This is a genomic window from Dolichospermum compactum NIES-806 (assembly GCF_002368115.1).
GTDB lineage: Bacteria > Cyanobacteriota > Cyanobacteriia > Cyanobacteriales > Nostocaceae > Dolichospermum > Dolichospermum compactum.
In genome coordinates this window covers 3364108-3411813 of sequence record NZ_AP018316.1, presented here as the reverse complement: position 1 = coordinate 3411813, position 47706 = coordinate 3364108, and the positions used below count along the sequence as shown (strand labels likewise).

At 37.4% G+C, this 47706-nt stretch carries 45 protein-coding genes; 18 read left to right on the top strand and 27 right to left on the bottom strand.

The genetic code is table 11. The features are described from left to right. From CA730_RS16000 to CA730_RS15990, 3 genes are all read right to left on the bottom strand, one after another. Positions 1–533, bottom strand: a 533-nt coding sequence (locus tag CA730_RS16000) for a tetratricopeptide repeat protein (RefSeq protein WP_157750069.1), incomplete at its 3' end; no start/stop codon positions are given. A gap of 301 nt (positions 534–834) precedes the next feature. Next, positions 835–1146: an HNH endonuclease gene (locus CA730_RS15995; RefSeq protein WP_231939859.1), complete on the bottom strand. Its 312-nt coding sequence runs from the start codon at positions 1144–1146 to the stop codon at positions 835–837. 6 nt (positions 1147–1152) lie between these two features. Then, positions 1153–1491 (bottom strand): hypothetical protein, encoded by a 339-nt coding sequence (locus CA730_RS15990; protein WP_096668772.1) that lies wholly within the window; start codon positions 1489–1491, stop codon positions 1153–1155. A gap of 111 nt (positions 1492–1602) precedes the next feature. On the opposite strand from CA730_RS15990, the gene CA730_RS15985 reads away from it, so the two are divergent. The 3 genes from CA730_RS15985 to CA730_RS15975 all read left to right on the top strand — a co-directional run bounded on the left by CA730_RS15985 (position 1603) and on the right by CA730_RS15975 (position 3989). Further along, positions 1603–1992 (top strand): hypothetical protein, encoded by a 390-nt coding sequence (locus CA730_RS15985; RefSeq protein ID WP_027403414.1) that lies wholly within the window; start codon positions 1603–1605, stop codon positions 1990–1992. Continuing rightward, positions 1989–2423, top strand: a complete 435-nt coding sequence (locus tag CA730_RS15980) for an HNH endonuclease (RefSeq protein WP_096668770.1) — start codon at positions 1989–1991, stop codon at positions 2421–2423. Before CA730_RS15985 ends, CA730_RS15980 begins: the two co-directional genes overlap by 4 nt. 78 nt (positions 2424–2501) lie before the next feature. Continuing rightward, positions 2502–3989, top strand: coding sequence for a UDP-N-acetylmuramoyl-L-alanyl-D-glutamate--2,6-diaminopimelate ligase (locus CA730_RS15975; protein WP_096668768.1), 1488 nt, complete (start codon positions 2502–2504; stop codon positions 3987–3989). A gap of 85 nt (positions 3990–4074) precedes the next feature. On the opposite strand, the gene CA730_RS15970 is transcribed toward CA730_RS15975, so the two are convergent. The 3 genes from CA730_RS15970 to CA730_RS15965 form a co-directional block, all read right to left on the bottom strand. Further along, positions 4075–4395, bottom strand: coding sequence for a CBS domain-containing protein (locus tag CA730_RS15970; protein ID WP_096668766.1), 321 nt, complete (start codon positions 4393–4395; stop codon positions 4075–4077). Beyond that, positions 4388–4555, bottom strand: a complete 168-nt coding sequence (locus tag CA730_RS24555) for a CBS domain-containing protein (RefSeq protein ID WP_157750001.1) — start codon at positions 4553–4555, stop codon at positions 4388–4390. Before CA730_RS24555 ends, CA730_RS15970 begins: the two co-directional genes overlap by 8 nt. A gap of 103 nt (positions 4556–4658) precedes the next feature. Next, a complete protein-coding gene (locus CA730_RS15965; RefSeq protein WP_096668764.1) occupies positions 4659–6101 on the bottom strand; it encodes a sensor histidine kinase in 1443 nt (480 codons plus the stop codon). A gap of 586 nt (positions 6102–6687) precedes the next feature. On the opposite strand from CA730_RS15965, the gene CA730_RS15960 reads away from it, so the two are divergent. Further along, positions 6688–7131: a BON domain-containing protein gene (locus tag CA730_RS15960; RefSeq protein ID WP_096668762.1), complete on the top strand. Its 444-nt coding sequence runs from the start codon at positions 6688–6690 to the stop codon at positions 7129–7131. Positions 7132–7434: 303 nt separating this feature from the next. Here the strand turns inward: CA730_RS15960 and CA730_RS15955 are convergent, their stop codons facing one another. Beyond that, positions 7435–8835, bottom strand: a complete 1401-nt coding sequence (locus CA730_RS15955; protein WP_096668760.1) for an amidohydrolase — start codon at positions 8833–8835, stop codon at positions 7435–7437. Positions 8836–8917: 82 nt separating this feature from the next. On the opposite strand from CA730_RS15955, the gene CA730_RS15950 reads away from it, so the two are divergent. Both CA730_RS15950 and CA730_RS15945 read left to right on the top strand, forming a co-directional pair. Next, entirely contained in the window at positions 8918–9688 is a 771-nt protein-coding gene (locus tag CA730_RS15950) for a cysteine hydrolase family protein (RefSeq protein WP_096668758.1), read from the top strand. Between the two features lie 67 nt (positions 9689–9755). Beyond that, entirely contained in the window at positions 9756–10211 is a 456-nt protein-coding gene (locus CA730_RS15945; RefSeq protein WP_096668756.1) for a cupin domain-containing protein, read from the top strand. A 32-nt stretch (positions 10212–10243) separates the two neighbouring features. On the opposite strand, the gene CA730_RS24550 is transcribed toward CA730_RS15945, so the two are convergent. Genes CA730_RS24550 through CA730_RS15935 form a run of 3 tightly spaced genes read right to left on the bottom strand, consistent with a single transcriptional unit; the run spans position 10244 to position 11716 of the window. Then, complete coding sequence (locus CA730_RS24550; RefSeq protein WP_157750000.1) at positions 10244–10396, bottom strand: hypothetical protein; 153 nt, start codon at positions 10394–10396, stop codon at positions 10244–10246. 16 nt (positions 10397–10412) lie between these two features. Then, positions 10413–11219 carry an SDR family oxidoreductase gene (locus CA730_RS15940; RefSeq protein WP_096668754.1) on the bottom strand — a complete coding sequence of 269 codons (807 nt, stop codon included), beginning with the start codon at positions 11217–11219 and terminating at the stop codon, positions 10413–10415. A 29-nt stretch (positions 11220–11248) separates the two neighbouring features. Next, positions 11249–11716, bottom strand: coding sequence for a hypothetical protein (locus CA730_RS15935; protein ID WP_157749999.1), 468 nt, complete (start codon positions 11714–11716; stop codon positions 11249–11251). A gap of 197 nt (positions 11717–11913) precedes the next feature. On the opposite strand from CA730_RS15935, the gene corA reads away from it, so the two are divergent. After that, the gene (corA, locus tag CA730_RS15930; protein WP_096668750.1) at positions 11914–13065 is read left to right on the top strand and encodes a magnesium/cobalt transporter CorA; all 1152 of its coding nucleotides are present in this window, start codon (positions 11914–11916) and stop codon (positions 13063–13065) included. A 773-nt stretch (positions 13066–13838) separates the two neighbouring features. Next, positions 13839–14891, top strand: coding sequence for a uroporphyrinogen decarboxylase (gene hemE, locus CA730_RS15925; protein ID WP_039200619.1), 1053 nt, complete (start codon positions 13839–13841; stop codon positions 14889–14891). A 190-nt stretch (positions 14892–15081) separates the two neighbouring features. Here hemE and CA730_RS15920 read toward each other — a convergent pair whose 3' ends face one another. Together CA730_RS15920 and CA730_RS15915 are read right to left on the bottom strand one after the other, a co-directional pair. Continuing rightward, positions 15082–15297 carry a hypothetical protein gene (locus CA730_RS15920; RefSeq protein ID WP_096668748.1) on the bottom strand — a complete coding sequence of 72 codons (216 nt, stop codon included), beginning with the start codon at positions 15295–15297 and terminating at the stop codon, positions 15082–15084. Positions 15298–15551: 254 nt separating this feature from the next. Beyond that, positions 15552–16958 carry a serine/threonine-protein kinase gene (locus tag CA730_RS15915; RefSeq protein WP_096668746.1) on the bottom strand — a complete coding sequence of 469 codons (1407 nt, stop codon included), beginning with the start codon at positions 16956–16958 and terminating at the stop codon, positions 15552–15554. Between the two features lie 241 nt (positions 16959–17199). Here CA730_RS15915 and CA730_RS15910 point away from each other — a divergent pair, with 241 nt between their 5' ends. Next, entirely contained in the window at positions 17200–18156 is a 957-nt protein-coding gene (locus CA730_RS15910; RefSeq protein ID WP_096668744.1) for an NAD-dependent epimerase/dehydratase family protein, read from the top strand. Between the two features lie 435 nt (positions 18157–18591). On the opposite strand, the gene CA730_RS15905 is transcribed toward CA730_RS15910, so the two are convergent. Beyond that, on the bottom strand, positions 18592–19947 hold the full coding sequence (locus tag CA730_RS15905) for an APC family permease (protein WP_231939858.1): 1356 nt from the start codon (positions 19945–19947) through the stop codon (positions 18592–18594). A gap of 20 nt (positions 19948–19967) precedes the next feature. Then, a complete protein-coding gene (locus tag CA730_RS15900) occupies positions 19968–21053 on the bottom strand; it encodes a 4-oxalomesaconate tautomerase (RefSeq protein WP_096668742.1) in 1086 nt (361 codons plus the stop codon). Between the two features lie 1023 nt (positions 21054–22076). Between CA730_RS15900 and CA730_RS15895 the strand changes: the two genes are divergently transcribed. After that, positions 22077–23672 carry a B12-binding domain-containing radical SAM protein gene (locus CA730_RS15895; protein ID WP_096668740.1) on the top strand — a complete coding sequence of 532 codons (1596 nt, stop codon included), beginning with the start codon at positions 22077–22079 and terminating at the stop codon, positions 23670–23672. A 46-nt stretch (positions 23673–23718) separates the two neighbouring features. On the opposite strand, the gene CA730_RS15890 is transcribed toward CA730_RS15895, so the two are convergent. From CA730_RS15890 to CA730_RS15875, 4 genes are all read right to left on the bottom strand, one after another. Continuing rightward, on the bottom strand, positions 23719–24882 hold the full coding sequence (locus CA730_RS15890) for an ATP-binding response regulator (protein WP_096668738.1): 1164 nt from the start codon (positions 24880–24882) through the stop codon (positions 23719–23721). Positions 24883–25098: 216 nt separating this feature from the next. Further along, a complete protein-coding gene (locus CA730_RS15885; protein WP_096668736.1) occupies positions 25099–25545 on the bottom strand; it encodes a response regulator in 447 nt (148 codons plus the stop codon). Beyond that, on the bottom strand, positions 25490–27799 hold the full coding sequence (locus tag CA730_RS15880) for a sensor histidine kinase (RefSeq protein ID WP_096668734.1): 2310 nt from the start codon (positions 27797–27799) through the stop codon (positions 25490–25492). Before CA730_RS15880 ends, CA730_RS15885 begins: the two co-directional genes overlap by 56 nt. A 240-nt stretch (positions 27800–28039) precedes the next feature. Beyond that, complete coding sequence (locus tag CA730_RS15875) at positions 28040–29533, bottom strand: dolichyl-phosphate-mannose--protein mannosyltransferase (RefSeq protein WP_096668732.1); 1494 nt, start codon at positions 29531–29533, stop codon at positions 28040–28042. A 136-nt stretch (positions 29534–29669) separates the two neighbouring features. On the opposite strand from CA730_RS15875, the gene CA730_RS15870 reads away from it, so the two are divergent. Next, positions 29670–30074: a hypothetical protein gene (locus CA730_RS15870; RefSeq protein WP_027403445.1), complete on the top strand. Its 405-nt coding sequence runs from the start codon at positions 29670–29672 to the stop codon at positions 30072–30074. A 35-nt stretch (positions 30075–30109) separates the two neighbouring features. After that, positions 30110–31165 carry a tellurite resistance TerB family protein gene (locus CA730_RS15865; RefSeq protein WP_096668730.1) on the top strand — a complete coding sequence of 352 codons (1056 nt, stop codon included), beginning with the start codon at positions 30110–30112 and terminating at the stop codon, positions 31163–31165. 286 nt (positions 31166–31451) lie between these two features. Here the strand turns inward: CA730_RS15865 and CA730_RS15860 are convergent, their stop codons facing one another. Beyond that, entirely contained in the window at positions 31452–32342 is an 891-nt protein-coding gene (locus CA730_RS15860) for a bile acid:sodium symporter family protein (RefSeq protein ID WP_269076525.1), read from the bottom strand. Positions 32343–32637: 295 nt separating this feature from the next. On the opposite strand from CA730_RS15860, the gene CA730_RS15855 reads away from it, so the two are divergent. Beyond that, complete coding sequence (locus CA730_RS15855) at positions 32638–32985, top strand: Rieske (2Fe-2S) protein (RefSeq protein WP_096668726.1); 348 nt, start codon at positions 32638–32640, stop codon at positions 32983–32985. Between the two features lie 187 nt (positions 32986–33172). Here CA730_RS15855 and CA730_RS15850 read toward each other — a convergent pair whose 3' ends face one another. After that, on the bottom strand, positions 33173–34507 hold the full coding sequence (locus CA730_RS15850; protein ID WP_096668724.1) for a tellurite resistance TerB C-terminal domain-containing protein: 1335 nt from the start codon (positions 34505–34507) through the stop codon (positions 33173–33175). Beyond that, entirely contained in the window at positions 34488–35840 is a 1353-nt protein-coding gene (locus tag CA730_RS15845; protein ID WP_096668722.1) for an ATP-binding protein, read from the bottom strand. Before CA730_RS15845 ends, CA730_RS15850 begins: the two co-directional genes overlap by 20 nt. A gap of 868 nt (positions 35841–36708) precedes the next feature. On the opposite strand from CA730_RS15845, the gene CA730_RS15840 reads away from it, so the two are divergent. Together CA730_RS15840 and CA730_RS15835 are read left to right on the top strand one after the other, a co-directional pair. Next, on the top strand, positions 36709–37947 hold the full coding sequence (locus CA730_RS15840) for an aminoglycoside phosphotransferase family protein (RefSeq protein WP_096668720.1): 1239 nt from the start codon (positions 36709–36711) through the stop codon (positions 37945–37947). A gap of 116 nt (positions 37948–38063) precedes the next feature. Then, positions 38064–39143 carry a T3SS effector HopA1 family protein gene (locus CA730_RS15835; protein WP_096668718.1) on the top strand — a complete coding sequence of 360 codons (1080 nt, stop codon included), beginning with the start codon at positions 38064–38066 and terminating at the stop codon, positions 39141–39143. Positions 39144–39167: 24 nt separating this feature from the next. Here CA730_RS15835 and CA730_RS26095 read toward each other — a convergent pair whose 3' ends face one another. Continuing rightward, on the bottom strand, positions 39168–39290 hold the full coding sequence (locus CA730_RS26095; protein ID WP_269076473.1) for a hypothetical protein: 123 nt from the start codon (positions 39288–39290) through the stop codon (positions 39168–39170). Positions 39291–39303: 13 nt separating this feature from the next. Here CA730_RS26095 and CA730_RS24965 point away from each other — a divergent pair, with 13 nt between their 5' ends. After that, on the top strand, positions 39304–39684 hold the full coding sequence (locus CA730_RS24965) for a hypothetical protein (RefSeq protein ID WP_096668716.1): 381 nt from the start codon (positions 39304–39306) through the stop codon (positions 39682–39684). A 126-nt stretch (positions 39685–39810) separates the two neighbouring features. Then, positions 39811–40260 (top strand): acyl-CoA thioesterase, encoded by a 450-nt coding sequence (locus tag CA730_RS15825; RefSeq protein WP_096668714.1) that lies wholly within the window; start codon positions 39811–39813, stop codon positions 40258–40260. A 4-nt stretch (positions 40261–40264) separates the two neighbouring features. Here the strand turns inward: CA730_RS15825 and CA730_RS15820 are convergent, their stop codons facing one another. From CA730_RS15820 to menA, 3 genes are all read right to left on the bottom strand, one after another. Continuing rightward, positions 40265–41587, bottom strand: a complete 1323-nt coding sequence (locus CA730_RS15820) for a 2-succinylbenzoate--CoA ligase (protein ID WP_096668712.1) — start codon at positions 41585–41587, stop codon at positions 40265–40267. Further along, complete coding sequence (locus CA730_RS15815; RefSeq protein ID WP_096668710.1) at positions 41572–42564, bottom strand: o-succinylbenzoate synthase; 993 nt, start codon at positions 42562–42564, stop codon at positions 41572–41574. Before CA730_RS15815 ends, CA730_RS15820 begins: the two co-directional genes overlap by 16 nt. Before the next feature lie 102 nt (positions 42565–42666). Then, positions 42667–43566: a 2-carboxy-1,4-naphthoquinone phytyltransferase gene (gene menA / locus CA730_RS15810; protein WP_096668708.1), complete on the bottom strand. Its 900-nt coding sequence runs from the start codon at positions 43564–43566 to the stop codon at positions 42667–42669. Between the two features lie 349 nt (positions 43567–43915). Here menA and CA730_RS15805 point away from each other — a divergent pair, with 349 nt between their 5' ends. Beyond that, positions 43916–45331 (top strand): isochorismate synthase, encoded by a 1416-nt coding sequence (locus tag CA730_RS15805; protein WP_096668707.1) that lies wholly within the window; start codon positions 43916–43918, stop codon positions 45329–45331. 67 nt (positions 45332–45398) lie between these two features. On the opposite strand, the gene CA730_RS15800 is transcribed toward CA730_RS15805, so the two are convergent. Together CA730_RS15800 and CA730_RS15795 are read right to left on the bottom strand one after the other, a co-directional pair. Beyond that, positions 45399–46703, bottom strand: coding sequence for a glutamate-5-semialdehyde dehydrogenase (locus tag CA730_RS15800; RefSeq protein WP_096668705.1), 1305 nt, complete (start codon positions 46701–46703; stop codon positions 45399–45401). A 222-nt stretch (positions 46704–46925) separates the two neighbouring features. Beyond that, the gene (locus CA730_RS15795) at positions 46926–47192 is read right to left on the bottom strand and encodes a hypothetical protein (protein WP_096668703.1); all 267 of its coding nucleotides are present in this window, start codon (positions 47190–47192) and stop codon (positions 46926–46928) included. Between the last annotated feature and the right edge of the window lie 514 nt (positions 47193–47706).

The window sequence follows — 47706 nt, the reverse complement described above, 5'->3', positions numbered from 1 at the left end:
TTCTGGTCTTTAAAAATTAAACCGAGATTAATGTAAGTCCTGGTGTAGTTAGGATCAATTTGTATAGCTTTCTGAAATGCGGTAATAGCCTCATTTAATTTCTTTTTGCTTCTGAGGGCAATGCCCAAACCATTGTAAGCACTAGCCAAATTAGGGTTAAGTTGGATAGCCTTTTTATGAGATGCTAATGCCTCTTCTTGTTTACCTTGGGCATTTAGGACATTACCTATACCAACATAGGCTTCTGCATCATTAGGATTGAGTTGTAGAGCTTTTTGGTGTGCTGCTAAAGCCTCCGGTAATTTTCCCTGTCGTCGTAAAGCATTACCCAAATTGTTATAAGCTTTGCCATTATTGGGTTCAACCTGCAAAACCTTACGCCAAATCGTCTCTGCTTGGGAGTTGTTACCCACCGATTCCGCTGTTTCACCTTGTTTAAATAGCTGTTGGACACTATTTTGAGCAAATACAAGCTGGGGTGTGGTAGTTAGAGATAAGGTGAGCAATAAAATACTTAATATCCGATTTCGCATAACAATATTATATATTTGCCAGAATTTGATGCTTTAATCTTAATTTAAAACAGAGAATTTACGCAGCATATACGCAATGCTATCACAATAACCACAATAATAGATACGAAATTAATATTAAACAGGCAGTTATAAACCGCATATAGACAGGCAAAACCCAGATGCCCAAAAAAACCGAAATCAACAGTTTATATATTTGGTGGATGTTCACCCATTTTTACCCACATTTTCCGTACACGAGTTAATTGTGGACGGTTCATTTTTAAAGCAGAAATAGTGCCTCTCCCCACAGGTGTAAGTCCTACAATTCCGTAGCATCTTCACTCCAAGCAAAATGCTTTATCCATGCTTGCTGTTGTGGATGAAATAGTTTAACCTCATCCTGAGTATTTGGATCAATTGCTGTTTGACGAGTCGCTTTATAACGATTACAAGATGGACAAGCTAAACAGAGATTTTCAAATACAGTTTCACCACCAGCCGCCGGAGGAATGATATGCTCAAATTCAAAGGTAGTAACTGTTAGAGATTCCGCAGTATGACAGTAAGCACAACAATCTGCAAAACAATGACGAACTTGTTTTTGTAATTCAACAGAAATATAAACACTCACGCTACTTTATGTTTTTCTTGAAATTGGTTTAAAGTTTAAAGTATATCTAGCTCTAGTTTTGAGAATATTCAATTTATCAACCTGTGCCAGTAATTTGTTTAAAGTTTCAGACTCTTCATTTGTCAATTGATTATCAGCATTTTTCATTAATAAATTATCTAATTGAGTCTGAGTTTTGGGGGATAATACACTTTCTACCAAAGCTTGTAACTCATCTAAACTTAACCCAATTAATAATTCAGTATCTGCTGATAAGTTGGTTATTTGTTGGTAAGTTTCCAGATTTAACAATACACCAACTGTTTCTCCCTGGGTATTAGTTATATACTGCACTGATTCAGACATGGTTTGGATTTCGTATGACTAGTTGTATTGTAACTTTTTATAAAAATAAAGGTTTATAAGATATAACAAATATTTATAATCAATAATATGAAGGAAACCTATCTAAAAAATATGAGTAACCAAATCACAATTACTCTACCAGATGACGTTTATCAAAAAGCTGAACACTTTGCACGTCTAGCAAACAGGGATTTAGCCAGCATCTTAGTTGATACTATCCAGTTTTCTATCCCACCTATTAGCCTAGAAGCAACAACCCTTGAACCTGTATCAGCACTTTCTGACCAGCAAGTTTTAGCTTTGACAGAATTACAAATGGAATCTGAAGAAGATATTCGTTTAAGTGAGTTACTAGATAAACAACAAGCTGGTATTGTTACAGAATCAGAACATTCTGAATTGCAAACACTAATGCAAATTTATCAAGAGGGACTATTGCGAAAAGCTACTGCATTAAGTGAAGCTGTCAAACGTGGATTAATAAAAGAGTTAGGTGCGTGAGTTCTAGTCAAATTTCTGAAGAAGTTCGGGTTAAGGTGCGAAACCAGGCTAATCATCAATGTGGTTACTGTCTTAGTCTGCAAAAGTATGTATTGGGTATTTTAGAGATTGATCATATTATTCCCAAAGCCAAAGGTGGGACTGATAACGAAGAAAATTTATGGCTTGCTTGTAGACTATGCAACGGATACAAAGGTACTCAAACTCATGGTCTAGATCAAGTTACTGACAGCAAGGTAAAACTATTTAATCCTCGTCAGCAAACATGGTTATCTCACTTTGCTTGGACTAACAATGGTACACATATCATAGGATTAACTGCCTGTGGTCGTGTTACAGTTTTAGCTTTACAACTTAATAATATCTACGCAGTGACTGTGAGACAAGCCTGGGTTTCTGCTGGTTGGCATCCACCTGAAGACGTTTCTTGAATTTTGTTGTATCTCTCCCAATAAACAAAAAATAATGTTTAAATAGGCGCAAGACAAGCTTGTGGCGAGGTTCACTAGATGAAATTGCGGGAATTATTAGCGGCTGTAGATGGGATTGAGTCTGCAAATATACCAGATATTGATATTCAAGGACTGAAAACTAATTCCCATACCTGTGGTGTGGGCGATTTGTTTATTGGGATGCCAGGAACTAGGGTAGATGGTGGGGAGTTTTGGTCGGGGGCTTTGGCTGCTGGTGCTGTAGCGGCGATTGTTTCCCCCGAAGCTATGAGGAAAAATCCGCCTACAGCAAACTCTGTGGTCATTAGTGCCGATAATATGACTAAAGCTTGCGCCCAAATAGCTGCGGCTTTTTATGGTTATCCAGGACAAAAATTGAAAATGGTGGGTGTGACGGGGACAAATGGGAAAACTACTACTACTCATTTGATTGAATATTTCTTAACTCAGGCTAATTTACCGACGGCGTTAATAGGTACGCTGTATACGCGCTGGCCTGGTTTTGAAGAGACCGCTGTGAATACTACTCCTTTTGCGGTAGATTTACAGCAACAATTGGCTAAGGCGATGAATGCCGGTTGTGATACAGGGGTAATGGAAGTTAGTTCTCATGCTTTGCACCAGGGTAGGGTTTTGAGTTGTGCTTTTGAGGTGGGGGTGTTTACTAATCTCACTCAGGATCATTTGGACTATCACTTGGATATGGAGGATTATTTTGCGGCGAAGGCGTTGTTATTTAGTCCTAATTATCTGCAAGGACGAGCAATTATCAATGCTGATGATGTCTACGGTCAACGGATAATTGCATCTTTGCATCGGGAACGGGTTTGGAGTTATAGCGTTAATGATAGTACGGCTGATTTTTGGATGAGTGATTTAAGTTATCAACCCTATGGGGTGAGTGGGATTTTACATACTCCTCAAGGTAATGTGGCTTTTAGTTCGCCTTTGGTTGGTCAATATAATTTAGAAAATCTTTTGGCTGCTGTGGGGGCGGTTGTCCATTTGGGGTTAGATTTGCAATTGGTAGCAGGTGCTATTCCTGGGTTTCCCGGTGTTCCTGGACGGATGGAACGGGTGCAAATTAGTTCACAACAAGATATTAGTGTGATTGTGGATTATGCCCATACTCCTGATAGTTTGGAGAATTTGCTCAAGGCGGCTCGGCCGTTTATTCCTGGTAAAATGATATGTGTGTTTGGTTGTGGGGGAGACCGCGATCGCACTAAACGTCCGAAAATGGGGAAAATAGCAGCGGAACTTGCAGATATGGCTGTGGTGACTTCCGATAATCCTCGCACGGAAGACCCGGAAAAGATATTACAGGATGTGGTGGCAGGTATTCCTGATATGGTACAGGCAATGGTGATTAGCGATCGCGCTACCGCCATTCGGACGGCTATTCTACAGGCTCAACCTGGAGACGGTGTATTATTAGCCGGTAAGGGTCACGAAGACTATCAAATTCTGGGGACTGAGAAAATTCACTTTGACGACAGAGAACAGGCAAGGGAAGTTTTACAGCAAAGAATTAATAACCAATAACTAACATTAGATTGATGGGCGCAGGCCTTGCGCCCCTACTCACTGACTCCTGACTTCTGTATCCCACATTCCGCACCCTAAACTGTCACACAACGAAAATTGGTCGTTTGGAGATTTGAGATTGGCGATCGCTCTGCACAGCCCACAGAGATTCATTCCCATGCACACAAAAAACGGGTGTACTCATGACATCTGCTGCTAAACAGGTAGCAACATTCAGGTTTAAGGCTTGAAACTGGACAATATCACGCTCAGTGATAATACCAAGGTGAACTTGTTTAGATGCCTGTGTTTCCACAATAATTACGGAACTAACGCGGTTTTCTGCCATTAAAAAAGCGATCGCTAATACCGAAACATCCGCAACCGCACAAATTACCTTGGTCGTCATCACTTCATTAACCATATTGACTACCAGTGGTTTGGTCTACAGAACATACTGATCGGACACCACTCATGCGAGCGATCGCTTCCATAACAGTTGTACCCACATTCACTACAAGTGGATTACGAACAATAGCTAAATTTAATTCCGCTTCACTAATAGCACGGACAGATATTAACATTTAAGGATATTTATTTTGTGTAATTACTCTTATGTGATTGTACTATAGTATAGTAAATTGAGATAAATTACTACCAAAAATGAATCACTTGTTACAGATAAATTCAGATGCCTCTAACTTCCAAAGGTAAGAAAATAGTCAACACTTCCCCATTTTGCGGACGTTGACGCACAATCAATTTCCCCCCAATTGCTTGAAATAAATGCTTAGTTGCCGCCATATTTAAACTAATTGCCCCTGTTTCCGGCTGAAACATCAATAATTGACCCAACGACTTCCGAATTGGTGGCGTTGTCCTGTAGCCTTGATCTTGACAATCAAACTGAGGAGACAATTGCAACTTTAACTGATCACCAGCAGGAATTACTTGCACCTGAATACAACTACCAGGAGGTAAACTGCGCGTAAAATTCTCGATTAAACCAGTAAGCACCCTGTCCAGCATCGCCGGATTACTAACCACCGTCGGCAACTGCTTCGGTAAAATCACATTTAAAGTTAAATTACGCCGAGTTGCCGCCAATTGCCAACGGGGAATACTCTGTTGTAAAACCTCATCCAAACACATCGGCGACAATTGGGAATTAGCAAATTTTGAAGGTTGTGATAAATTCTCTAACTCTGCCGCCTTAAATAATAACTCCATCCGGTCAATTTGCTCAGTACATTCATGATCAATAACCTCCAAACGACCGATAACATTAACAGGCAAATCCTTCCTTTTTAATAGCAATCGCGTCATCATCCGAATAGTCGTTAACGGAGTGCGAACCTCATGGGCAAAAGCTTGGAGCAATTCCACATCAGAACGAGATGGAGATTTTGGCGGTGGAGTAGGTGAACAAAAAGATGATGAAGTATACGTAACTGGATTACTTTCTGTTGCAATAGTTAACTCTTGTAGTAATAACTGACTAAATTGAATTATAACTTGATAATCTGGAGCAACAACAGGATAATTTCCTACCCTCACATCTAAATCAGCAAACAATTCAGGATTAGTTAAAACCACCCTAGCACCTATAGATTCCCAAGCCCTTTGGACAACCGCTGATTCAAAAGAAAACAAAAACTCCTTCTTACCATTCTCATCTTCCGCCAAAACCAAAACCAATCTAAATTTATCTGTAAATATCAAACAAAACTGTTCCGCACCCAGAGGATCAGCCGGTAACAAAGGTAAAATAGACTCTTGAAAAGTAGCAGTATGGGGAGTATTTGTTTCTATATTATTTATATGCTGCGCCACTTCTGACGGCATCATAAATGGCATCAATGCCAAAGGATTAAAAGGTCTAGCTGTAAAAGTTATCGTTTGTAATCGTTGTTTTAGTTCCGGGTGACTAAATAAAGGTGCAGGTGCAGCTAATACCAAACATTGAGTATCATCAGATAAACTCGTGGCTAAAGTCTTCAACAGCAAGTTCTCCGTAGCCGCTAAACTCACACGCCACTGCTGTTCTGCCTTAGCCGTAGAACACTCAGCCACAGGAGATTGATTTTCAGATAAAACTTCCTTGAGACTCGGCAAAATCCATTCGTACACAGGTTTTAACCTCTTGATTGCTTCAGCAGCTAATGGTGGTTATATTAGACATTTGCACTCTACATCCACGAGATTATCGTCATTGGGGTAAAGATAGAAAGTGGTATAACCGAACCTTCAAGGTGCAATATCCTCTCTTTGTCAGTTGTCAGTTGTCAGTTGTCAGTTGTCAGAATAAAATTACCTAGTACAGCACTGCGTAAATAAACCAACCATTCTCAATCGCCAAAAAGCTTGCTCAATATTATCTTTGACTTTTGACTTCCGCTTTGCGGTACTAGTCCCTAGTCCCCAATTAGCAATCCCAAAAAAGATGCGGCTGAGTCTTTAAGATAGAGAATATATAGATAGTGGCTACCTGTGAGCATCAAACCGTTAATATTCGATAGCCATGAGTACAATTAAATTGGCTCTTTTCAATAAAAGCGTTTTAATTTAGTTATTGGAAAGTTGTCATTCCGTCAGTTATCTGGATGTTTGGTTCATGACTTTTGGTTGTAGAAATTTAATTCTTCTTTAAGATTTGCTCCTGGGTATCACTCACAGTAAAATCCATCACTTCAAGTATTCAACTTTGGAAATCAACATGAAAAAGCTCATTCCTTTTCTAGTTAGTGGCGTTTTAGTAGCTGGCATGGTTGGTTGTCAAGAAGCACCAAAAACAGGTTCAGAAACTACTGGTACTAGCACCACAACCCCCGTTGTTCCAGCCAAACCCGCTTCTGATACCACCAGAATCATAGATAATTCTACCGCAACTCCTACCGCAACTCCTACGACAACTCTTACCGCAACTCCTACTGCAACTTCTAAATCCACAACCGACTTAAAAACCGAAATTAGCAAAAAACTGAAAGCAGTTTTACCCGGAAACAAGTTAGAAGTAACCAACAAAGACGGTGAAATTATCCTCAAAGGAACAGCAACTTCTCAAAAAGAAATCACACAGGCGGAAACTTTTATTAAAGCAATACCTGGCGTAAAAAATGTCAAAGTAGAAGCTACTGTCAAGACCGATAAAAAACCCTAGCACCGCAGGGCGGAAGTCAAAAGTCAAAGGTCAAAAGTCAAAACGAATATATAATCATCTTTCCAGCGATTTGGAATGGTCTGTTTATTTCCGCCGACCTGTACTAATACCGCAAGGCGTTCGTCAAAAGTCAAAAGCAATATTGGGCAAGCTTTTTGGCGATTAAGAATGGTTGATTTATTTACGCCGTGCTGTACTAGTTACTTGACTTCATACCACCCTCACCTACCTGCAAGTTAGGTGATGAAATTGCTCTGTATGGGCGGGGAAACCCCGCCCTCAATTATTTTGCTTAACTTAACATTAATTTAATCCCATAACTTGCCGATAACGAGGTGCTAATTTATCTACATTAGCTGATTTAGGCTGTGTTTCCCAGTGACTGCGGTTAAATAATTCTTGTCGCAGTTCATCAATATTAATTGTAGTAATTTTTCCATTACTAATAATTTGCTTACCATTTACCCAAGCACTATTAATAACATTAACCGGACGACCTAAAACTAATAAACCAATAGGATCTGTGCGGGGAAGTAATGACAAATTATTGAGATCATATAAAACTAAATCAGCTTTTTTACCAACAGCAAGAGAACCAAGTTCATCTTCTATATTTAAACCTTTTGCACCCCCTAAAGATGCCATTTTTACAGCTTGACGGGGTGTAATCCAGTATTGATAATCTGGTTCTGTCAGATTATGTAAAATCGAACCAATTTTAATAGCTTCCAACAAGTCTTGGGAGTCATTACTAGAAGCACCATCACAACCAAAAGTCACATTAACACCCGCTTGAATATATTTGAGAATTGGGGCAATACCACTGCCTAAACGGAGGTTACTTAAAGGATTGTGAACGACCGTAGATTGTGTTTGGGCAAGAATATTAATATCAGATTCCTTTAACCATACACAATGGGCTAAAGTTGTGCAACTGTTCAAAAACCCAATTTCCTGTAAATGTTGAACCGCAGTACAACCATATTTTTCTTCAGCCAGTTTTTCCTGGGCTTTAGTTTCTAATAAATGGGTATGACGACAAAGATCATACTTATTACTTAATGCGATACATCCTATAAATAAATCATCACTGCATAATTGAATCCCTGTCGGGGCAACTAAAATATTAATTCCTGCCTCTGGTTGATGAAATTGTTTTACCGCTGCTTCCATAATTGCTAAAGTTTCCCCCAGCGAACGAAAATAAGGTTCATGATTTGCTTGTGATTCTCCATTAGGTATGCCCATACTCAAAGATTCATCTTGAATTAGAGGGGCAATAAAAGCCCGGATGCCTACTTCTTGATAAGCGCGAACTGCTGTAGCAATAGTTTCTAATTCCTGCCCAGGAATTAATACTAAATGATCTACTACACTTGTTCCTCCAGAAAGTAAAGTTTCTACTGCCGTTCCCAAAGCACTAAGATAAACTTGTTCTGTATTTAAAGGAGTAAAATCATATAAATGTGCTAACCATAATTCAAGAGGTAAAGGAGGAATTACTCCTCGTTGCCACATTTCCGAAGAATGGGTATGGGCATTAAAAAAACCAGGCAGCAGCAGTTTGTTATCCCCATTAATTTCTGTATCAATTATTTCTAAATTAGGGGTAATAGCGGTGATTTTACCGTCTACAACCTGTACATCTGTAGTTACGTAACTATCAGCAACGCTAATTAAAGTATTCTTAATTGTAAAGTTCATGATTTTAACCTTAATTAAGTAATTGATCTATTAACATAATTTTAAGCTACAACGTAAAAAACGATATCGAGAATTGGCATTTATGAATCTACCCACTCAGAAATTAGGATTTGCACCAAATAACTGGCAAGTAAATCAGACATTTGCAGATATTACCCGTCCTCAAAAGACTCCACAACCAGCCATTTTAGCAACAGAAACTAAAACCCTCCGTTGCGACTTATCCAAAGCTGCTATCATAGTTATTGATATGCAAAACGATTTTTGTCATCCTGATGGTTGGTTAGCACATATTGGTGTAGATGTTAACCCTGCCCGTCAACCGATTGCCCCTCTGCAACAATTATTACCACAATTGCGGGCTGCTGGTATACCTATAATTTGGCTAAATTGGGGAAATCGTCCAGATTTACTAAATATAAGCGCCGGTTTATTGCACGTATACAACCCCACAGGGGCAGGTGTCGGATTAGGTGATCCCCTGCCCAGCAACGGTTCTCAGGTGCTAATGCAGGGCAGTTGGGCTGCTGCTGTGGTGGAAGAACTAGAACAGCTACCAGAAGACATCCAGGTTGATAAGTATCGGATGAGTGGATTTTGGGATACACCTTTGGACAGTATTTTGCGAAATTTGGGTATAACTACAATCTTATTTGCTGGTGTAAATGCTGATCAATGTGTTTTATCAACTTTGTGTGATGCCAATTTTTTAGGATATGACTGTATTTTAGTCAAGGATTGTACGGCGACAACTTCACCGGAATATTGTTGGTTAGCAACTTTATATAATGTCCAGCAATGTTTCGGTTTTGTAACTGATTCTTCGGCAATTATAACCGCAATTAATAATTAATTTAAGTTGGGTAGAAAACACCAATTACCAATCACCAATTACCAATTACCAATTACCCATTCCTACTATGTACGATACTCGTTGTGTAATTCCCATTATTAAATCTCCCAAAGATTATCAAGCATATCGGATTAGTCCCCATGACTCTAACCGATTAGCAATTATCTTTGATTCAGCAAGTGCAAATACTTCTTTAACTTGTTGTATAGAAATCTTTGATGTCGGTGGACAAACACCACCAAATCGGCATCAATGGGCTGTAGAAATGTTTTTTATCCTCAAAGGAGAAGGCATCGCAATTTGTGATGGAAAAACCGTAAACATCAAAGCTGGAGATAGTTTATTAGTACCACCTACAGGTACACATTTGATTAAAAATACTGGTGAAAACCGTCTTTATGCCTTAACAATTATGGTCCCCAATGAGGATTTTTCCGAACTAATTCGCAGTGGTATTCCTGTAGAATTAGATGCTGAAGATATGACTATTCTGGGAAGATTAGATTCTTTGAAGTTTTTTTAGATTACATCTATTTTAATGCTGTTCGGTTAAGGCTAAAAAATCATTACAGCACTTCCCGATAATTTAGTAACTTCTTCCGATAGTTGAGATGTTTGTGATTCTGGTGTTTGAGTATAACCTGCTGGTGAACAGACGAAACTAGCTAATATTAACAGAAGTGGGGTTTTAAATTTATTCAATTTCATGTTTTTGCTCTCTTTTTTATAATTGTGAAAAAAGATTTTGCCAATCAATTATAGTCGGTCGATTTCCTTGATTGACTATTTCAAAAACTTTGTTCACAGAACTTTGATAAAATAAACTTTCTACACAGGTTGCAGCTACATCAATGCGGCTGGTATCACCGGAAATTGTGTCTCCTGTTCCGAAAATGATGTTTAATTTACCTCCACTTGTGGCTTTGAGTAAGGTATTGAGATCATAGGATGTATATGGTCCATCGGTTAAACGTCCGGGACGAATAATAGTATAAGGGATTCCCGAATTAATAATGGCTTGTTCTCCTTTTTCTTTAGCGTCAAGTACACCAAAAAGATTCAGAATATTAAATGGAAATTGATGTTTACGCAGAATCCCACAGGAAGAAACAAATACGAAGCGGTTTAGGTTTTTTGGTGCTGCTGATATAAGATTAATTACACCCTGTGTATCAACTTTAGTGGGGGTATTTTTGGCTTTATCTTCTAGGAATTGGGGATTAAATGCAGCGATTCCCAATTCAATAATGTTGGGGGTTTGATTAAATTCCCATCTTGCAGAGGGGAAAGCAGTAGTTCCTGTACAACAAATGATGGCGGTAATGTTTGCCATTGCTGCTGTCAATGTGCTGGGTTTACAAATATCACCAATTGCAATTTCTACTTTGTTATTAAACATTTTTGCGGCTTTTTCGGCATCTCTGGTGAGAATACGAACTGGTAAGCCTTTTTCTAAGAGTTTACTAACTACAAGTTGTCCAACTCCACCGGTAGAACCGACAACTAAGATGAGATTTTCACTAGTATTCATAAATGGAAGATTTCTGGAATAGGGGATATTTAATCTACAATAATTTTGGTTTTACCTTTATGTCCATGAATTAATATAATTTGTTCCCATCCTTGAGTATACCAGGCTGTGGATTTAGGTGCTTTCAACCATTGCATAACTGCAATATTAGCAGAATTTTGACTAATATCTTGATGGAAAAGTTGAAAATAACATCCTATGGCAACTATACCAGTACCGCTGATACCTGTTACATCTTGATCTCTTACTAGTTTAAAGCTTTGTAGATGATAATTATCTCGTGAGTTTTCTCCAAATACTAATGTTCTCCCTCTTTGATTTTGCAGTTGTTGAAAGGATGCTAGAGATGGAAAGGTGACGTAACTGGAATTTGGTAAAATTCTAGCGATCGCTACCTGTCCATCTGGTAAAATAAAACCACCACCTATAATCTGCTGCAATGGTTTTGCTTCAGTTTCAATTAACCAAAATGTTTGCTGATTTGGTTGCATAAGCATATTTTTATTTTATTTGTATATCTAAATTCCCATTTCCATTATGCAAAATCTGCAAAATTAACCGCAGATGCAAGATGATAAACGCAGATGAACGCAGATAAATTTGTCTTTCATTAGATTAAGAAATACTATAAGATAGAAGTATTATATTATATGAGTTAAAATTTTAATCACTAATATCTGTAGGTTAAGAATTTATGATTAGGAAAATTCGCCGGGTTTCCAAAGTTATCAATAAGTCACACGATAAGGAGTTTTTTCATCAAGCAGGAACTCCACCAGGAACAATCATTGTTGATGAAAATGCAGAACAACCAATCATTTTTTTAATTGACTATAATCAAACTGATCTCATTCATAAACAAATCAGTTATCCAGAAGAATGTCTTAATTATTTGGATACAGAATCCGTTTCTTGGGTTGATGTTCAAGGTTTAGGTAGTAAAGATATTTTACATCGTTTAGGTCAAACTTTTGATTTACATCCTCTGATTTTGGAAGATATTGTCAATATGGTAGAACGTCCAAAAATTGAGGATTATGAAGAACAATTAGTGATTATTGCCCACATGGTTGTACCTAATCCTAATAATGGCAGTTTTTATAGTGAACAAGTAAGTTTAGTTTTAGGCAAATATTATGTTTTGACAGTCCAGGAAGAACCGGAACATGATTGTTTTGATGGTGTGAGGATGAGAATTGATAAAAATAAAGGTATTATCCGCAGACAAGGTAGTGATTATTTAGCTTATTCTTTATTAGATGCAATTATTGATGGATTTTTCCCAGTTTTAGAACTTTATGGCGAACGGATTGATGATTTAGAAGAGGAAGTAATCGTTAATCCTAGTCAGAAAACATTGCAAAAAATATATCAAATTCGGCGGGAATTATTACAACTTCGCCGCGCAATTTGGCCACAAAGAGATGCAATTAATTCTTTAATTAGAGATGGTAGTGAATTAATTAGTGATGATGTGAGAATATATCTGCGAGATTGTTATGATCATGCAGTCCAAGTTATGGATATAGTGGAAACTTATCGAGAATTAGTGGCTGGTTTAATGGATGTGTATTTATCGGCAATTAGTAATAAAATGAATGAAATTATGAAGTTGCTAACGGTGGTTTCTTCTATTTTTATTCCTTTGACTTTTATTGCTGGAGTATATGGGATGAATTTCAATACCGAAAAATCACCCCACAATATGCCGGAATTAAATTGGTATTGGGGCTACCCGCTATGTTTAGGGGTAATGGCGTTAATTGCTATGAGTCTGATATACTTTTTTTGGCGACGGGGTTGGCTGACTAATTCTGTTAATTTCCAAAAAGATATTCATCGCTAATGTCCATAAAATAGAGACGTTTTCTTCAACATCTCTACGTTGTGAATGTAATTAAATAACGGGTGCGGCTGTAAACACAAACCACAGCAACAATGCTAAAACTAAGACACTAATTTTTACGAGCAGATACGCATAAGCATGAGGGATGAGCAAATCTTGGGTTGTCATATTCCACCTCCACGTAGCTAGTGCTTAACTAGTTGTTTTTTCTAAGTAGGTGAACAGAAAAATTTAAAGGTATGTGAAGAAAAGTAAAATCACTCAAAACTCTCTTCCTGTTCCCAGTTAAGAGTTCCCTGTTCCCTTGCCCCAACAACAATTTTTAACGCCCACCTACTTAACTCTATTTTCTTATGTTTCTATTGTCGCTTAAAAATGAATAAAAAGGTTGCTTAGTCAAGTTTTATTCATATTTCTTATCTATTCTGACTCCTGAATTCTGCTGTATGTAATTTTGAGAATGGTTTATTTTCTAACTTCACTAAATCAAACTTAAATGCGTCCTATAGCAGTTATCACGCTTGATGCAATGTGATTGAGGGCGGGGAAACCCCTACCTTACGATTTGCTGACTGTATCTCATGCAAGTGCATACCGCTATAGCTTATTCACCCAGTTACCTGATTCTTTTCTCCATTCATCAGGGAAACCATAACGTTTTGTTAAGTTAAGTCAAGCAACCTTAAGACCTGTATAGATAGGTAGATCAAGAGGAATCTGAGGATGGTAAGCTAAATGGTGAAATATAAAAGTGACTTAGGACGAAGTGTTAAATGGGTGTTTCCTTAACGGCTCCTCTCCTCCTTCGGGCTGCTCGTGGTGAACAAGTAGATCGTCCTCCTGTATGGATGATGCGACAAGCGGGACGCTACATGAAAGCTTACCGGGATTTACGGGATAAATATCCTTCATTCCGCGATCGCTCGGAAATTCCTGAAGTGGCGATCGAAGTTTCCCTCCAACCCTGGAGAGCGTTTCAACCCGATGGAGTAATTTTGTTTTCCGATATTGTCACCCCCTTACCAGGAATGGGGATTGATATGGATATTGCGGAAGGAAAGGGACCGATTATTTATTCGCCCATACGCACTAAACAACAAGTTGATCAACTGCATTCCTTAGATCCAGAAACAGCACTGCCGTTTATCAAAACGATTTTGCAAGCATTACGGCAGGAAGTGGGTAATCAATCAACGGTGTTAGGCTTTGTCGGCGCACCTTGGACATTAGCAGCTTATGCGGTGGAAGGTAAGGGTTCTAAAACCTATTCCATCATCAAAAACATGGCTTTCTCAGATCCGACAATTCTCCATCAGCTACTCACTAAATTAGCTGATTCTATCGCTGATTATGTCCGCTATCAAATTGATTGTGGCGCTCAAGTAGTACAGATGTTCGATTCTTGGGCAGGACAATTAAGCCCTCAAGATTATGATACCTTTGCTCTACCTTATCAAAAAATGGTGTTTGAAAAGGTAAAGGCGACTCATCCTGACACACCATTAATTTTGTTGGTGACAGGTAGTGCCGGACTTTTGGAAAGAATGCCTGCTTCTGGTGCAGATATCATTACTGTAGACTGGGCAGTAGATATGGCAGATGCCAGAGCTAGATTAGGTAAGCACGTCAAAGTACAGGGTAATCTTGATCCGGGTGTATTATTTGGTTCTAAGGAATTTATCCGCGATCGCGTTTTGGACACCGTTCGCAAAGCCGGCAACTGGGGACATATCCTTAATCTCGGACATGGTGTATTACCAGAAACTCCAGAGGAAAACGTCGCTTTCTTCTTTGAAACCGCAAAAAACCTCAACGCTTTGGTTTAGTTTCTGTTTGATTTTTTGGGTGGGTTTTTCCCACCTGATTTTTGGGGAACGCAGATAAACACAGATAAACACAGATAAACACAGATGAGGAAATATCCTTTAATCATCAAAATATACTTAATCTTTTAAAATCCAATTTGCTAGATTTTGTCTAATTCTTGTTAATCTTCCTTCAGAAATTTCCCCAATTTTACCCAAAAGTATCTGTTAAATCGGATTCTGTGTATTCAGGAAGATGATCATTTTCTAAGTCTCTCATAGCTTGTTCTAAGAAAAATTTGTTCCATTCTTCATTTTCTTTATTGATCAAAATTGGGATTAAGGTTTTTTGAATTGTCCATTTTTCTTCTTCTATCAGTTCTAAAATAGTTTCTTTGATCAGGGCTTTTAGTTGTTGGGTTTCCATTGTTAACTTTTGGTTGATTATTCTTTGATTTTACCTTGTTTTCAAATTGTGGATCTGTGACTAGGATATTGAGTTCCCCGACTTCTTTTGTTAATCTTTATCATTTATTCAGTTTAATAAACATAGAAGTCGTGAATCTTAGACGATGTTATTTTTAGTAAGTTAACGGTAATATCCTGTACATCCTTTAATCCTGGTTATCCTGATTCAGAATTAGTTTTTTTTCTATAATCTTCAGATTTTACAGTTTACTATTATGAACGCAAGATCAGAACTATTATAACCGCTTTCCAGTAATCATCTTGAGAATACAAACTAATAACTACTTTCCACCACCATATCGAACCTACGGGAAAAAAGGGAAGATGCGCTTTTGGTGCTTTTATGTCAAAGGTAATTTCATTATCAGAGAGTAAATTTTCTCCTTTTCTCCATCCTACCTTATCTATAAATTTATTCCAGATTTGGTGGTTGTAAGTTGTTGTTCCCCCCACACTTTCATAAATCTGCTTTTGTACAGAAAAACCAAAGCGTCCATTACTATTCTTTACCCATAAATTGTCTATAATGCTAATGTCTTCACTGGGAATATCAAGAACATTGTCTATGGTTAAATAACCTGGTATTCCCCGGTTAGCAAGTGTCAATATTATCCGTCTTGTTTCGTCATCTGCTTTTTTCCATTTACCATCTGCTAACAATTTCTCTAGTTTTTGATACTGACTGGGTACTTTGATAACAGATATTTCAGGTTTGTCAAAAGGTGGTTGAGAATTAGGTTTTTGATCTACAAAATATAACTCCTGCATCACTTTTTTTACAGATTGATAACGATATTTCGCAATAGGACTTGCTAATTTTTCCAAAATCTTTCCTAATTCATCACTTACCACATTTCCATTCAAATAATCTCTCCATACCCATTCTCCTTCCATTGGACTATATAAATCAAACGGACTCATTCCTGTTAATAAATGCAAACAAGTTACCCCTAAACTATATAAATCACTAATAAATAATGGTTTACCCATTGACTGTTCAGGAGCGCAATATTCAGCAGATCCAATAATTGTCCCTGTAGCTGTGCGTTGCTGTGACTTGACTATTTTCGCCGCACCAAAATCTACTAAAAATAACTGATTGTCACTACTGCGAATAATATTTTCTGGTTTAATATCTCGGTGAATTACCTGTTGACTATGAACAAACTCCAATATCTGTAACAGTTCTCTTAATAATCCTCTAATTTGCTGTTCAGAAAAAACGCCATTTTTATCTAACTCCGTTTGTAGAGTTTCCCCTTTCACAAATTCCTGTACTAAATATTGACGATTATCGGATGTAAAATAAGCCATTAACTCAGGTATTTGAGGATGTTTACCTAACTCCTCTAAACGTTGTGCTTCCTGTGCAAATAACTGGGATGCTTTTTCAATACTATCTGTTCCCTGTGCTTGGGGTAAAAATTGTTTAATTACACAATAAGGTTTTGATGGTTTATCCTCATCAATAGCTAAAAATGTTCTACCAAAACCACCCTGACCTAAAATTGATTTAGGTATATATCTTTCACGCAAAAGTAAATTATTACCGCACTTTTGACAATATTGAAAATTATCAGGGTTAGGAAAAAGACAGTCAGGATTAAGACATTGACGCATAGACTCACCACCAAGGCTTTGTTGTAATTTTACCCTAATTAATCAAGGTTTACGCAAAATCTCTCAAAACCTCATTTCTCTGCGTCCTCTGTGTCTCTGCGGTTCGTTTCCAAAAAATATATTCAGTTAACTAACACCCAGATCCCCGACTTCTTAAAGGAGTCGGAGATCTATCTCCTCAAATCATGCTACAATTACACACCGACCTCAACCATCCCCAAAAACCCCAACATCCAATTTCATGACCAAAAAACGTATTTTAGTTACAGGTGCAAGTGGCTGTATCGGTCACTATATCAGCGAAGCCTTAATTCAAAACACCAACCACGAATTATATCTCCTAGTTAGAAACCCCAATAAACTCCAAGTTGATACCACAGTCCGTCCTGGAATCACCATTCTCCAGGGTGATATGCAAGAAATTGGTAAATTCTCTAATTTACTCAAAACCATTGATATCGCCGTCCTAACAGCCACTTCTTGGGGTGGTGAGGGCATTTTTGATATTAATGTCTTCAAAACTCTAGAATTAATGAACCTGCTAAATCCCGAAAGATGTGAACAGGTAATTTATTTTTCCACAGCCAGTGTCTTAAATAACGAAAACAAACCACTCAAAGAAGCGGGAGAAATCGGTACAGATTATATCCGTTCTAAATATGATTGTTTACATCAAATCGAAAAGTTAGCTATTTTCCCCAAAATTACCACAGTTTTTCCTACCTTAGTATTAGGTGGTGATGATAAAAAACCTTATTCTCATCTCACATCTGGTATTCCCGAAGTTACTAACTATATTAATTTGATTCGTTTTTTACAAGCAGATGGCAGTTTTCACTTTATTCATGGTAGAGATATTGCCACAGTTGTCCAATATTTAATTGATTATCCACCACAACAGGGAGATCCCCGCCGCTTTGTGTTAGGACAATCTTCCCTAACTGCAAATCAAGCCATAGAAGAAGTTTGCACTTATTTCCGTAAAAAGATTTATTTCCGCATTCCTATATCTTTAGGTTTAGCAAATGTGATTATTACTGTATTCCGCATTCAAATGGCAGCTTGGGATAGATACTGTATGAATTATCGTCATTTTAGCTATGCTAATGCCATTAATCCTGGCAGCTTCAATTTACCAAATTACTGTGTAACCATGACTGATGTTTTGAAAATCAGCGGCGTGAAAGCTGGAATTTAGAGCTAATTTCAGGTATAGTCGGTTCAAACCGACTATTAGAACATCATAAATCATAAGTTTAAATTATTGATTCTTTAATTTTTAATAAGTTTTTTTTTGAAAAATTTTATTTTGAGGGTTCAGGGGCGAAAAAACGTGGTATATTAAGGATATTAGTATAATAAACCATAAGTAAAAATATTATCAAGGCACAAGTTACCATTATAAAAATAGCATTTTCAGGAAAAAAAGTCAAGCGATTTTGACCCCAGAAAAAAAAATCAAAAAAAAATTTTTTTAAAATTTTTTTTGTCTGAATCAGAATTGTACATCAAAAAACGTTCTGTAAATCTTGATTCAGACATAATTTTGATTGAGCCTATTCCTTTAATGTTACCTCAATATTTTCTGTGGAATTAATCTGACGAAATATACAGCGATTTCCAATCATATAAGCTACATCTTAGCCCCCTCATCGCTTACGGGGAGGGGGTTGGGGGTGGGGTTCTTGTTCCAGGTTTGATGACAATTTGCTGTAAAATGCCAGATCAACCCAATACCAATTAATCCGATACCAATTAACCAGTAGCGCCATTCAATGCAAAAACCCAGCAACAGGGAAGACCAAAAAGATAACCAAGATATCCATTTTGGATATAACCGTTCTTCGTTACTGATTTGCAATGCGGCTAGACTGACAATGGCACTTCGGTATAAAGCCCCAAATGTCCCAAAAGACCAGGTAACTTTTACATCACCGATGAAAACTAGAAGGGCGATAATAATCCCCACGGCGATGACAGCTAAATCAGGTGTTGTCCCTGCACTATTCAACTTGGTAAAAAAACTAGGCATATCTCCACGACGTGCCATTGCTAACAGCAACCGAGATACACCCAAAACCGTAGTTAAGAGGATACTCAGCATAGAAGTGACAGCACCAACAGCTAAGAAATTAGAAACAAAGGGAATACCAAAGCTATCAGCTACGGCTTTTAAAGGTGCGGCATTCACTCTAGTGGCCTCGGCAAAAGCGTCTGCCCCAATTGATCCTAAACTGACTACTGCCACGCAGATATAAAGGAGCATGGTGGCAATTATAGTGAAAATAATCGCTCTGGGGATACTTTTTTTGGGATCTATGATTTCTTCACCCACCATAGAAATGCGAGCAGCACCATTATAGGAAACAAACATTAAAGCCACTGATTGCAGAAAATTAATAGTCCAGTTATGAGAGTTTGTACCTGAGAAAGTCAATTTCTCAAACCCATGAGAAAAGCAGAAAAAGAACCCGACAATAATTAAACAAAGTAGGGAGAGGATGGTGATCGAAACAACTACAATAGTTGATATTTTAGAACTCCGCATCCCTCCCAAAACAATGAAGGCGATCGCAAATACGGCAGTTTCCGCTACAGGAACTAAAATCCCAGCATCAGTCATACCGAGATTATTTAAAAGATAGCCAGAAAATCCCAGTGCGGCGGTGGCTGCTACAGCCGTTTTGCTTAAAAGATAGATCCAGCCGCCGGTAAAACCTAACCAGGGTGTTAAGTATTTATAACCATATTCATAGATGCCACCACTAACAGGATGATTAACAGCAAGTTGGGCGAGGTTGAGACTGTTACAGGCTGCTAATAAGCCGGCAACAATTAGGGCAGCGATCGCCGCCGAACCAGATATCTCAGCAGCCAGACCAATACTGACAAAAATACCCGCGCCAATAACTGATGCTAATCCCATAATCGCCGCACTCAGCCAATCTAACTCTCGTTTCAGTTGCTTGGGCGGATTTTCATTTAACATAGTGTTTCCTTTGAATTGATCTAATTCCACAGGCGACTTGATACATAAACATTACCTGACAAAAGCAGACGCACAGTTCGCACAATGCCCGCACTGTCAACAATCATGGACGAACCTTGATTAGTTGTCACTAAAGAAACCTCAATTTTTCCAGAAGGATGTTCAATTATCACCATTTCATTACCAGAACCTATTGAAGTAGTAATACCTTGGGCAACAGAACCTTTCAGGAGACTACAGCAACCAACACAAATTGCACCTGTGACGGCATGGGCGCTATGACAAACATTGGGGACAAAATAACGGGAGGTAATGTTTCCTCCATAACGTGGAGGTGCAATAATCGCAAATTTAGGAACTACACTATTTGTAACATCACCTAGTCCCATCCGTTCACCAGCAATGCGGCGAATTCTGGCAATTCGGGCTAAGAAAGCTGTGTCTGCATCGAGTTCTGCCTTGGTTTCATAACCAGTTTTCCCCAAATCATTAGCCCGTGCTATCACCATAGGCATAGCGACATCAATGCAAGTAACCTCAACTCCCTCGATTTCTTCACGACAATAGCCGGTCGGTAAAAGTTGACCAGTTTTAGAACCGACAATTTCCATGAAGTTGAGTAAAACTGGTGCTGCTGTCCCTGGTACACCGTCAATGGACATATCACCATCATATATGACTTGTCCTTGAGGGGTCAGGATGATAGCTTCTATTAGTGCATTGGTATTGACGTTACGGATTTTGATGGTGGTTGTCTGATCCATTCCGGTAACAAGACCTCTGGCAATGGCAGCATGACCGATAGCAGCAACCATGTTACCGCAGGATGGACTCCAATCAATCTCCGCCTGATTAATGCTTACTTGACCGAAGAGATAATCTACATCAGCCCAAGGATGTGGAGATGGTGAGAATATGGCTACTTTGCTGGTTAGTGTTGTTGCCCCTCCGATTCCGTCTATTTGCCGCTCATCGGGTGAACCCATTGCGCCTAAAATGATCTTGTCTCGGATGGTTGCCTCTGTGGGTAAATCTGACTGCAAAAAAAATGGTCCACGAGATGTGCCGCTACGGAAGAATAAACATGGGATAGCTAACTGTTTCATATAACCCAACTTTTTTAGTTCTGGGAGTGTTAATAATACAATCTATCAGCGATCGCTTCTCTTGTCGCAAGCATAGCTATTCATATATTCTGATGTTTTCTCTAGTTTATCTCATGCGAACTGACAAGTCAGATATTACGCTATCGCTTGACTGTTCTATATTAAATATGGCGATCTCTCTCATACAAATCAAAAAGGCAGAAGTCATGAAAAAATGAACCACGAAGGAGCGAAGAACACGAAGCAAAGAGAGTTACAGAGATATGTTGCGTAAGTCCTAAGAATTTAATCCTTCAAGATCGCTTCTCTCGTGGTAGGCATCCCACTCATACAAAATCGAAAAAAGTAGGTTTTGTTTATACAAAATCAGTAATTTTTAGACATAATTTAACACAAAAACAGCAGCAAAAAGAATAATTATTAAAATAGTCCTTTTCCTTCCTTGCGTCTGAGAAATGTAGCTAGTACAGCACGGCGTAAATAAATCAACCATTCTTAATCGCCAAAAAGCTTGCCCAATATCGCTTTTGACTTTTGACTTCCGCCTTGCGGTACTAGTTGGGCTGGAGATTTAAGCTTAACGACCTGTTTGCAACCAGGATGTGGACAACCTAAATGAAACATATCTAAAACAAGACCATTATGTTCTCTTTTTTCTCTAAGGATCATAGGCACATAATGAACCTGACAAAGTATATTCCCATCTTTATTATACGGTTAATTTATGTTTTAGTCCGAAACAGTCCAAGCAGCATAGTTAATACCATTTATTCGTGAGGCTGCGCCGAATTTTTAACCTTTGCTTTTCTGTCTCTGTGTCCTCTGTGCCTCTGTGGTTCGTTTATCTTTAAATTAGGCGCATCTTTACACAGAATTGGATAAGCACCTGTCGGATATCTTCATCCTGTAAATCCTGGACATCCTGATTCTGACATTCTCACATACAACAGGCTTAAGAAAAAAGTCAATTAGTCTTAATTTTAGTTACAGTTAGATCACAAATAAATCGTGAGGGGTGATACTATGCGTGTTTTGCTAGTTTATCCAATATTTCCAAGCACCTTTTGGTCTTATGAGAAAATTCTGGCACTAGTTGACAGAAAGGTATTGTTACCACCATTGGGTTTGGTGACGGTGGCGGCAATTTTGCCCCAAGAGTGGGAATTTAAGCTTGTAGATCGTAACATCCGCCCTGCCACAGAGGAAGAATGGGCATGGGCAGATATGGTGATTTTTTCCGCCATGATTGTCCAAAAACAAGACTTACTTGAGCAAATTCGGGAAGCGAAACGACGGGGTAAGCTGGTGGCTTTGGGTGGTCCTTATCCTACCTCTACACCCCATGAAGTCGAAGCAGCAGGGGCAGATTACCTGATTCTCGATGAAGGGGAACTGACTTTACCCATGTTTGTGGAAGCTGTGCAACGGGGCGAAAAATCTGGAGTTTTCCGGGCTACTGAAAAACCTGATGTCACGGGTACACCTATTCCCCGCTTTGATTTATTAGAGTTTAATGCCTATGATATGATGTCGGTGCAGTTTTCGCGGGGTTGTCCTTTCCAGTGCGAATTTTGCGACATCATTGTTTTATATGGACGCAAACCCCGAACCAAAACCCCTGCACAACTGTTAGCCGAGTTAGATTATCTCTATGATTTAGGTTGGCGGCGGGGTGTGTTTATGGTGGATGATAACTTTATTGGCAACAAGCGAAATGTGAAATTGTTGCTGAAAGAGTTAAAAGTTTGGATGCAAGATCATCAATATCCTTTCAATTTTGACACAGAAGCTTCCATTGATTTGGCACAAGACCAAGAAATGATGGAGTTGATGGTTGATTGTGGCTTTAAAGCGGTATTTTTGGGGATTGAAACCCCAGATGAAGATAGTTTACAACTAACTAAGAAATTCCAAAATACTCGCAGTTCCTTAACTGAGTCGGTGGAAACCATTATTAAGGCTGGACTGCGGCCAATGGCTGGGTTTATTATTGGTTTTGATGGTGAAAAAGCGGGTGCGGGCGATCGCATTGTCCGTTTTGCTGAACTCGCAGCTATTCCTTCTACTACCTTTGCAATGTTACAGGCGTTACCCAATACCGCGCTGTGGCATCGTTTAACCAAAGAAGGCAGATTGCGAGAAAACCAAGACGGGAACATCAATCAAACCACATTGATGAATTTCATTCCTACCCGTCCTCTGGAAGAATTAGCTAGGGAATATGTGGAAGCCTTTTGTGCTTTATATGACCCGTCTGCTTACTTGGATCGTACCTATCGCTGTTTTATGATGTTGGGTTCTCCCAAGTGGACAGCACCAGCAAAAACGCCAGAATGGGTAGTTGTCAGAGCCTTACTCATTGTGATTTGGCGACAAGGATTTAAACGACAAACTCGCTGGAAATTCTGGCATCATTTGTTTAGCATTCTCAAGCATAATCCCAAGGTAATCGAACAATACGTTTCTACCTGCGCTCACATTGAGCATTTTATGGAATATCGGCAAATTGTCCGTGATGAAATCGAAAGTCAATTAGCTGCGTATTTAGCCCAAGGTGCGGAAAAACCTTATGTACCTGTGAAGGAAAAAGTTTCGGAAAAAGCAGAAGCAGTAGTTTGATAATATTCAATATTTAGATCCCCGAATTCTTAGAGAATTTGGGGATCTATTTTGTTATCGGTAAAGTCACTGTCAAAGTTGAACCTACTCCCACTTGACTATTAACTGCTATTTCCCCTCTGTGGGCTATAACGCACTGTTGGACGATTGTTAGTCCTAGACCACTACCAGGAATTATGCCCACATTTTCTCCCCGGTGAAATGGTTGAAATAGTTGTTTTTGGTCTGCTTCTGTCATCCCAATTCCCTGATCTTGAAATTTTAAAATTACGGTTTTTTCTTGTTTGATTAATTCAAATCGGACTGTACCTCCGGGAAGTGAATATTTAATGGCATTATTGAGTAAATTACTGATAATATGCTTTAAGAGGGTTTTATCTCCCAGGAATTCAAAACAGTGTTCAGAACTGGTAAAAATTAAGTTCAATTGTTTTTCTCGGGCAGATAATTCGGATTGTTTTACTAACTCAGAGCATAAGTTTTCTAAGTTGAGTATGTGTGGCTGGTATGCTAATTGACCAGAATCAGATTTACCAATTAGTGAGGCTTCATCTACTAAATGTGATACATTGTTGATAGCAGAGCGGATGAGTTGTACATAGTCAATTTGGGAATTATTTGTCAGTTCTTTTTGATATTTTTCTAGTAATCCAGCCGCGAGAAGAATGGTGTTTAAAGGATTGCGAATATCATGGGAAAGCATAGCCATAAACTCAGATTTAAGCTGATTAATTTCTTGGGATTTTAAGAGTTCTGTAGTTTTTTCTTCGACTTGAATTTCTAATGTTTGATTAATTTGATTTAATTGTTCTAAAAATTGTTTACGTTCTATCGCATATCGCACAGACCGCACCAATGTATCTGGATTTACGTGTCTTTTAACTAGATAATCTTGCGCTCCTTGTCTGACAGCTTCAATGGCTAGTTCTTCATCATTAGTGTTAGTCAGAACTATGATGGGATTGCTAGAATTTTGCTGGAGTAACTGAGGGATGGAAGATAATCCTTGACTGTCAGGAAGGGTCAAATCTAACAAGATTACGTCGTATTTTTCGCTATTTAATTGGTTAATTCCGTCTTGAAGTTTTTGAACGTGAACTAAACTAAAATTTTGAGATTTTGTGAGTTTAATAAACTCTTGCAATAACCTGGCTTCTGCTAAGTTATCTTCAATTAATAGGATTTTTATTGTGGAAGTTGCGGTAATCATTTCCTGGTTTTACCTCTTGCGAGTTTTGGGTTAAATAAACTTTGATTAGATTAGTTTTCAAGGCTATATTGAATGTAGTAATATCCACTTGAAGGAGATATAAAATTTACAGTAAAAGCCATCACGTAAAAGACTATTATTCCTAATTCTTTCTTCTCTCTTCTTCCTGACTCCTGACTGGGCGCAGGCCTTGCGCCCCTACCTCCTGCTATACTTTTATGCTAATGGTAAGGTCACGGTAGAAAACCAAAATCTCTCAATACTCTGGATGATTTGGAATAGCTGACTCAAATTACGAGGTTTGGTAATGTAGCAGTTAGCGTGTAAGTCGTAACTATGGAAAATGTCATCTTGATTTTTTGAGGTTGTTAAAATGACGACGGGAATGCGTTTGAGTTGAGGATCGGATTTAATTTCTGCTAATACCTCCCTACCATCTTTTTTGGGTAAATTCAAGTCTAATAAAATCAAATCAGGACGTGGTGCGTTAGCATATTCTCCTGCTTGATGGAGGTAATTCATAGCTTCTAGACCGTCTCTAACTGTGATTACTTGATGAGGTAATAAACTGGTTTTTAATGCTTCTTGAATGAGACGAACATCAGCCTTATTGTCCTCCACTAAAAAGATGATTTTGTGTGTTTCTACCATGTTGACGCTCATAATTACAACTGCTGATGGGAATTGTAAAGTAAAAGGTCGCACCCCGACCGAGTTGTGACTCTACCCAGATTCGTCCGCGATGACATTCAATTATTTTCTTACAAATAGCCAAGCCTATTCCTGTACCCGGATATTTATCTCTGGTGTGTAGACGTTGAAAGATGGTAAAAATGCGATCGCTAAATTGCGGATCTAACCCAATTCCGTTATCTTGAACTGAAAATAACCATTCATCTTCCAATCTTTTGGCACTAATATGAATCCTTGGTGATTGACTACTGCGGAACTTAATAGCGTTACCAATGAGGTTCAAAAATAGCTGGATTAACTGTGTTTCATCAGCCATAACTGCGGGTAAGGGATCATGGGTAATAATTGCGCCGGTTTCCACAATGCGTTGACGTAAATTTTTCAAAGTCCGATTTAAAGCTGTTTCGACTGCGGTGACTTGAAAAGTAATTCCTAATGTATCTACGTTGGAGTATACGAGTACGTCATCAATTAACGTCTGCATTAAAATTACACCCTCGACAACATAACCAATAAACTCTTTTGCATCTGCGTCTAGTTCTGCTTCATAGCGCATTTGCAAAAGTTGCACATAATTGGCTACTTGATTTAATGGTTCTTGCAAATCATGGGAAGCGACATAGGCAAATTTTCTCAATTCTGCATTAGAACGTTGTAGATCTTCCGCTAATTGGGCTAATTCATCAGCTTGACGGAGGATAATATTGATGATGGATTTTCGTAATTCTAATGCACCTTTAATTTCTATATTTTGCCAAGGTAAAGATGTTAATTGAACTATTTCTTTCCATAAGTCAAATGATTTACGGGGACACAAACGGACATTTCCTTCAGATTCATCAACTGAAAAAGCCTGATGGGGATTTCCACCCCAATTGACAGTTTGAATCATTTCTGGTCGAAACCATAATATATAATTTTTCCCAGAAATGGGGATAGCTAATAAACCACTCGCCACATTTTTAAAGCTAATCGCGTCTGGATATATTTGCGGTAAAGAATCCGTGCAAAATACCTCGTCTTCTCCATTGTTTCTCAGCCATTCTCCTAAAAAATTCAATTCTTCTTCTTGAGGAGTATTACCAATCAGAGTATATTTCCCACCAAAATAGATGGCTACACCTTCAGCATTAGTTAGATTGAGCAGATTTATTTGATTTTTGACTAAACCATCAATAAAGTTCGGTTCTTGAGACATATATTCAACCAATAGTGATTGAATATGGTTTAAATTTAGCTGATAGTCGTAATCTTCAGTTTCTTCTTTGCCAGAAATTTCTGAAAATATGATTCTTCCTAAAAATTCACAAGCTTTTCGTAATTCATAGGAAACATATTTGGGTGATTGATGATGACAAGCAACTAAACCCCAAAGTTTATGATCCTTAATTAAGGAAATTGTCAAAGATGCAGCCACGCCCATATTATGTAAATATTCTAGATGACATGGTGCAGCACTTCTGAGAATTGAATTGGTTAAATCAATGGGTTTGCCGCTAACTGGGTTAATTCTAGGAACAAGTTCCGCTGCTGATTGAACATTTGTATCGGGAATAACTCTAATAGAATTTTCTAGAAATAATTGTCGTGCTGGCTGAGGAATATCTGATTCTGGATAATGTAATCCTAAATAAGACTCTAAAGTATCTGTTTTTTCTTCAGCAATTACAGAACCATGTCCATCATCACAGAATCTATATAACATCACTCTGTCAAATCCGGTCATTTTGCGGATTTCCTGCACAATAATTTGACCAAAATCATGGAGACTTTTACTTTTTTCTAACCGATTAATTGAGGATTTAGCCAAATGATAAAAACTTAAGAAAGGAATATTTTCTTGAGATGCAGTAGGTTCTAATTCTAAGATTAGAAACCCTTCAGAGTTACGATAGAAAGTGGCATCAAATATTGTATATTCATCCCCTTGTTTCTTAATCCAAATTTTTGTAGGATTAATAAAATCGAGATTTTCTTCTGATAACCAAAATTTAATTTTCTGGATTTGGTAAGGATCTAGTAAATCTTCCAACTCCTGTTGCAGCATATTTTCTGGAGATATGCCAAAAGTGCTGAAAGTATTTTGACTAACTTGTAATATTTGTAAATCTGGCTCTTGTAAGACCAACAAAATTCCATGGGGCTGAATTTCACTAACCAAATGTATTGGTGCTTCTTTTAAGCTGGTGATATTAATATACTGCTGCTTGACATTTATATCCATAAAACCCTTCCCCTATAATTTTGGAGCATAAAATCTGTAGGTTTAACCTAAACTCCTCACACCTATAAAAATTCTTTTGAATTTAGCACCTTTGATAGTGGCAAAGCCAGTAGTTATAGTTGCCCTTACCTAATATTCTCACACAGAAGAACTAGCCGTCACCAAATATATAGATAAGAAATGTAAAAATTTACATGATTTAAGCTACAGGATTTGTGTATATATATTAAGAAATTTCTATCAAATCCAAGAACTAAACCACATCCGCATTCTATAACCATCAGGAGATATAGGTAAACCTAGATAAATAGGCATCCAAAAAATGAAAGCAGCGACAATGATAAAAGTTATAGTCACACCTACGGCCCGAATTTGCCGATAATAACTCAGCAGACATTGATCAACAACCCAAGCGATCGCTATAAATGTAAACACAACCGCGGACATATAATGATAGATAAAAACACACCTTGTTACCTCTACCCAAGGGAGTAAATTAGCTCCATAATTTATGACTAAAAATAAGCCAATCCAAGTATCAATGCTGAGATTTTTAGGGATAAATAACCGTTTTTTTTCGATTGCCGGCATCGTAATTTTGATGATCACCATCCCAATGAAAAAGATCATCGCAGCTAAACCAAACCACCATAAAAAAGGATTCCCCATAGCATGAACATCATAAATTACTTTACCAGCACCATCAGGTAAGGGAGGTCCGAATACAGGTAAGGAATCTTTGATACTTTGAGCAGTTTGATAATAATAAGCCATTGGTCGAGTTAACAATGGCCATTTATACCATGCAGCGCAATAAGGATGAACGCTAGGACTATTACCACCTAATTGTAGATGAAAGTGCAAAATTTGTTTATGAACTTCAATAAATCCATATCTTTTATCTAGTTGGAGGTGAGGAATCCAAATCAGACTATAAATAATTACGGGAATAATTCCTAAATAGCAACCCATTTGCCAAATATTTATTTTTGTCAGATTTTGCAAGGGTAATTTTATAGTATCAGTTGGGGAATTATTGGCAGAATTAAAAAACCGTAAATAAGAAAATAATGGACTGCGAGATGTATGATCTTCATATTGCAACCAGCGAATTATCCAGGCTGCTATCCATACACCATAAGCGCCAGTTAAAAACCATAAACCATTCCATTTTGTGCCAATAGAAGCACCAAAACTAATCCCAGAGAGAACTAACCATAACCAGCGGTTTTGTTTTTGCTTATCTAATGCCAATAATAATAACCATTGTCCGAGTAAACCAAAGATGACTATATAGACATTACTTAAAGCATAACGAGATTCTACTAAAAATAATCCATCACAAGCTGTAAAAAATCCTGCTAATAAAGCAAACCGATGACGATAACTAAATTGATAAGTTAATAAAGTCACGATTACGGGAATTAACGAACCAGTGAGCGCATTTACCCACCGATAATTCCAAGGGGATAATAAAGAATCTGTGAGACTATTGACAGTATCTCGACCAATAGGAATGTATTGACTCATCCAAATCCCCAAACCAATTAGATATTGACTTAATGGTGGATGAGCATTAAAAAATGGTGTCTGAGTCAGATAGTTGTTACCAAATTTGGCAAAATAAACTTCATCAAATACTAAAGTATTAAATCGGCTTAGTTCCCAAAAACGTAAGGTCAAAGAAAGTATAAATATGCCTATTATGCCTAATCGAAACCAAGTTTTTTTCATGATGTTTTTCAGGGGTTTTTGAAAAAACTAATAATAAAAATAGAGTTAGACCCCCAATTTCTGAGAAAAGTTAGGGATCTTGTTGTCCACAAATGTAGAATAATAGCTCTAACACAGTCAGAAAACTTAATCTACTATGTCACAATTAGAGCGATTGTTAAAAATGGCAGAAGATGAACTTACGGAGTATAGCACTGATGCCCGCAAAATGGAAAAACTCCGCCGCAAGATTAGTCTATCAGTACCATTAGCGGAACAGAGGCAACTAAAAGCGACATTATTAGCTACAATACCATCTGGTAAAATTGCAGAAATTGTGGAGGAGCAAAGACAAACCGTTGCTTTGCCATTTTGGGGAATTGCTGGTTTGGGTTTGTTATTGGGTATTTCCCTCAATCAACCCATTGGCTTATTAGCAGCTATTGGGGGGACTGTAGCAGCCTTTAGAATTCAAAAATGGGGTTGGCAATTACAGGCAAATCGCCTATTATTACGGACGTTGGAAGATATTGAAACCCGGATTTCTCAACCTAGTAATTGAGTACAAACAACAAATTAATTGAGGAGATAGAAGTGATGAAAAAGTATGATTATATTTTCAAGTCCAAAGAAAAAATCAAAGAATCATTGAATGAACAAGAAGCGGTAGCGGCAATTGCTGTGATTACCACCATAGTTGATTCTGGTGTTGAAGATATAGATGCAGAAAGTTTAGCTGATATTCTCTGGGAGTTTGAAATATTTGATGAATACTCAGAGGAAGAAATGCTAGAAACGGTGGATAGACTCGTAGAAATTGCTGGAGAGGTGGGATTAGGTTCTTTATTTAATGCTGCTAATGCGGCAATTTCTGGTGAGGCAGTTTTAGATGGTTTTGCGGCTGGAGTGATTATGCTTTTAGATGCGGAAAATTTAATTATTCCGGCAAATAAAAAGGTCTTTCTGAAACAATTACAAATAGCTTTAGAACTGGATGATGCAGAAGCAGAAGAAATTATCAAAGAGATAATTGCTTCAATAGAAGCTGGGGATGAGGAAGAATATCTCGAAGAAGAATATGAAGCGGTCATTTTCAATGAGGCTGGTGAACAATTTTATCAATCACCTTTGGGTAACTTTATAGTTCCTATTCCTTTAAATTCTGAACAGGGAGGAAAACTGCAAACTGAGGAAGGAATGGTGAGTTTTTCGGACGATACTGGTACTTTACTCAGAATTGATTATTATCCTCTCTCTCTAGAGGAAATTGATGATCTAGAATCCCAAGAAGATGAAGTATATCTGCATGGAGTTTTGGTGAATAAATATGTCCCTCAAGCAATTATTTCTCATGTGCCTAGGGCGGAAGTGAAACATAAAGAATATTGGCAAGATACTTTAGAAAGTTATTACTATGTATTAGTAAATATGCCTCAAGGTTCAACTATATCCAAGCAAGAAACTAATGGCAATAATGGCATCAGATTAGATGCCTATAGAGGATTGTTGTCTTTTGTCAATAATGAATGTTTGTATATAGTTAGTAGTCAACGCAGCTTTTTAAATGGTGAAGTACCTGGTTCTGTGAAGGAAGAGGCGAAGAAAATGAAAAAAGCTATTTTAGATTTTGTCAACTCGATTGAGTTTGCCTAAATCTAAGTTCTGGGTAAACACTCAGCAGTCAGCTATCAGCCAGAATTGAATTGATAAGCATTCTGAATATTAATTAGTGATGTCAGTCTCCCTACTTCAAAACCCCTAAAATCCGGTTTTAGCTGACTGCTGACCACTGATAGCTGAATGCTTACAATTTTGGTGATGATAAAACCCCACCCCTAGCCCCTCCCCGCTCTTCGAGAGGGGAACTGGATTTTCAATAGATTCTTTCTCCTTGTAGAAAACTCGCTTTGGGTAAGGATGTGTGTGTCCGGTAGTCTACTTAAACAGAGTTGGTTGTAGCCAATTTTTTACCGTAACTAATAGCAATAAAGCCGGTTACATACATAAACAAACTGTAAACTGCAGCCGGTACTGCCATATCAGGATTGTTGAGTAGTCCAGCCGTAATTGCGATCGCTAATGTGCCATTCTGAATACCAACCTCGATGGCAATGCAGATTTGTTGAGGAGGATTGAGTTTAAACACCTTGCTAATATAAAATCCCGCCAAGATTGAGATTACATTTAACAGCACAACCGCAACTCCAACTTGGAGAATAAATTCGGGGATACTGTTCCACTCACGAATGATGAGCATGAGTATAATTAGTGCCAGCAACCCAACTGCGAGGCGGTTAGTCAGTTTTTCTAAACGACGGGAAACTTCGGGAAATAGCTGCCCCATTCCCATTCCCAATCCGATAGGCAAAAGCGTCATCAGAAAAATTTGTCCTATTGTTGCCCCAATCGGTAGGGTAATCGCCGCAGTTTCGCCAATGTAGTGCTGGTATGCAAGGTTTCCCAACAGGGGAATTGTAAATACTGTAATTACACTACTAAAAGCAGTCAGTGTGACTGAAAGTGCAGTATCACCTTGAGCGAGGAATGTAAATATATTCGAGGATGCTCCACCTGGGCAAAGTGCCACTATCATTAACCCCATTGCCATTGTCGGTTGCATGGGGACAACTTTAGTAATGACAAAACCAATAATAGGTAAAAAAATTAACTGACTGATTAAGCCAATTGAGACGGCTTTCGGATATTTCCTTACCCGTTGGAAATCTTCGGGTGCAAGAGATAAACCCATTCCCAGCATAATAATCGCCAAAGCTATTGGTAACATAACTTTAGTCAATAAGCTTGCTTCCATAATCAATTTTGGATGAATAATACAAAAAGATAATATCAGACTGTGATTTTCGGCGTTGCTGATAGCCTGCGTGGCGAAGCCATATTGAGGTATGAAATTCCCAAATTGAATCTTTAAAACTCAAACCTCAGTGCGTCTTTGCGCCTTTGCGTGAGACTAAAATTCATACCCTTAATCAGCAACGCCTGATTTTCTTCTAGATAACAGCGGTCAATGGTGGGACATCTGCAAACTGGTAACTTATGATTAGCGATCGCATAGGGCTAAATTGCGAGAAACTAAGAACAGCTTTATTGAAAATAAGGAGAATCTCATGGCTTGGACTCAAGTTTTAGCTGCTAATGCACTGGCTGCTGGTGCGCGGGAAGTAGTCAAAGTGGGCGATCGTAAGATATTACTCTTAAACCACGAAAATCAGATTTATGCTGTAGATGATACCTGCCCTCACTTGAAAATGTCTTTGAAAAAAGGAAAAATTGAAGATGGGGCGATAGTTTGTCCCTTCCACCGCAGTGCATTTGACTTGGGTAATGGAGAAGTAAAAACTTGGTGTCCCTTCCCACCCGTAGTTGGTAAATTACTGTCAATGGTTTCCTCGCAAAAAACCTTACCAACCTATCCTATTAAAGTGGAAGCAGGCAACATTTTAATTGATGTCTAAGCAGCATAATAGCAAAAGGTAGGGGCGCAGTCCCTGCGCCCAGAAATCTGAATTTCTACCTTGTCCGGTTCTCATTTTCTCATCTTTCTCGTTCCCATACTCTGTATGGGAATGAATTCTCAAAGGCTCTGCCTTAAATCATTTTTAGTCACAAAATCTCACTTGAAACCTATACACAAAGCCAGGTTTACTCCTGAATTCTGCTGTAACTGATTTCTGAATATTTAGTAATCATTGTTTTCACATTTAATAAATGTTCTTCAACAATTTCAGGAACTTCAGTATTGGTTTCAATAATTAATTCACCAATCGTATTACTAGCTATTTCATTAATAGCATCAATCAAAAGATTGGGCATAGTAATATTAGCTTCAGCAATTTCTTTAATAGTAGCTTTGGCGTTGTCTTGTTCCAGTATGGCTTTCAAAACCTGAATTTCATAACCGGGGAGATGGTTGAAAAAATTATTCCATTTCGCTGGTAAATTTTCGGTGTGATCATGTTTCCCCTTTATTGGATCTAATGGTTCTAATAATTCATCAAAAGGAAATAAATCTAAATTATTTTCTTCATTATCGGGCAATGTTGAGGGATTGGTTGTTTCCACTTGTTGAAGTAATTCCCAAACTTGATTTTGTAATAAATCCCGTTCATCTTGTAAGACAGAAATTTGATTTTGTAGTTGATTAACTTCCATTTTTTGCTCTAATGTCTTATTCTGTAATGATTTGAGCGTATTTTCCAGATTATTTCTAGTTATACCTATTTCTACTAGTAGATTATTTTGTTTAGTAATTTCCAGTTCTTTATTTTGAATTTCTATTCGTAGTTCATAAAGCTTTTCTTCTAGTTGTGGTTTAAGTCTTTCTAACAAAATTACATCATTTTCTAATTCTTTTTTCTGCTGTTTGATTGTATCAATTTGAGGTTGAATTTGGTTAATTTCAGCACGGGAGGCGTAACAATTTAGTTCTAATCTTCGCTTTTCTGCAATCAAATCATTGCAACTATTATTTAGCTCTATATTACTATTCTCTAAATGTGCAAATTCATTTTTAAGATTATAAATTTCGGCTTCAATTTGCTTTTTTTGAGCCGCAAATGTCCCGATATCTCGATGTAAACTATCTCTTTGACTACGACAATCTCCAATTTGGTTTTCTAAATGCTGAGTTTCTGCATACAATAAATTTCTATATTCTTCTAATTGGTGTATTTCTTTGAGAATACGCGATTTTAACCCTTCTATATCTCGAATCCGTCTTTGGAGAGAACCAATCATCTTCAACTCATCATTTCTCCGCCGTTTATCAACAAGAAATGCGGCTGCATAAGTGGCTAATACTGTAATTATTCCCGTAAAAAAGGCTCTAGAAATATCCCAACTAGGAACAAGACTTAACCCAAAACTGATACTAAATGCGGTTATTCCTAGTACGACTCGATGACTAACTATTGTTGGTTGCATCTTACTAGGTTTTATGGTAGCCAAGTTGTTAGAATTATTGGTAATTAACGTCATTATTCCTCACATTTTCACCAAATACAGCTAAATCTGCCTTTAAAAAGTCAATAAACTGCCTTGCGGTTCTGCCAGAACGGCCATTATGACGGGTTGCCCATTGTAAAGCTTTGTATTCTAAATCTTCGGGAGAAATATTGATATTTGCTGCTAGGTGCTGGACTATTTGTAAATAGGTTTTTTGATCTGCGGCTGCAAAAGTTAATGTTAGACCAAAGCGATCGCTAAAAGACAACTTTTCTTGCATTGTATCCCAACCATGAACTTCATTGTTATCCTTGGGGGCTGGTCTATCAGTAAAATATTCCCGGATTAAATGGCGACGGTTAGACGTAGCATATACAACTACATTTTCCGGTCTAGCAGTTACATTCCCCTCTAAAACTACTTTCATGGCTTTGAAACTATCATCATCTTCTTCAAAGGAAAGATCATCTACAAAAATAATAAATTTCTGGGGAACACCTCGCAATAATTCGACAATTTTCGGTAAATCTGGCAATTCTGACTTAGACACTTCTATTAAGCGCAAATTTCTATGACTATATTCATTTAATAAAGATTTAACCAAAGAAGACTTACCTGAACCACGACTACCATACAGTAATACGTGCAATGCAGTTTCGCCTGACAATAAAAACTCTGTGTTTTTCACTAAAGCATCTTTTTGCCACTCGTAACCCACCAATGTAGACAATTTTACCCCATCAGGACAAGTAATACCAACTAACTGCCCACTTTGCCAACGGAAAGCCCTATATTGGGCAAATAAACCAGTTCCATATTGCTGATAATAAGCGGCTAAATCTGTCACCGCATCACCCCAATTTGCCAACAGGGAAATAGATGCCATTAAACCCGTTTCTCCTCCTAGGGTTTCCGGTTCCCGATACCAAACCACAGGAGAAATAGGTAAATGCGCCGCCATTTGTACCCACTCGCTCAAAACCGCACTATTACATTCATATAAACTTTGTAATATTTGCAAATCATGTTGCACAGCCACTACTAAAGCTGAGGGTAATTGCCTCAACTCCTGCCGTTGTGCCAATTTGCTAAAAGGATTATCCGCAGTGAGAATTTGCCCAATTAGATATTCTTCCCAGGTTTGCTGACTGTTGGCTAAAGCTTGGAAATAACTACCATAAGCCTGGAGGCAATCTCGCCCATCTGCATCAGTATAACGGATAGTTTGTAATAAATTCAGAAACGCTCTGCCTACGTCGCCCTCTAGGACAGATTGGTACAGTAAAAGAGAGGCTGCTTGGCGTTGTAGAAGTTGAACCGCTGTATAAGATGTCGTATTTGCCGTCAGCATTGGTAGATGATCCATCAATCAACTGGTTAAAAGGGAACAGACCTGAGTTCGGTGTTAGGAGTTCGGAGTTCGGAGTTCCTACTTCGGAGACGCTACGCGAACGGAGTTATGATTTTTAAGAGCGAGAGAATAAGAGTTTGAGACTTATACTTGGGGCGAGTTTTCCACAAATTATTTTATGTCGAACTCAGGTGGAATAGGGAACAGGGAACAGAAAAATAAATTGTGTAAGTAGGTGGGCGTTAAAAATTGTCGTTGGGGCAAGGGAACAGGGAACTCTTAACTGGGAACAGGAAGAGAGTTTTGAGTGATTTTACTTTTCTTCACATACCTTTAAATTTTTCTGTTCACCTACTTAATTAATTCTGTCCCATTACTTATGTCTAATTTAATATTATTTTTGCCTCCCTCCAATTCTTCCTCCGAACTCCGAACTCCGACTGACTCTTGTACCTACAGGAATACAAGTGTAGCTATTTATATATTATACTAAAGGGCATTGGGGACAAAAGTAAACTAATACTGATGACAATCAGGATAAATTGCTAACATATATACAGGAAATATGGATCACTGGTAACTGTAAGTAACCGTTGTTTTCACTGGATATGTCCTAGCAATTATTTTGGCAACAGTAATGTTTGATTCAATGTGCAAAGCTCTACTACAGATATTATAAAGATTTTATAGTTTCTTCCGTGGACTTGAAAGTAAAAAAATAGCTAATATTGCCATTTTGGCAGGTCTTTCTGACACAAATGAGATATTAGTAGATAGTAGCAATGTTTCGTAAATTTTTTACCATTAACTTAAGAACTGCTACAGCCACCTCAATATTGACTGCGGTAATTCTTTAGCCATTTAAATAACTAGGAAATAATTCATGTTATTATCACTGTCTTCTCAAAATGTTATCCAGTATCTGCACAAAGCAGGGCTGTGTAGCGCGGAAGATGGCGCTGCATATAAATCTGTATTGCCAGAAAATAGCAATAAAAATGGGAATTTACTGGTAATCCTGGCAGATAATCGCCAACTGCTAATTAAACAAGAACGTAACATTAATAATGAGCAAAATTGCCATGAACTCTTTAATGAATGGCTGTTTCACCAACTATTGCAGAATTTTCCAGTAATTGGTAATATTGGGGCGATCGTATCATCATTGTTACACTTTGATGAAGAGAATTCTATTCTGGTGCGGAGCTACTTCAGCGAATATGTGGAGTTAGGAAAATTTTATCAACAGAGTAGTATATTCCCCACAGCGATCGCCAGCGCGATTGGTACTACGTTAGCAGGATTACACCGAGCCACGTTTAATAAACGTGAGTATCGTGATTTTATGTCTACTGCCCCCGCAGGACAGTTTCGCTATAATTTTTACAATCCTGCCCAAGGTATACCCTCAGTAAATCCAGACACATTTGGGACAATTCCTACTGAAGCGCTACAATTTCATCTTCTGTATCAGCGTTACGAAAGTTTAGAATCGGCGATCGCTGACTTAGCTTATGATTGGAAACCATCTTGTTTAACTCACAACGATTTACAATTAAGCAATATTCTAGTTCATTCTCGATGGGAACAGCTAGATAACTGCTTGACAAAATTAATTGACTGGGAAGCTTGCGGTTGGGGAGATCCAGCTTTTGACTTAGGAACTTTATTAGCCAGTTATTTAGGCGTGTGGCTGTCCAGCCTAATAGTAGATTCGACTTTAGAGCTAGAAGAATCTTTAAATTTAGCCATGATTCCTCTAGAAGCAATACAGCCTTCAATCTTAGCTTTAATTCAGGCTTATCTTGATGCCTTCCCCATGATTTTAGAATATCATCAAGACTTCATTTTGCGGGTAATTAAGTTTGCCGGTTTAGCATTAATTCAACAAATTCAACACAGAATTGAATCCCAAAAATCCTTTGACAACAGTAACTTATGTATGCTCGAAGTTGCTAAAAGCCTCTTAACAATGCCAGACCAATCAGTATTAACAATTTTTGGCATTTCCGCCGCCGAAATCCTCCAATCTGTCCCCACACTTCAGAAACTTCCCCAACCCCAAAAAGAACAACAATTAGTCCGTATTTATTACGAAAAAACTCGCCTCCGCGTTTATTAGTAAGGCTAAACAGAATCATAAAATCCATGAATTCATCGCTTATTATCCGCGTTTATCTGCGTTCAATAATTCTTGAAATATATATTTTCCTAAAATTTGAGGTGCAAAACAAATTAATGTTTGATGACTCTACCAATCAAATTCTCAATTCATTATTCGATATTGCCAGTAATATCCAGATCGAACCTAATTTTTGTATTTACCATCCCAATTATCAACCTTTTGCCCTACCCACAAATATAGCAAATAGGTTTCAACAAAACTCACCTTCCTTAAAACAGAAATATTTGAATATACTGTTAAGAAATTTCCTCTATGGTATTTATTACAACGGTTCACTACAAACAGCCTTAGCCACAAATAATAATTGTCAGTCTCAGATAACTTTCCTAGAAAATAATAGTTTGGGTGTAGATGAAGAATTCTATGAACAACTACATCATAGCAATCATGGTACAGGTCATTATGAACCCGATTGGCAGATTTTGAGAATTGAACCTGATGGGAGTATGGCTGTAAATAAGGATGGATTAACCTTATATATTGAGCCAGAATGTCATCTGCAACCCCGGAAAAAGTCACCTAAAGTGGGGGAATTAATAGCAATATGGATGCCTAAAAATCGCGTGCAAAATGGCTGTTATGTAGCAGTAAGTAATACAGCCATAGAAAATCAATCTCCACAAAATACCGATTTAGGAAGAGGGCGAATTTATTTTAATGTGACATCAGCCGGGGCAATTGTCCTCATGGATAGTTTAACCCAAGCTTTGAATAATGCGGCAATTGCCTTTAGTTTTCAAGTTCTTTATAATCCCGCTGCATATCAGCGTTATGATGCTGGTGTACTGCATTTTGAACGCCAAGATTACCCCACAATTCGGAATATTCTTCAAGATATTTATCAAGAACATCAAGCTTACTTTCAGCCCGAAATTCCCTTATTTACAAAATTTTTAGCACCGGGATTAGGGTTAGCAGAAGAACCAAATCAAAAATTTGCGCCTCAAGAAAGTTTTGGGATGAACCGTTGTCAAATTGTTGCCAATGCGCTGTTAGAATCTTGGCAAAAGGGTAAAAATGCTCTAGAAGAAAGAATAGAATTAATTAACCAACACTTTGCCAGAAATTTAATTGATGTGCAGCATCCCTATCTGAATCCGGCTTCTGAGGATATTTATCAGCCGTTAATTTGAGGAGAAAATAAATAAGTTCGTAATTTAGGCGATCGCTTTTTTGGGAAATTTCTCCAAATATGCACTTTTAGCACTGACACAGTACAGTATGATCTGCATCACTGAATTAACTGTCTTTGGTGTTACATGATGAACCAAATCTATCATAACTTAATTCATCATGAGCATCTTAATTTTAATCCTCACTCAGATAATTTTTCTACTCCTGGTATTGCGAGTAATTTTCTCACTCCTAGATAGGGTAATCGAGGCTTACAGGAAAACAAGATCAATTTACCAACCGAAATGGGGAGAGATGCAGGAGTCCAAAAAGTCCAGAGATAAAAAGAATAAGAGGCTTTCACAAATTAAGCGCCAGTCCTCAAATAGTTCTAGCTTTTCCGGTCGTCAATGGAATAAACTGTTATTAAAAGTTCAGGGAGATATTCCCACAGCCAAAAGATTAATCAACAATCTAAAAATTAAACATCCTGGGAAAAGTGACAGATGGTACATCGAAAAAGCCATTTTTGATTTAGAACGCGATAAAGGTCGTTATTAAATACAGAAATTAGCAGTCATCACATCACAATCATTGCTAAACATACTTTGAGTTTCCTGCACCCACATACTTAATATGAAGTAAAATAATATGTAATAACAGATTTTAATTCAGGACATTTTTGCAATGGCTTTTACATATTACTACACCGTAAGATTTCAAGATACTGATGCGGCTGGAGTCGTTTATTTCGCTAATATCTTGAGAATTTGTCATGAAGCTTATGAGGTTTCATTAGCAGCCTCTAGTATTAATCTGAAATCATTTTTTACTAATCCATCTGTGGTTTTTCCTATTGTTCATACAAATGTAGATTTTTTACGTCCTATGTATTGTGGTGACAATTTAATGATTAGTTTATTAGCAGAAAAAATAGGTTTAGATAAGTTTGAAATTACCTATGAGATTATCATAGATGAAGTCATGGTTGCTAAGGCAATTACTAGGCACGTTTGTATTGATGCAAGTAGTAAAATGAAGCAAGAATTACCAGATTACATAAATAATTGGTTAACAACTAATCACAGAGACGCAGAGGGTGCAGAAAGAAGAAAATCAAGGGAGGAGGTGATGTAATTAGTTAGTTTTTTAGAATATCTTTGGCGATTTTTTCGAGTTGTTGACGGTTGATTTTACCTTGGGTGTTACGGGGTAGGTTTGGTAGGGAAATCCAATGTTTGGGAATTTTGAATTTACTCAGTTGATTTCTCAGTTGAGTTTGAATTTGCAAATGAGAAATATTTTGATGATTGGGAATATAAATAGCTGTTAATGCTTGTCCCCAATGTTTATCAGATACACCAATTACACAAACATCAGTTACCATGTTCGTTTTTCTAATCGCCGCTTCAATTTCGATTGGGTAAACGTTTTCCCCACCTGTAATAATTTTATCGCTGTTTCTGCCAATAATATGTAAGTAGCCTTGATGATCTAAAAAACCAAGATCATCAACTATAAAGTTAGTTCTATTTTCCCAGATTTGGGGATAATAACCTAATGATAAAGATTGAGTTTGAATATTTAGATTTCCCGATGGATTATCAATGACAATTTTAACATGGGGCAGAACTTTTCCACTATTAAATTTACCTTGTAAAAATTCCTCTGGTTTGAGTGTTGCTATTTGAGAAGCGGTTTCTGTCATTCCATAGGTAGGTGCTAATCTAATTTGATGATATCTCGCTTTTTCTAATAGTTCATTCCAAGGTGGCGCACCTCCTAAAAGGACAGTAGAAAATTTGGATAACCATTGAGTTAATTCAGGATTTTGGTAGATTTTTTGTAATTGAGTAGGAACTAAAGATATAAAAAATTCGGCTGGTTTAATATTTGGTATTTGAGAATTTTCTAATGTTTTAGATGTGGTAATTATTAATTTACCGCCTGTTGTGAATGAACGCATAAATTGCATTAATCCACTCACATGATATAATGGTAATACACAGAATGAATTAACTGAATTGATTTGAAAATATTCTGTAAATCCCTGTACAGAGGCGGTTAATGTTTGCCATGTATGAATAGCAAATTTAATCTTTCCTGATGAACCACCCGTAGGAATCATGATAGGATTGGTAATGGGTAATTGGTGATTGGTGATTGGTGATTTGGAAAAGTTATAATCTATTCCTAAAACTATATCTGGTTGCACTAAATTAAAGACTTGTTTCCATTCTTCTTGATTCCAATCAGGGTTACATAAGAAAACTGGACATTTAGCCGCACAAGCAGCAATAAAACTTCCTAAAAATCTCACTGGTGATTTTTCTGCAATGATGATTTTTGGATTTGATAACTGGGTTAATTTTAAATATAATTCTGTTGCTATCTTTGGTAATTCTTGGCTATGATCACAAGTTAGCCAATGATGATTGTGGATATTATCTAAAAGGTTTTCCATATACTTTCTAGCCAGTTTGTTTCTTGTTGTGAAAAAAAGTGGTTAATTCCAAAGCCAACAGCACGGTTATTTGTGGATAATTCTGCGGCTAATTGTAGTGAGGCTTGTCTCCCAATTTCGGTTTCAAAGACAGATGAAAATACAGTATCAATTTGATGTTGTTTGCAGAACTCTCTTAACCGAGATGGTGAACCGAATATTCCCGGTTTAATTACAAATATTCCCCGCCAACCTTGTTGAAAACATGATTCTAATTGGTAGAGATTGGCGATAGATTCATCTAAGGCTATGGGTGTTAAATATAAGTTACTTAATTCTTGCATTGCTGTAAATTTATCTATAGATAAAGGTTGTTCGATAAATTCAATTTTGGCTGAGAATTGATCACATTTTTGTAACCATAATTTAGCTTGTTGATAAGTAAGTCCGCCATTAGCATCTAAACGTAATTTTGCTGATGTTGGTAAACTGGAAATGAGTAAATCAAATATTTCTAATTCTTGATTTATTTCATTCACACCGATTTTCCATTTAAATGTTTTATATCCTTGTTCCCATAAGTTACTCCATTGATTTAAGGCTGATTTTCCGGCGGGTAATAAGCCGCTGTAGGTGAGATTAGTAAGATTAGGCGATTGGAAAGATGCCTCCGGCACGCGAACGCGGCTACACAGACGAAACCCACCTGCGTGGGTTGAAGATTCAAAAGCAAATTGACAGGCTGGTAATTTATCGGGAATATCGAATATTCTCTCTTTGGTAATTGTTTGTGGAAGTTGAGAACAAAAATCTAAGGCTTGTTCTATGGTTTCTGAACCAAACCAAGAAATAGGAGAAATTTCTCCCCAAGTAATCTGATCTTTTTCATCAATTAAGCGGATAATTATGCTTTCGCGGATTTCCCAAACTCCATGATTTGTAATAATAGGTTTGGTGAATTTCTGACTAAAGTAACGAAAGGAAAATTGATAAATCATGAGAAAGGAGTCAGGAGGAATAAAGAAGAAGTAAAGAAAAAGTAAGAAGAAATTTTCTCCCCTTCTCTGTACTTTGCTATATATTCTGAATTGTGAAAATTATTAACCAAGAATAAATCCCACACCTAAAAATAAGCAACTCACAAACTGAACTCTAATAGCAATGAATTTAGAGTTACTTACTTTGTCTGGTTGATTGTGATTTTCTAAGACGTGACCACATAATTGAATTGCGAAAGGTAAACTCAGGAAACTGAGTAATGTCCAAATTGGGAAAATATTCAACATCACAAATAGCAGAGTTAAAGGATAAATACTCGCCGTAAATCCGACTAATACCTTTGCGCCTGTTTGCGTTCCTAAACGCACAATTGGAGATTTTTTTCCTGCGGCTATGTCATCTGCAACTTGATGAAAATGGGAGCAAAATAGCACTAAACTAGTAACAATGCCCAAAATCACGGAAGCTGCTAAATTGATGATAGACCAAGTTTGAGTTTGACTGTAATAGGCTGCACCCATACCCAATGGACCAAAGGCAAAAAAGCAGAGAAATTCCCCTAAACCCTGGTATCCTAGCCGAAAGGGGGGACCTTGGTACATATAGCCTAAGCCGCAGCATAACAGGATTATAGCAATAACTGTGGGGTCTTTTTGCACAAGAGCGATCGCTATTATTCCCAACAACCCCAAACCTAAACACAGGTTTCCTATCCAAAACATTAAAGTTTTATTACCAGTTAAATTCACCAATGAATGATGTTTATTCTGATCAATTCCTGTTTCGGCATCAAATACATCATTACTAATATTTTCCCAAGCTAAAATTAAAATTGCTGCGGCAATAAACAGAGAAAATATTGTTATATTAAAAATCTTTACTTCCCTAAATGCTACCGCCGAACCTACCCAAATCGGCATAATAGCAACACTGTACATTGGCGGTTTAATAGCCGCCAGCCATAGTTTAGCTTGAGGTGGTGAAATCTGAGTTGAAGTCATCAGTCGTGATTAATTAAATTACCAGAACAGAACTTTAGTTATCAGTTAAATTTTATAATTTTCCAGGAAACTTGACTAGCTATTTGAGATTTATGATTGTTGATCACTCATGAGGACAATCAATCTAAAATTGTTTAACTTTGGTAAATTACCAAAAAATGCTAGTTTTATGATTATAGGCGAATATCCTGCCCTAAAACCTGCTATCTTGCCGCCAAAACAGGATAAACCCCATAATCGAGCTAAGTTTATGCTGGTTAATGGTGACTGAATTATGTTACCTATAAAAATACCACCATGATTTATTACATTTTAGGAAGATAACTTAATAAAAATTAACTTTACATCCATGACAATTTCACCATGTCGCAGCCACACCTTTGTAGATTACAAATACCTTAATCAATTGCTATTAGAGGTTCAGGAAAATTGCCGTCGCCATAATAATAGTAAAATTGTCAGTATTCCCCTAGAAATTAGCTTAGTTGATCCTTTGCTAGTTTTCGATAAATTTAATCATAGAAATACCATAAACTTTTATTTTGAAAATAGAAGTAATGGTGAAGCAATAGCCGCAATTGGTACTTTAGATAAAATAGAAATCTCTGGTCAAGATAGGTTTACAAAATCAGAAGAATTTATCAAAAATTGTCTGGAAAACATAATTCCTATCTCTGATAAAAATCAGACTTTTTCCCTGCCTCGATTTTTTTGTACTTTTAGTTTTTTTGATCAGCATAAAAAAGCAGATTATCCATTTCCTTCTGCTACGGTTTTCTTACCTTGTTGGCAAATAGCTTTAAAAAATAATCGCTGCACATTAATAATGAATACAATTATTAATTCTAGAATGAATATTCCCAAAATATTGGATAATTTACAACGCCATTTAGAAATTATTAGATCCTTGCATACCCATTCTATAAATATTGATAAATCTCCTTTAAATTTATATAAAAAAATCACTAATAATGGTGATAAATTTAAAACTTCTGTTGCATCGGTTTTAGAAATCATCCATGCTAACCAGTTAAGAAAAATCGTTTTAGCTGATACCTTAGATGTCAGTGCTAATCATGATTTTAATTTATTAAATTCCTTGAATAATCTCCGGCAATCACATCCTAATTGTAATGTATTTTCCACCAGTAATGGTAAAGGACAGAACTTTATTGGTGCTAGTCCAGAACGATTAATTAGTATTCACAAACAGCAGTTAATTACTGATGCTTTGGCAGGTTCAGCCCCCAGAGGAAAAAACCCCACAGAAGATGCTACAAATGCTAATAATTTAGTTAATAGCACCAAAGAAAAACACGAACATAAACTGGTGTTAGATTTTATTACTCAACATTTATCTCAACTGGGTTTATTTCCCCAAGTTTTAGCCCCTAGACTTCGACAATTATCTAATATTCAGCATTTATGGACACCAATTAGCGCAGTAGTTCCGAATCATATTCACCCTCTACAAATAGTTGCTAAACTCCATCCTACTCCAGCAGTAGCGGGGGCAGCGCGAGATATTGCTTGTGCAGAAATTCGTCGTTATGAAAGTTTTGAAAGGGGTCTATACGCAGCCCCTTTAGGTTGGGTAGACGGAGAAGGAAATTGTGAATTTATTGTGGGGATTCGTTCGGCTTTAATTGATGGCAATTATGCGAGACTGTATGCAGGTGCAGGTATTGTTGCGGGTTCAGATCCTGAAAAAGAATTTGCAGAAGTGCAACTTAAATTGCAAGCTTTATTAAAAGCTTTGGTTTGAAGTGAGGACTTATGGATAATTATAATCACAGAATGGGCGCAAGCCCTGCGCCCCTACTGCTGTTATATTATAAGTCTCGATGACTAAATGATTTTGCGTTTGCACCTGTGTAGGGTTTCACAATATGTCCATTACCAGACATTTGATATTTATATGTTATCAAGCCTTCTAAACCAACTGGTCCGCGCGGAGGCATTTGTTGGGTACTAATTCCCACTTCTGCACCAAATCCATAACGAAAACCGTCAGCAAACCGGGTAGAACAATTATGATAAACTCCTGCTGCATTGACTAAACCTTGAAATGTTTCTACGGCTGTGATATCTTCAGTAATAATGGCTTCTGTGTGGCGAGAACCATAATTTTCAATGTGGGATATGGCTTCATTTAAAGAATCAACTATTTTAATGGCTAAAATCAAATCGCTATATTCTGTTTGCCAGTCTATTTCTGTGGCTTTGGCAATATTAGGTAAAATTTGTAAAGTACGTTCATCACCTTTTAATTCTACATTTTGTGCTTGTAAAGCTGCGGCAACTTGGGGCAGAAATTCGGCAGCAATGCTACTATGAACTAGCAAAGTTTCAATGGCATTACAAGCAGCGGGATATTGAATTTTAGAATCTACAGTAATACTAATAGCTTTGGCAATATCGGCGAATTGATCTACATAAAGATGACAAATACCATCAGCGTGACCTAATACGGGAATGCGGGTATTGTCTTGGACAAATTTCACAAAGGCATTAGAACCTCTGGGAATAATTAAATCTACATATTTATCTAATTGCAAAAGTTCTAATATTTCTTCTCTACTCGTTAACAATTGCACGACATCGGGATTAACTGTTGTGTGAAATAATCCTTGTTTAATGGCTTTAATTATCGCTTCGCAAGAACGTAATGCTTCTTTTCCACCTTTGAGAATTACGCCATTACCGGATTTAATTGCTAAGGAAACTATTTGAATTGCGGCTTCGGGACGGGCTTCAAAAATGATACCTAAAACGCCCAAAGAACAGGTAATGCGTTTGAGAATTAAACCTGTATCAATTTCTCGATGAATTTGAACTTTACCAATAGGATCTTCTAGTTTACCAACATCTCGCACACCAGCGATCGCATCCCTTAATTTATGTTCGTCCAAAAGTAGCCGTTTATAAAGGGGTTGGGCGATTCCTGCTGCTGTCGCTGCTTGACAATCAGCTAGATTTGCTTGCAAAATATCATCCTTAGCTAATTCTAAAGCTTGAGCGATCGCTTCAATGGCTTGATTTTTATCTTTAGTGGAAAGAACTGCCAGCTTACTTGCCGCTTGCCGTGTTTGTTGTGCGATCGCACCTAAAGGAGAAATAATGTTGAGAATAGTCATAGCACGCCAGAATTTTCAAGTATGGTAACAATCTGTGTCTTTTTCCCATCCTATCAATCTTAGTTAGCCAATAACTATACACCCGACTCATTTTGTTTCCAGTTGTGCATGAGGTACATCAATAATATCTATAACTTTTTAAACCGACAGTTAATGGAAAAATTAGCTGAAATGGCTAATTTTTCACTATTTTGCTCATTTAAGCCAATTAAGACCAGAAACTCAACCTTCTTGAACTTGACGCTCAAAGTCTGAGCAAGTTTTTTCCACTACAGACAGAGCCAAAGGATAGATATCATGATGCTCCTCTTTCAACCAACCCAAGAGATTAGCCAACTGAGCATTCCGTAAATCTAAATCCGTCTGAAAAATAATTGAAGTTGCCATCGCTTGAGCATATTGAGACGGATGACCTTGCTTAATAAACGCATCCACTAAAGCGGCTAAAGCCGTCTGTGGCACAGTAGGAGGAGTCCCTTGTATAGACATAGTTTTTAGAAAAAATAATTAGTTAAATCATCCTACTTTATTTAAACAAAGAGTGGCTAATAGTAATAATACTTAATTTTAAACAGAAATTCCCTTGAATTTGCGGGAATTCACTGTAAATAAGGCTCGCGTACTGAAGGATGATTATACTTATACTTTATATTTCCTACGCATTTAAAAATAGTCTATTTACTTATTTTTTAGAGATACCTACAGTGCATCTATGCCCTACGGCATTTATCTAAATTTTATTACCAGAAAACTCAAAATGTATGCCCAGCTTAAGTTTATGCCATCTGTCTATATTGAAATGGAAATATAAATCTCATATATTAATCAAATAAAAAGAAGAATATAATCCAGATTCTCTAAGTAATACTGATAGTATTACTGACAAAATTATAAATAATATAATTTACATTTTTTTACATTTTTTACCTTTCCATCTATTTACATATTTTGGAATAAGTGATATTTGTATATTGTGCTTAGTTAAGCAACTAACTAGCCGTCA

Excerpts from the sequence above, each read along its gene's own strand:
- CA730_RS15870 (WP_027403445.1), top strand. The coding sequence starts at position 29,670 with ATGTCACAATTAGAGCGATTGTTAAAAATGGCAGAAGATGAACTTACG.
- CA730_RS24555 (WP_157750001.1), bottom strand. The coding sequence starts at position 4,555 with ATGTTAATATCTGTCCGTGCTATTAGTGAAGCGGAATTAAATTTAGCT.
- CA730_RS15885 (WP_096668736.1), bottom strand. The coding sequence starts at position 25,545 with ATGAGCGTCAACATGGTAGAAACACACAAAATCATCTTTTTAGTGGAG.
- CA730_RS15940 (WP_096668754.1), bottom strand. The coding sequence starts at position 11,219 with ATGAATACTAGTGAAAATCTCATCTTAGTTGTCGGTTCTACCGGTGGA.
- CA730_RS15935 (WP_157749999.1), bottom strand. The coding sequence starts at position 11,716 with ATGCTTATGCAACCAAATCAGCAAACATTTTGGTTAATTGAAACTGAA.
- CA730_RS15900 (WP_096668742.1), bottom strand. The coding sequence starts at position 21,053 with ATGAAACAGTTAGCTATCCCATGTTTATTCTTCCGTAGCGGCACATCT.
- CA730_RS15815 (WP_096668710.1), bottom strand. The coding sequence starts at position 42,564 with ATGATTTATCAATTTTCCTTTCGTTACTTTAGTCAGAAATTCACCAAA.
- CA730_RS15835 (WP_096668718.1), top strand. The coding sequence starts at position 38,064 with ATGTTTGATGACTCTACCAATCAAATTCTCAATTCATTATTCGATATT.
- CA730_RS15890 (WP_096668738.1), bottom strand. The coding sequence starts at position 24,882 with ATGATTACCGCAACTTCCACAATAAAAATCCTATTAATTGAAGATAAC.
- CA730_RS15920 (WP_096668748.1), bottom strand. The coding sequence starts at position 15,297 with ATGGAAACCCAACAACTAAAAGCCCTGATCAAAGAAACTATTTTAGAA.
- CA730_RS15840 (WP_096668720.1), top strand. The coding sequence starts at position 36,709 with ATGTTATTATCACTGTCTTCTCAAAATGTTATCCAGTATCTGCACAAA.
- CA730_RS15905 (WP_231939858.1), bottom strand. The coding sequence starts at position 19,947 with ATGTTAAATGAAAATCCGCCCAAGCAACTGAAACGAGAGTTAGATTGG.
- CA730_RS15805 (WP_096668707.1), top strand. The coding sequence starts at position 43,916 with ATGACAATTTCACCATGTCGCAGCCACACCTTTGTAGATTACAAATAC.
- CA730_RS15845 (WP_096668722.1), bottom strand. The coding sequence starts at position 35,840 with ATGGATCATCTACCAATGCTGACGGCAAATACGACATCTTATACAGCG.
- CA730_RS15910 (WP_096668744.1), top strand. The coding sequence starts at position 17,200 with ATGACCAAAAAACGTATTTTAGTTACAGGTGCAAGTGGCTGTATCGGT.
- CA730_RS24550 (WP_157750000.1), bottom strand. The coding sequence starts at position 10,396 with ATGAAATTGAATAAATTTAAAACCCCACTTCTGTTAATATTAGCTAGT.
- CA730_RS15895 (WP_096668740.1), top strand. The coding sequence starts at position 22,077 with ATGCGTGTTTTGCTAGTTTATCCAATATTTCCAAGCACCTTTTGGTCT.
- hemE (WP_039200619.1), top strand. The coding sequence starts at position 13,839 with ATGGGTGTTTCCTTAACGGCTCCTCTCCTCCTTCGGGCTGCTCGTGGT.
- CA730_RS15960 (WP_096668762.1), top strand. The coding sequence starts at position 6,688 with ATGAAAAAGCTCATTCCTTTTCTAGTTAGTGGCGTTTTAGTAGCTGGC.
- CA730_RS15950 (WP_096668758.1), top strand. The coding sequence starts at position 8,918 with ATGAATCTACCCACTCAGAAATTAGGATTTGCACCAAATAACTGGCAA.
- CA730_RS15800 (WP_096668705.1), bottom strand. The coding sequence starts at position 46,703 with ATGACTATTCTCAACATTATTTCTCCTTTAGGTGCGATCGCACAACAA.
- CA730_RS15985 (WP_027403414.1), top strand. The coding sequence starts at position 1,603 with ATGAGTAACCAAATCACAATTACTCTACCAGATGACGTTTATCAAAAA.
- CA730_RS26095 (WP_269076473.1), bottom strand. The coding sequence starts at position 39,290 with ATGATAGATTTGGTTCATCATGTAACACCAAAGACAGTTAATTCAGTG.
- CA730_RS15855 (WP_096668726.1), top strand. The coding sequence starts at position 32,638 with ATGGCTTGGACTCAAGTTTTAGCTGCTAATGCACTGGCTGCTGGTGCG.
- CA730_RS15795 (WP_096668703.1), bottom strand. The coding sequence starts at position 47,192 with ATGTCTATACAAGGGACTCCTCCTACTGTGCCACAGACGGCTTTAGCC.
- CA730_RS15975 (WP_096668768.1), top strand. The coding sequence starts at position 2,502 with ATGAAATTGCGGGAATTATTAGCGGCTGTAGATGGGATTGAGTCTGCA.
- menA (WP_096668708.1), bottom strand. The coding sequence starts at position 43,566 with ATGACTTCAACTCAGATTTCACCACCTCAAGCTAAACTATGGCTGGCG.
- CA730_RS15955 (WP_096668760.1), bottom strand. The coding sequence starts at position 8,835 with ATGAACTTTACAATTAAGAATACTTTAATTAGCGTTGCTGATAGTTAC.
- CA730_RS15915 (WP_096668746.1), bottom strand. The coding sequence starts at position 16,958 with ATGCGTCAATGTCTTAATCCTGACTGTCTTTTTCCTAACCCTGATAAT.
- CA730_RS15875 (WP_096668732.1), bottom strand. The coding sequence starts at position 29,533 with ATGAAAAAAACTTGGTTTCGATTAGGCATAATAGGCATATTTATACTT.
- CA730_RS15820 (WP_096668712.1), bottom strand. The coding sequence starts at position 41,587 with ATGGAAAACCTTTTAGATAATATCCACAATCATCATTGGCTAACTTGT.
- CA730_RS15880 (WP_096668734.1), bottom strand. The coding sequence starts at position 27,799 with ATGGATATAAATGTCAAGCAGCAGTATATTAATATCACCAGCTTAAAA.
- CA730_RS15945 (WP_096668756.1), top strand. The coding sequence starts at position 9,756 with ATGTACGATACTCGTTGTGTAATTCCCATTATTAAATCTCCCAAAGAT.
- CA730_RS15865 (WP_096668730.1), top strand. The coding sequence starts at position 30,110 with ATGAAAAAGTATGATTATATTTTCAAGTCCAAAGAAAAAATCAAAGAA.
- CA730_RS15850 (WP_096668724.1), bottom strand. The coding sequence starts at position 34,507 with ATGACGTTAATTACCAATAATTCTAACAACTTGGCTACCATAAAACCT.
- CA730_RS15825 (WP_096668714.1), top strand. The coding sequence starts at position 39,811 with ATGGCTTTTACATATTACTACACCGTAAGATTTCAAGATACTGATGCG.
- CA730_RS15990 (WP_096668772.1), bottom strand. The coding sequence starts at position 1,491 with ATGTCTGAATCAGTGCAGTATATAACTAATACCCAGGGAGAAACAGTT.
- CA730_RS15970 (WP_096668766.1), bottom strand. The coding sequence starts at position 4,395 with ATGGTTAATGAAGTGATGACGACCAAGGTAATTTGTGCGGTTGCGGAT.
- corA (WP_096668750.1), top strand. The coding sequence starts at position 11,914 with ATGATTAGGAAAATTCGCCGGGTTTCCAAAGTTATCAATAAGTCACAC.
- CA730_RS24965 (WP_096668716.1), top strand. The coding sequence starts at position 39,304 with ATGAGCATCTTAATTTTAATCCTCACTCAGATAATTTTTCTACTCCTG.